The organism is Flavobacterium sp. F52, assembly GCF_000278705.1.
Classification (GTDB): Bacteria; Bacteroidota; Bacteroidia; order Flavobacteriales; family Flavobacteriaceae; genus Flavobacterium; species Flavobacterium anhuiense.
In genome coordinates this window covers 57,672-115,342 of the sequence record NZ_AKZQ01000026.1, presented here as the reverse complement: position 1 = coordinate 115,342, position 57,671 = coordinate 57,672, and the positions used below count along the sequence as shown (strand labels likewise).

The following is a 57,671-nucleotide window of genomic DNA, read 5'->3' as shown; positions in this document are numbered from 1 at the left end:
CCGGATTCGAACATATATTTTAATTAATTTTTTCAAAAAATTAAACATAAAAAAACCTTCAAATTGCTTTGAAGGTTTTGAGGCATCGTCCGGATTCGAACCGGAGTAGGAGCTTTTGCAGAGCCCAGCCTAGCCGCTCGGCCACGACGCCATTACTTGAACGGTTGGCAAAAGTAACTAAAATCTTTAAATTTCAAAAGTTTCATAGTAACTATTTTAAAATTTTAGGATTTTAATTTTAAACATTACTTTCTAATTTCCGTCATTTTTATAGTAACTGACTCAACATCACCACCAATAGGCGGATTAATTTTAGAAACCCAAACTGTTGTTTTTTCTACAGTTTCTATCTCTGCCAATACTCTAAGATTGATTCTTTTGGCTACATGTTCCAATAAATGCGAACGAATTGCCATTTCTTCCGTCACAATTTTGTTCAAATGTACATAGTCAACAGTGTCTAAAAGATGATCTGTTTCTGCTGATTTCTGTAAATTGGTTTTAATTTTTAAATCTACTGTGTAATCAGATCCAATTTTTCCTTCTTCAATTAAACATCCGTGGTAAGAAAAAGTACGGATATTTTTCAGTTTTATAACTCCCATTTTTATGTTGTTTCACGTTTAAAGTTTCAGGTTTTGCGCTAGTTAAATAACTTTAAACCTGAAACCTGAAACCTTTTTTTTATCTTTGCTAAAATTACTATAAAATAATGGCATCAGAAGAGAAATCACTCAATTTTATTGAACAAATCATAGAGGAAGACGTAAAATCAGGTCTTTCAAATACTAAACTTCGCTTTCGTTTTCCACCAGAACCTAATGGTTATTTACACATTGGGCACGCGAGTTCTATTGCGTTAAATTTTGGTTTAGGAATTGATTATCAATCTCCTGTGAATTTACGTTTTGATGATACAAACCCTGAAAAAGAAGAACAGGAATTTGTTGATGCTATTAAAAAAGATGTAGAATGGCTAGGTTACAAATGGGCTGAAGAATGTTATGCATCAGATTATTTCCAACAATTATACGATTGGGCAGTTTTATTAATTAAAAAAGATAAAGCGTATGTTGACAGTCAATCTTCTGAAGAAATGGCGATCCAAAAAGGAACTCCAACAACTCCAGGAACTGACAGTCCATACAGAAATCGTTCTGTTGAAGAAAACTTAGATTTATTCGAAAGAATGAAAAATGGTGAATTTGAAGCTGGTACACATATTCTTCGTGCGAAAATTGACATGAAATCAACAAACATGTTAATGCGTGATCCTATCATGTACAGAATTTTACACAAACATCACCATAGAACTGGAGATGCTTGGAAAATCTATCCAATGTATGATTGGGCGCATGGACAAAGTGATTATTTAGAACAGATTTCTCACTCATTTTGTACACTAGAATTTTTGCCTCACCGTGAATTATACGATTGGTTTTTAGATCAAATTTTTGATGAAAATAAACTGCGTCCAAAACAAAGAGAGTTTGCAAGACGTAACTTATCACACACTGTTGTTAGTAAAAGAAAATTACAGCAACTAGTTAAGGAAAAGCATGTTAACGGTTGGGATGATCCAAGAATGTCAACAATTTCTGGGTTAAGAAGACGTGGTTATACAGCTGCTTCTTTACGTAATTTTGCCAATACAATTGGTATTGCAAAACGTGATAATTTAATCAATGTATCGGTTTTAGAATTCTGTATTCGTGAAGATTTGAACAAAATTGCACCTCGTGTAATGGCTGTTTTAGATCCTGTAAAATTGGTAATTACCAATTATCCAGAAGGAAAAGAGGAGTGGTTGGAAGCTGAAAATAATCAGGAAGATGAAAGTGCTGGTTTCAGAAAAGTGCCTTTTTCTCGTGAATTATACATTGAAAGAGAAGACTTTTTAGAAGAAGCTCCTGCTAAATTTTTTCGTTTGACTTTAGGAAAAGAAGTTCGTCTTAAAAATGCATATATCATTAAAGGTGAATCTGTTATAAAAGATGAAAACGGAAATATAACCGAAATTCATGTTACTTATGATACTGATTCTTTAAGCGGAAGCGGAACAGAAGCAAGCCAAAGAAAAGTATCTGGAACATTACATTGGGTTTCAATCAAACATGCATTGGAAGCAGAAGTTCGTTTATACGATCGTTTGTTTACAGATGAAGCACCGGACAGCTACAAAGAGAAAAATTTCTTAGATTTTGTGAATCCAAATTCGTTAGAAATTGTAACTGGATATGTTGAACCAAGTTTATCAACTGCTCAAAATGAAGATAAATTCCAGTTTCAACGTTTAGGATATTTTACTGTTGATAAAGATTCAACTCCTTCAAAATTAGTATTTAACAAGACTGTTGGATTGAAAGATGCTTGGGAAGAAAAAGGTAAAAAAGAAGAAAACAGCATCAATAACTCTTTAAAAGAAATCAACAAATATTTTAAAGTTGAAACTAAAGCTGAAAGAATTGCAATTGAAAGTGCGATAGGCGATAATATCAGAAACATCTCTAGTTTTTCTCTTTTACAAAATTCTTTGAAGAAAAATATCAACAATAATAAGGCTTCGCTGTTGTTTTCTCAGTTTATTTTGAAATATTCAAACTGGAAATCAACAGATTTTGAAGAAGAAGATATTAAGAAATTATATTCAATGTCTTTAAAAAGTGAATCGACTTATGTAAGATCAAAAGCACTTTTAAATTTAAGAGATATTGAAAGTGAAGATTTGAGAAATCAATTTTCTGACGAAATTTTAAAATTATATTCAAATCCACCAAAAAATGCTTCTGAAAGAGAAATAGAAATTCTTTCTGAAATGGTGAAGAAATAATATCAACTAAATTTATGAAAAGCGCTTTTATAAGCGCTTTTTTTTTATTATATATATTTACTATTGAAATTTAAAATATTATAACTTTTATAAATTAAAAACAACTTTCATAAATTGATTTTAAAAGAAAATAAAAAAATGCTGGATAAGGAATTCATTTTTTAAATTTTTATCTACCTAGAAGCTTTATTTTGATTTTTGTCTTTTTTAGCTCCTAATTTTTCGCATCAAACTTAATAATATAGTTTTAATTGATATTATTTATGTATTTAATTATATGTACTTATTATTTATAAAATCTATTATTTTTATAATTTTAATTTATTTTTTAGATAAAAAATGACTTTAATAAATTGTCTTTAAGCAAGCATAAAAAATAGTTGAATAGAGAAGACCTTTTTTTGTTTTTCATACCTTAAAATTCTTTATTTTAATTTTTTTGTTTTTCAGTTCTAGTTTCTTCTCAAAAAACTGAAATTAAAGTTTTTTCCTATTTTTTAAGTTTATAAATTCAATTTTTGTAATTATAAGTTTTGATTATTATTATAACAAAAAATTTAGATTATAATTATTATTTATAAAACTGACTATAGAAGTTAAAACTATAGTTTTTTGTTATTTTTTTAAGTCTTTGATAATTATAAATTTTTATTATTATTTTTTTTAATTTTTAGTTTTTAATTATTATTTATAAAAGTGATGTTAAATATAGAAATAATAGTTTTTATAAATTGATTTTAACCTTTATAAATTGATTTTAAGACGTTTTTTAAAGTGATTTGATAGATAACTCATTTTTTGAATTATTGTTTATCTAAAGTCTTTATTTTAATTTTTACTGTTATTTTAGTCAGTTTAACGGCTTGTTAACACACAATTGTTTATAAAGTTGCTATTTTTAACTCAATACCAAAAGTCAGAGATGATTTTTGTAAAAAATTAAAATTTGCCGTAAAGAATCTAAGTTGAAAATGTATTGTTTTTAGAAACTCGTAATTTTTATGACAATGGATTTTCAAAACTGATTTCCCAAAAAGACAATTTTATGTTCTCATTTTTATTATGATGCAATTTTGATAATATTTCCCGTAAAAGATATTTTTCAAATTATATTGTAATAACAAAATTCCATAATGTTGAATTTGAGTGAAAGTTTAGTTTTTAAATTTCAATTCTGACAATTTTTAATTTAAATCTAATTTATCATGAAAATTTTATATTTCGCAGTAGCACTATTATTTGCAAACGTAGCAATTTCACAAACACATCAAATTACAAAACACAATGGAGAACAGCTTGATGTAAATTTTATTAAAAACGAAAATGGTTTTGTTTATTATTCTTTAAATGGAAGTTCTGAACAAATCAAAATTAGCAAACATGCTGTTTCATCAATTACAAACAAGCAAACAAAACAAACTCAGAAAATTTCTGATAAAATAGTAGTTGATTCTAAAGACGATTACAAAATGGTAACTGTTCTTCCACAAGAAAAAACAATAGGACTGAAACAGGCAGCTAGTTTTACAGGAGTCTCAACAAGGACAAAAGGTGAACCGCCAATTGCAAATCAGAAACAGACTGCTATGAGAATCAAATCTAAATCGGCTTCAAATGGTTATCCTTTTGTTAGCATTGTCGAAAAAGCAGATGGTAAGTACGAAGCTGTAGCTTATGTGTATTAATAAGACTGTTAATTTTTTGTAAATTGCAATTTATCAAAGTTTTATCATTTTAAAAAAGAGTATCTTTATTAATAATTTTAAATTGTAACTACCATGTCTAAGAATTTAAATACAGCAGCAGCAATTTTAGCTGCAGCAGCTGCAGGAGCGGCGATCGGAATTTTATTTGCACCTGATAAAGGATCTAAAACTCGAGCAAAAATTAAAGAAGGTTTAGATGATGCAAGGCATAATTTGAAAGATTCTTTTGATGCAAGTTCAGAAGTTTTACGTGAAAAGTTTGCTCACGCAAAGAAAAACTTAGACGGAACGTATGAAGATTTACTTTCGAATATGAGTTACAAAACAGAAGAAGTGATCACTTTTTTAGAAAGTAAACTTGCTGAACTAAAAGCACATAACGCTAAACTTCAGAAATAATATTTTTATAAAGCACATTACTAGCTTATTTTTATAAGACAGTTTTGTGCTTTTTTATTAAAAAAAAATAGAATTTATGGCTTTTGAAGAATTAAAAGAAAACACTGAAAAAGTTCAAGATCAGGCTAAAGAATATATTGAAAGTCATTTAGCTTATTATAAACTTTGGGGGTTTAAGGTTGCAATGAAATCAACAACTTTAATCTTTAAGTTTACTTTGATTTTATTGTGTTTCAGTATGGTTATGATTTTTGGATCTTTTGCCGCAGCGTATGCTTTTGGTTCTTTGTTTGAAAGTAATGCTCTCGGATTTTTGACAGTAGGAGGGATCTATTTGGTTATAACTATTTTACTTTTCTTTGTAAAAGATAAAGTAGTAGAAGGGCCAATCTTGGAGAAATTTTCAGAAATCTTTTTTAATGATTAATTATGGAAAGAAAAAAATACTCTTCGTATGCTGAGATTGAAAGAGATCTGGAAATTTTGAAATTGGAAAAAGAAATCAATTATCAGAAATTGGTTTTAAGTTTTCAGAAAACCAAAGAAAGCATTACTCCGCAAAATATTGTAAATGGTTTTATTTCATCTTACACAGGTTATGTCAAAAAATCATTTCCAGAAATTTTGCAATCCGTTTTACCATTTATCATCAGTTGGTTTATAAATAGAAAAAGAGGCGATTAAGCCTCTTTTTGTTTTTCAATTATTGTTGAACATCTGGTTGAACGTCATCTTCGTAACCAGATTGTCTTGGTGTTTGTTTTGGTTTTTCAATTTTCTTATTTCCTTTTTTCATCATTTCGCCAACTTGGTTAGAAGCTGTAAAGGAAGCAACCATATTGTTTAACATGTCACTTCCAGCTTGTGGAGAATTTGGAAGAAGAATTAGGTTTGAATTTGTATCAGATCCAATAGATTGTAATGTATCATAATGCTGAGTAACTACAATTAGGGCAGAAGCTTCTTGAGAATTAATTCCAACTTGGTTTAAAACTTCAACACTTTCTACAAGACCTCTTGCAATTTCACGACGTTGATCTGCAATACCTTGACCTTGTAAACGTTTACTTTCTGCTTCGGCTTTTGCTTTTGCAACGATTCTAATTCTTGAACTTTCAGCTTCAAATTCTGCAGCAGTTTTTTCTCTATCTGCAGCATTGATTCTATTCATTGCATTTTTTACTTGAATGTCTGGATCAATATCAGTAACCAAAGTATTGATGATATCATATCCGTATGCAGACATTGCTTCGTTCAATTCGCGTTTTACTGCAACTGCAATATCATCTTTTCTTTCAAAAACATCATCCAATTTTAGTTTCGGAACTTCAGCACGAACCACATCAAATACATAAGAAGTAATTTGATCGTGTGGATATTCTAGTTTATAAAATGCTTCGTATACTTTTTCTTGTATTACTTTGAACTGAACCGAAACTTTCATTTTAATAAAAACGTTGTCTCTAGTTTTAGTTTCAATGATAACATCCAATTGCTGAATTTTAAGATTTACACGCCCGGCCAATCTATCAACCAACGGAATTTTAAGTTGTAATCCTGAATTTCTAACACTCTGAAATTTTCCAAATCGCTCGATAATAACAGACGATTGCTGTTTTACAGTAAAGAAAGACGACATAAAAATGAAGAATGCCAATACTAAAAAGATAATAAATGCTGTACTCATGGTTATTTAGTTTAATTTATGAATTTTGGTAAATTACGAAAATTCTTCTAAATTAAATTTTTTAAGCATTAAAAAAACGCTAAGAACATTTTGAAGATGTTACTTAGCGTTTGCTTTTTTTAAACCATTAAGGTATTAATATAATTAAGTCAAAACTTTGTCAAGACAATTAAGCTTTATGAACTTAAAAAACTTTCCTTTTTTTTACCATTAAGTTGGGCTTAATTTTTTTAATATCTTAATGGTAAATTTTTTTTTATAAAGTTGAAATCGCTTTCTGAATTCTAGAAATAGTTTCTTCTTTTCCAATAATTTCAACAATGTCAAATAGGTGAGGACCTTTTAAAGCTCCAACCAAACTTAAACGGAAAGGTTGCATTACTTTCCCCATTCCGATTTCGTTTTTGGTTAACCAATCTTTGACAACTGCTTCAATATTTGCAGAAGTAAAATCTTCAATATTTTCTAAAACAGAAATCAATTCCTGCATTAAAGTTGGAGTTTCTTCTTTCCAGTTTTTGCTTGCTTTTTCATCGTATGATGTTGGAGATTGGAAAAAGAAATCAGTTAAATCCCAAAATTCTGATACAAAGTTTGCTCTTTCTTTTACAAGTGAAACAATGCGAGTTGTCACTTCGAGCGGAGTCGAGAAGCCTTTTTCTTCTAAAATAGAAGAGAAGGTTTTCGCTAAATCTGCATCATTTTGTTTTACTAAATATTGGTGGTTGAACCATTTGTTTTTCTCAGGATCAAATTTTGCTCCAGCTTTGTGAACTCTGTTCAAGTCAAAAGATTGAGCTAATTCTTCTAAAGAAAATAATTCTTTATCAGTTCCGTCATTCCATCCTAAAAGAGCAAGGAAGTTTACAACTGCTTCTGGGAAAAATCCCTTTTCTCTATAACCAGATGAAACACCTTCTTCAGTTTTCCATTCTAATGGAAATACTGGAAATCCCATTTTATCTCCGTCTCTTTTTGATAATTTTCCATTTCCAACTGGTTTCAAAATCAAAGGTAAATGTGCAAATTCTGGAGCTTCCCAACCAAATGCTTTGTATAATAAAACGTGAAGTGGCATAGAAGGCAACCATTCTTCACCACGAATTACATGTGAAGTTTCCATCAAATGATCATCGACAATATTCGCTAAATGATACGTTGGCATTCCGTCACTTTTGAACAAAACTTTATCATCCAAAAGATTCGTTTCAAACTTAACATCACCACGAATGATATCTTTCAAATGTAAAGTTTTATCAACAGGAGTTTTAAAACGGATCACGTAATGTTCTCCATTGGCAATTCTTTTCGCAGTTTCTTCAGCAGAAATTACCAAAGAAGTATCTAACTTTTCACGATTGTGATGATTGTAAATAAATGTTTTTCCTTCAGCTTCGTGTTGTTTTCTATGTGCATCCAAAGCTTCAGGAGTATCAAAAGCGTAATATGCCCAACCAGAATTGATCAGTTGATTTGCATATTGCTGGTACAAATCTTTACGTTCGCTTTGTCTGTACGGACCAAATTTTTCATTTTTCCCAACTGTTTCTTCAGGAGCAATTCCTAACCATTCAAGAGCTTCCATAATGTAAGCTTCTGCACCTGGAACAAAACGAGTCTGATCTGTATCTTCAATTCTCAGATAAAAAACACCGTTATGTTTTTTTGCAAATAAATAATTAAATAAGGCAGTACGAACTCCGCCAATATGTAACGGTCCAGTCGGACTTGGTGCAAAACGCACACGAACTTGCTTTGACATTTGTTTAAATTTTGTTGCAAAGATACGTTTTATGATTTTAGATTTCAGAATGTTGATTTTAGATTTTAAAGTCTTAGAACCTTAGTGTCTTAGTAACTTAGAATCTAAAAAGGTATTATTATAATTACTACTTTTATAGGTTATAATTAAAACAGATTTATTTTGAAAACATCATCTGCTATATATCAAAAGTTAGAAGCTTTCATTAAGAAATATTATACCAACGAATTGATAAAAGGGATATTACTTTTTACTGGTTTTGGGTTATTTTATTTTCTATTTACGCTTTTTGTAGAGTATTTTCTTTGGCTAAAACCTATAGGAAGAACGTTTCTATTTTGGATATTTATTGCAGTTGAAGTTTTCCTTTTGGTACGTTTAATTATGTTTCCATTGTTTAAATTATTTAAACTTCAAAAGGGAATTGATTATACTCAAGCTTCAAAAATCATTGGAAATCATTTCACAGAAGTTAGCGATAAGCTGACAAACTTTTTGCAATTGTCTTCAGAAAATAATGCTGAAAGTTCAGAATTGGTTTTGGCTTCGATAGAACAAAAGGCTAATTCTTTACAGCCAATTCCATTTGGAAATGCGATTAATTTTAAAGCTAACAAAAAATATTTGCCATTAGCTTTAGTTCCAATTTTGCTTTTTGCTGTGTTTTATATTTCTGGAAATAGCAATGTAATTTCTCAAAGTTTGAATAGAGTAGTGCATTTCAACTCAGCATTTTTGCCACCAGCTCCATTTAAATTTGTGGTTTTGAATTCTAATTTGCAAGCAGAACAAAACAAAGATTTCGTGATCAAAATGGAATCTGTTGGAAACGTTGTTCCAGAAAATGTGATGATTCATATTGGTGATGAAAGCTATTTTATGGAATCTTCTCAACCTGGAAAGTTTGAATTTAAAATTGAAAAACCTGTTGAAAATGTTCCCTTTTCTTTTGAAGGAAATAATGTAGTTTCAGAAGAATATGAATTGAAAGTAATCACAGTTCCATCCATTGCAAACTTCGAAATGGTTTTAAATTTTCCATCTTATCTGAAGAAAAAATCAGAGACGATTCAAGGAACTGGAAACGCTATTGTACCAGAAGGAACAACTGTAACCTGGAAAATGAATACCAAATCTACCCAAGAAGTAGTATGGAAAAGAGATAATGAAGTATTTAAGTTCAATAAGGCAGAAAATGAGTTTAAATTGGCTAAAAATATAAGTCAAAATACCGAATATCAAATACTTACGTCTAATAATAAGGTTAAAAACTACGAAAAACTAGACTACCAGCTGTCTGTTATCAAAGATCAGTTTCCAACCATCAATGTAGGCGCTGCACCAGACAGTTTGAAGCTAGATAAGAACTATATTTTAGGAAGATTGGGTGATGATTACGGACTTTCGAAATTGCAAATTGTGTATTACGAACGTAACAAACCTCAATCTGCAAAGCGTGGAAATATTCCTGTGAAGGCTGGCGTATTTGATCAGTTTGTTTTTAATTTTCCAAGCAACCTTCCAGTAGAAGAAGGGGTTTCATATGAATACTATTTTGAAGTATTTGACAACGATGCACCACATGGATTTAAGTCTACAAAGTCTTCTATATTTTCAGATCGTGTAGCAACAACAGATGAAATTCAGGATCAGGAATTGCAACAGCAAAATCAAAACATCAATAGTTTATCTAAATCTTTGAAGAACCAAACGAAGCAGATTTCAGAAATGGATAAGCTTCAGAATACAGGAAAAGAAAAAGATAATTTAGAGTTTAAAGATCAGCAGAAGATCAATGATTTTATCAAACGTCAGAAACAACAAGACGAAATGATGAAACAGTTTTCTGAGAAAATGAATCAGAATCTAGATAAGTTTAAAGATGATAAGAAAGATAAAACTGCTGAAGATTTACAAAAGCGTTTGGATAATGCACAGAAAGATTTAGAAAAGAATCAGAAATTATTGGATGAATTAAAGAACTTAAACGATAAATTAAATAGTGAAGAACTGTTTGATAAGATGGAAAAGTTTAAACAAATCAGTAAAAACCAATCTCGTAATTTAGAACAATTGGTCGAGCTAACCAAACGTTTTTATGTTTCAAAGAAAGCAGAGCAGGTTGCTGAGAAACTAAACAAACTGTCAGAACAACAGGAACAGTTATCTAATAAAGAGAAAGAAAATACTAAAGAGAAGCAGGATGAAATCAATAAATCCTTTGAAAAGATTCAAGAAGATTTAAAAGATTTGAAAGAAGAAAATAAGACTTTAAAGAAACCTTTGGACATTCCATCTGATGCTTCCAAAGAGAAAGATGTAGACAATGACTTGAATAAAGCTTCTGAGGAATTGAGTAAAAAGAATACATCTGGAGCTAAACCAAAACAGAAGAGTGCGGCTAAGAAAATGAAGTCTATGGCTCAGGAAATGCAGAGCGAAATGGAACGTGGAGAACAGGAACAATTGGAAGAAGATGTTGTAATGCTTCGTCAGATTCTAGATAATCTTTTAGCGTATTCTTTATCACAAGAGGATGTGATGAAACAGTTTAAAGCAATGAAATTAGGTTCTTCTACATTCACAAAAAACATTAAGATTCAGCAGAATTTGAAACAGCAATTTAGACATGTTGATGATAGTTTGTTTGCACTTTCATTACGTAATCCAAAGGTAGCAGAAGACGTTACCAAGGAAATTGGAAACGTACAATACAACATGGACAAGGCTATAGAAACCTTAACCGATGTTCAAATTCCAAGAGGAGTTTCGCACCAGCAATATGCAGTTTCATCAGCAAATAAGTTAGCCGATTTCTTAAGTGATTTATTGAATAACATGCAGATGTCTATGCCTAAACCGGGAGCAGGAAAACCTAAACCAGGAGACGGACAAGGAATGCAGTTACCAGATATTATTCAGAAACAAAAAGGTCTTGCTGATAAAATGAAAGAAGGAATGAAACCTGGACAGCAACCCGGAGATAAACCTGGAGAGGGTAAAGATGGGAAGTCTGGACAAGGACAAAACGGACAGGGTAAAGATGGTCAGGGCAAGGAAGGGCAAGGAAATAAAAGTGGCGATAAAGGTACTTCTGGTAAAGATGGAAAGAATGGAAAAGGGGAGAAGAATGGTAATGAAGGAGAAGATGGAGAAGGTGACGCAGAAGCTATAATGGAAATTTATAGAGAGCAAGTTAAGCTTCGTGAAGCACTACAAAAAGAATTAGCGAAGAAAGGTTTAGATGCTCAAGGCAGATCTATTATTGATCAAATGAAACAATCTGAAAAGCAGATTTTGAATAAAGGATTTAAGAATGAGAACCTGCAACGTATTCTTAATATCCAGCAAGAATTATGGAAATTGAACAATGCAGTTCAGCAACAAGGACAAGATACACAAAGACAATCTGAAACAAATAAAGCAGAATTTACAAATCGTTCAAATGCTTTACCAAGTTCGCTATTGGAATATTTAAACAGTGTAGAGATATTAAACAGACAATCACTACCTTTGCGCTCGAATTTTAATCAAAAAGTTCAAGAATACTTTAATACAAAATGATAAATTTTAATTACGAAACAGATTTTGCTTTAGGAGACGAGAAGGCTTTTAGTGACTGGTTAAGTGCTGTAATTGTTTCTGAAAACAAGAATGAAGGAGAGATCAATTATATATTTTGTGATGATGAATATCTTCATAAAATCAATGTTGAATATCTAGATCATGACACTCTTACTGATATTATCAGTTTTGATTATACAGTTGGTAACGAGTTAAATGGAGATATTTTTGTTTCTGTAGAGCGAGTTGCTGATAATGCAAAAGACTTCAATGTTTCATTTGCTGAAGAACTCAAAAGGGTACTATCTCATGGTATACTACATTACTGTGGGTATAAAGATAAGACGGATGAAGATGCTCAATTAATGAGAGCTAAGGAAGAGGAGAAGATGAAGATGTTTCACGTGGAACAGTAATTAAACATCTTAAAGAAGATATATGTTCCACGTGAAACGTTTTAAATTTAAATTTTTACAACGTTCCACGTGAAACATATTTAGAAATTATAAGTAAAAATAATAACGTTCCACGTGGAACGTTATATAGAAAATTAAAATGAAAGATTAAAACGTTTCACGTGGAACGTTTTTTAGATTTTGAATTTAAAGAATAAAACGTGATGTTTCACGTGAAACATTATTTAGTTTTGAGTTGCAAGTTGTGTTTTGAAGTTTGTAATTGTTTTATGTGAAACGTTTTGATTTTGAAAGCTCTGTTTAGAAGTTTAGAATGGAAGTTTTTTAAAATGTTTCAAGTGAAATATTTTGAAGATTTTAATTTGAAGATTTTAGTTTGAAGATTTTAGTTTGAAGATTTTAGTTTGAAGATTTCAGTTTGAAGATTTTAGTTTGAAGTTTTCAGTTTGAAGATTCCAGTTTGAAGATTCCAGTTTGAAGATTCCAGTTTGAAGATTCCAGTTTGAAGATTCCAGTTTGAAGATTCCAGTTTGAAGATTCTAGTTTTGGAATTTGGAATTTGGAATTTCAAAAAATGAAGATTAAATGATTTCGTTCCACGTGGAACAAGAAAAATATAAAAGTAATTCTAGAAACCACGTTAGCGGTTTTTGGAGAATAACAAAACAAAATGTTTTTAGAAGAATACGATGTTATTGTGGTTGGTGCAGGCCATGCTGGTTCTGAAGCTGCAGCTGCGGCTGCAAATTTGGGATCGAAAACTTTATTGGTTACAATGAGTTTGCAAAACATAGCACAGATGTCTTGTAATCCTGCAATGGGTGGAATTGCAAAAGGACAGATCGTTCGTGAAATTGATGCGCTTGGTGGATATTCAGGAATTGTTTCTGATAAGACTGCGATTCAGTTTAAGATGTTGAACAAATCAAAAGGACCAGCAATGTGGTCGCCAAGAGTTCAAAGTGATAGAATGCGTTTTGCAGAAGAATGGAGAATGATGTTGGAGGCGACTCCAAATCTTGATTTTTATCAAGAGATGGTAAAAGGGTTGATAATCGAAGATGGAAAGATTAAAGGAATTAGAACTTCGCTTGGTGTGGAGATTCGTTCCAAATCTGTGGTTTTGACAAATGGTACTTTTTTGAATGGTTTAATTCATATTGGTGAAAAACAATTTGGAGGAGGTAGAGCAGGAGAAAGTGCTGCAACTGGAATTACCGAAGATTTGATTAAAGCAGGTTTTGAAGCTGGAAGAATGAAAACAGGAACGCCACCTCGAGTAGATGGACGTTCTTTAGATTATTCTAAAATGAATGAAGAAAAGGGAGATGTAAAGCCAGCTAAGTTTTCTTATTCAGATGTGACTTCTCCGCTAACGCATCAGCGTTCTTGTTACATGACGTACACTTCGTTGAACGTTCATGATATTTTGAGAGAAGGTTTTGATCGTTCTCCAATGTTCAACGGAAGAATTAAAAGTTTAGGACCAAGATACTGTCCATCGATTGAAGATAAAATAAATCGTTTTGCAGATAAAGAGCGTCACCAATTATTTGTTGAGCCAGAAGGATGGAATACTTGCGAAGTTTACGTAAATGGATTTTCAACTTCACTTCCAGAAGATATCCAGTTCAAAGCGCTTCGTTCTGTAGCAGGTTTTGAAAATGTAAAATTCTTTAGACCTGGTTATGCAATCGAATATGATTTCTTTCCGCCGACACAATTGAAACATACTTTGGAAACAAAGTTAGTTGAAGGATTATATTTTGCAGGACAGATTAACGGAACTACGGGTTACGAAGAAGCAGCTTCTCAAGGTTTGATGGCTGGAATAAATGCACACTTGAAAGTACACGAAAAAGATCCTTTGATTTTAAAACGTGATGAAGCGTACATCGGAGTTTTAATTGATGACTTGATTACGAAAGGAACTGAAGAGCCATATCGTATGTTTACATCGAGAGCAGAATATAGAACATTGTTGCGTCAAGATAATGCCGATTTCAGATTGACTCCAATGTCATATGAAATTGGTTTAGCTTCTGAAGATCGTTTACGAAGAATGGAAAAGAAATTGAACGAATCTGAAAAGATGGTTCAATTCTTCAAAGAAACTAGTGTTACGATTGCAGAAACAAATCCGATTTTGGAAGCAAAAGAATCTGCGCCAATTTCTCAGGGAGATAAAATGTTCAAGATTTTCTCTCGTCCGCAAATTGAATTAGAAGATATGCTGAAGTTTGAAAAGGTTGAAGCCTATATCAAAGAAAATGATTTGGATGAAGAAATTGTGGAGCAAGCCGTAATTCAGGTAAAATATTCTGGTTATATCGAAAAAGAAAGAAATAATGCAGATAAATTAAATCGTTTGGAAGAAGTAAAAATTCCAGACAATTTCGATTATAATAAAATTAAATCAATGTCGATTGAGGCAAAACAGAAATTAAGCAAGATTCGTCCTGTAACTATTTCTCAAGCTTCAAGAATAAGCGGAGTATCACCAAGTGATATTTCCGTGCTTTTGATTTATATGGGAAGGTAAAAAGTTTGGAGTCTTAGTTTTCAGCTTCCAGTTTTTACTGAGACTGTAAACTGGGACTATAAACTTTTAAATGTTCCACGTGAAACTATAATGCTTTTAGTTTTTTATTTCAGAATCGAGAATAAATCTAGAATCTAAAGTCTGAAATCTTAAATTGTTTCTGTTCCACGTGAAACCTTTTGCTGAAACAAGAATGATTTTTTTGAAATAGTTTGAATTATTAGCCGTTTCAGATGGAAAGAAAATCAGATTTGAAAGGATATTATTTTGCAAAGAGGCTGAATAAAGTAGATTTGCAATTGTATTGAATTATCAATTTTGAAGAAATCAAAAAGAGTTTAGAAGAATAAAAGAAAAAACAAAAATCCTAAAAGCGATAAAATTTCGTTTTTAGGATTTGCTATAAATTAAACCCAAATATCTATAAATTTAAAAAATGAACGTTTTAAACAAAAAACACTTTCTTACGGTAAAAGACCATTCTGTTTCAAAAGAAATTTTTGATTTGTATTATGATGAAGAATTAGACATGCTAATTACTTCTCCACAACCTGAACTTCAAAATTTGGGTAAATATTACGAAAGCGAAGATTATATTTCGCATACAGATAACAAACGTTCGTTGTTTGAAAAAGCCTATCATTTCGTAAAAAATATTGCGCTTAAGAATAAATTGAATCTTATCAATAGCCAGCAACCAAAAAAAGGAAAACTTTTGGATATTGGTGCTGGAACCGGAGATTTCCTTTTAACAGCAAAAAATGATGGTTGGGAAACCATTGGAGTAGAACCAAGCGATCGTGCTAAAAATATTGCTAAAGAAAAAGGAATTTCATTTGTAGAAGAAACTAGCGCTTTAGAAAGTAATTCTTTGGATGTAATTACCATGTGGCATGTTTTAGAACACGTTCCAAATTTAGAGGTTCAGATTCAAGAATTGAAGCGTTTATTAAAACCAACTGGAACATTAATTGTTGCGGTTCCAAATTACAAATCATTCGATGCAGGTCATTACGAAACTTTTTGGGCTGCTTATGACGTGCCAATTCACTTTTGGCATTTTTCTAAAAAATCTATTCAATTGCTTTTCGAAAGAGTAGATATGAAATTAGAAAAGATACTTCCAATGAAGTTCGATTCGTTTTATGTCAGCCTTTTATCTGAAAAATACAAAACAGGAAAGATGAATTACATCAAAGCTTTTTTCATAGGTCTAAAATCAAACTGGAAGGCAAAAAGCTCAAAGGAATATTCTTCGCATATTTACGTTTTAAAAAACAAATAAAAATTAAAATCATTGAAAGCCATTTTGCCTCCAAAAGACAAGATGGCTTTTTTTAGTTGATATAAAACAAGACAAAAAGTTACTAGAATATTGCGATAACATTGGTTTATGGCTATATTTTTTTCTATAAATAAAAACAATATCATAAATTTTGCGCATTTTTTAAACTTTATGTTGATGCTATTGATTTTTTTATATTTTTGTCTTCAATACTTAAAAAATAGAATTTAAAAAAAATGAAAAAAGCATTAGTTATTATCGCACTTTCAGTTTTCGCAGTTTCTTGTAACAAAACAGCAGAGGTAAAGGAAGTAAAAACAGCTTACGTGGATACTTCGGTTTTGATGAAAGAATACACTGAGGCAAAAGATTTAGAGGCAAAGTATAAAGCTCAAGCGGAAGAAAAAGGTAGACAATTACAAGCTGAGATTTCACGTTTTAAACAAGACGCTGCTAGTTTTCAAAGTCAGGCACAAGCAAACGGTCAAGCTTGGGCACAGCAAAGAGGTGCTGAATTGCAAAAAAGAGAGCAGCAATTAGGTTATGCACAACAAGCATTAGCTCAACAGTTACAACAAGAAAGTGGTGTTGAGATGGATTCTCTTGTTAGTGGAGTTAAAAAATTCATTAAAGATTACGGAAAGAAAAACGGTTACTCTTACATCTACGGAACAGGAGATGCTGCAACAATTTTGTATGCTGAAGAGAAATACGATATCACAAAAGAAATTATCAAAGCTTTAAATGATAAATACAAAGCAGAGCCAAAAGCAGATGCAAAACCAGCAGCTGAAACAAAAGAAGGCGAAGCAAAAAAATAAAAAACTACCAAACTAACTAAATTACTGAAAACCTAAATCCACTAAGATTTAGGTTTTTTTTTTATAAAAATGCGGTAATTTTATTATTTAATACAAGCCCAATGCAGAACGTTTCAGAAGCGGCAGCTTATACTTTGCAATTCATTAATCAGACTCAGAAATCTATTTTCCTTACGGGGAAAGCAGGTACTGGAAAAACTACGCTTTTACGCGAGATTATCGCGACAACGCATAAAAATACTGTGGTCGTTGCACCTACGGGAATTGCAGCTTTGAATGCTGGTGGTGTCACAATCCATTCTATGTTTCAGCTTCCGTTTGCTGCTTTTATTCCGTCGTATGAAGGAAGTGCTCAATTTACCGAAACGGTGAAGTTTGAAAACAAAGAATCATTGCGACGTCATTTCAAGATGAATAATGTCAAGCGAAATGTAATCAAAAACATGGAGCTTCTTGTGATTGATGAAGTCAGTATGCTTCGCGCCGATTTGCTTGATGCAGTCGATCTCATGATGCAGACCGTTCGAAGAAATACACAGCCATTTGGTGGAGTTCAGGTTTTGTTTATTGGAGACTTGCTTCAGTTGCCGCCAGTTATTCGCGATGAAGAATGGCGAACGCTGAAAAACTATTATCGCGGAAAGTTCTTTTTTCATTCACATGTTCTCCAAACATATCCGCCAATTTATATCGAATTGTCAAAAATTTACCGACAGACAGACGATGCTTTTATTTCGGTTTTGAACAATTTAAGAAATAACCAGATCACTCCAGAGGACATAGCTATTCTAAATCAGTATGTTAAGCCAGATTTTGATTTCAAAGAGAACAAAGGTTATATCACGCTCACAACCCATAATGCTAAGGCTGATTCTATCAACTCGCAGTCAATCAATGATTTAGATGGAAAAGAATATATTTATACGCCATTTGTGGTGGGAGATTTTCCTGAAAAGATATTTCCTGTTGAGGAAGAATTGAAATTGAAAGTTGGCGCACAGATCATGTTCGTCAAAAATGATCTGTCTTTTGAGAAGAGATATTTCAACGGAAAGATGGGTGTTATCAAATCGCTTTCAGACGAAGAAATCTTTGTTCACTTTCCAGAAGAGAACATGACATTGGAAGTTGATAAGTACGAATGGAAAAATATCCGCTACAAAGTCAACGAACAAACCAAAGATATTGAAGAGGAGGTTTTAGGAACTTTTGCGCATTACCCGATCAAGCTGGCGTGGGCGATTACGGTACACAAAAGCCAAGGTTTAACTTTTGACAAAGCAGCGCTCGATGTATCGCAAGTTTTTCTGCCCGGGCAAGCCTATGTAGCACTTTCGCGTTTGCGTTCCTTAAATGGGCTTATTTTGCTTTCTCCGATGCAGATGAATGGTATTTCCAACGATCAAGATGTGATGGATTACGCTTTAAACAGAGCAACGGAAGAAACTTTAGAGAAGGCGCTTCACTTCGAAACCAAAAATTTTATTCATAACTATTTGGTTAACAGTTTTAATTGGGGTGAATTGGCGCAAGAATGGCGAAATCATCGTTTCAGTTATAACGAAAATGCGGCAGGTTCCGAAAAAACGAAACATGCGGTTTGGGCACATAAACGGATGGAAACTATGGAGCAGCTTTTAGATCCTTCGCAGAAATTCATTTCTCAACTCAATAAAATTTTCATCAAAGAAACAGTCGATCTGTTTTTTGTGAAAGAAAGGGTAGAAGCGGCCTACGATTATTTTTTCAAACCAATGGACAAATTAGTTGATGATCTAATTTATAAAATGGCTGAAATTCAAAAATTTAAAAAAGTAAAAGAGTTCTACGAAGAGCTTAATTTTTTAGAAGATCTCCAGACAAAAGCCGTTTTGAGATTGATGAAAGCCAAATTACTAATTGAAGTAGTAGTTGCAGGCGAAGCTATCAGTAAAGAAAAGCTTTCGTCGCCAAATATTAAAAATTACAAAACGAACAAAGCGGAAAGAATCCGAGAAGAGCTGAAAACGACAAATACAGACATTTTTAGAACAGAAGAGCCTGTTGTTCGATACAAATCAGCTAAAGCGGAAAAAAATGAGCTTAAAACGGCTAAAAAAACGACAGTCGAAGAAACATATGATTTGTGGATGGAGAAAAATTCGGTTGAAGATATTGCGAGAATGCGTAAATTGAATGTTCAAACAATCGAAGGGCATTTGATTAGACTTATTCAAGCGAAGAAAATTGAAATCACTGATGTTTTGCCTTATGATAAAATTTTGGCTTTGCGTGAGGCGTTTCAGTTTTATCAGGAAGAATCTTTGAGTCCTTTGAAAGAAAAATATGGAGATGAATTTACTTGGGACGAATTGAAAATGTTCAAAGCGAGCATAAATTGATTTTTTGGAGCGTCCTACGTGAAACAGTGTTTTCAGTTTTTCAAAATTTTAATTACTAACGTATTAAATTATTTCTGATATGAAAATATTTAAATTATTGCTAACAATTTTGGTTTTTAGTTCTTCGTTTCTGAATGCGCAAGATTTGAAGCCAGAATACCAAAAATTCATTTCGAAATTTATTCTTGAGGTAAAAAGCAACGATAAAGAAGCAATTGCAAATCGAGTAAAATTTCCGTTCAAACGTGAATATCCAATTCCGCCAGTGAAAGACAAAGCCGATTTTATAAAAAGATATAATCAGATTTTTGATAAAGTTTTGATTGAAAAAATTGTAAAATCAAATCCAGCAAAAGATTGGTCAGAAGTAGGCTGGAGAGGAATTATGCTTAATCAAGGTGATTTGTGGATCGATACGGATGGAAGAATCATCAGTATAAATCATCAGTCTGAGGAAGAATTGAAATTGAAAAATTCAAAGATTTCAGAACAGAAAAAAAATGTAAATCCGTCACTATCAAATTTTAAAGAACCTGTCGCAATTCTCGAAACCTCTAAATTCAGAATTCGAATTGATGATTTGGGAAATGATAACTATCGATATGCATCATGGTCTCTGAACCAGAAGATGACTGACAAACCAGATCTAGTAATTGAAAAAGGAACTTTTCATGCTGATGGAACTGGTGGGAATCATCATTACGAATTTAAAAAAGGTAATTTCAGATATGAATGTCATTTCATTGTTTTGGGTGAAAAAGGTTCAGCTCCTGCGATGCTGATTGTTTATCAGTCAGAAAAAGAAATTTTATCTCAAGATGCGAAAATTGTTTCACGATAAACAGTGGATGATAGAGAGATACAAAAAAATCCCGTTCTTTTGAAACGGGATTTTTTTTGATTTATAGATTTTCGACTAGAATCCAAGCTTGTGGATTTTCGCCTTTTTGTATTTCTTTTTGAGCTTGTTCAGCTTCTTTCATTGTAGCATAACTTCCGTACAAAACAGGAAATAAGCCATGTTTGTTTTCTTTCAGCATTCTAGCTTTGAAACCATCTTTGATGAGTTGATTGTAAGCTTTTCTAGCATTAGCTTCACTTCTGAAAGCACCAGCCATAATATGATAAGGCATTGTTGGTTCTGCAGTTTCAACTTTGGCAGAATCAACAGAAAGAGTTACAGCTGGAAGCGGACTTTTGATAAAAAAAGTGGCTTCTTGAATTTTGTTCTGTACTTTTTTCTGAACTGCTTGTTCTACAACAAGTGTTTGGTTATCGATTTGATTTTGATATAATGGGTAACCAATGCTTCCTGTAATTCCAAGTCCCAGAACTAGAATTGCTGCATAACGCAAGAACGGGTTTGAAGATTTGGTTTCTTCTTCGTTTTCGTATAATAAAACAGCATCTTTTTCTTTTGCCACAATCTTTTCGATTTTTTTCTCAAAAGCCTCTTTTTTCACCATCGGAGAAACGAAAGGACTTAATCCAAAAGAAGTTGCCAGATAATTGGTTTGGTCGTTTGGTTTAAAAACAATATTGCTTTCAGAATTTAAACGCAGTTCTCCAATGTTTTTTAAAAGAATTACGCCTTCTTCTTCCAATGTTTTTTTCCAGTTCAAAACCTCAAATGCAATTGCGCTTACAGCAAAACCATAAGATGTTTTTTCTGCTTGTGCAATATGATTTGCCAACAATCCGTCATTGTTTTTGATGCGACTGTTGAAAGAAATGGTTTTTTTTGGAGGAAAAAACGAATTAGTGCTTTCATTTAGCTGCGCCGAATGTGTTTCGGTTAAAAATGCACCAAATCCTGGAACTGTTACACACTGATAACGATACAATAACTGTGAGATATATACTTCGATTTTCATATTAACAAAGTTAGCCAACGCGTATAGTTATCAAAATTTTATTCACAATTTTTATTAACAATTCAGAATTATTTTTAGATAATTCGTTTTCAATTAATTAGACTAACGATTGCGCGCTTTATAAAATGTTTCGATAATTTATTTTTAAATTTTATTAAGAAATTACATTGTTTTATAGATATTTGCCCTTCAAAAAAAGTAGATTTATTTTTTCTATTTTACATAATGTTAAAAACAATGAGCGATCAGGAATTATTTAGTTTACTTGCCTTATTAAAGGTTGATGGAGTGGGAGATATAATGGGCAAGAAATTGCTTAATTCGTTTGGCGATGCTTCTGCCATTTTTAAAGCTAAGAATTCTGAGTTGGCAGCTGTTGACGGAGTTGGATCAGTTTTGATTAAGAATCTTAAGGATAAAACTATTTTCGAAAAAGCCGACAAGGAACTGTCATTTATAAAAAACAATAATATTCAGGTTTCTTTTTTTCAAGATGAAAACTATCCAGAAAGGCTTAAACATTGTTTTGATGCTCCAATTCTAATTTTTACTGCGGGTAATCTTGATTTCAAGAAAAAAAGATTAATAAGTATTGTCGGAACCAGACAGATTACCTCTTACGGAATTGATTTTTGTAAAAAACTTATAGAAGATTTGGCTCCGTTAGATCCTGTTATCGTTAGTGGTTTTGCTTATGGAGTTGATATTGTGGCACATCAAGCATCAATGGATCATAACTTGCAAACTGTTGCTGTGCTGGCCCATGGACTTAATCAGATTTATCCGCGTACGCATAAAAAGTACATGGCTAAAATGGAAGAGAACGGTGGATTTATAACGGAGTTTTGGAGCGATTCTAATCCTGATAAAGAGAAATTTGTGCGTCGAAATCGAATCGTCGCGGGAATGACAGAAGCAACTATCGTCATAGAATCTGCCGATAAAGGCGGATCATTAATTACGGCAAATATGGCCAACGAATACAATCGAGATGTTTTTGCCGTGCCAGGAAGAGTGACCGATAAATACAGCCAAGGCTGTAATAATTTGATTAAAACGCAGAAGGCAAATCTGTTAACAAGCGCCGCAGATTTAATTTATATGCTGAATTGGGATATAAAAGAAAAGCCGAAAAATATTCAGAAACAGCTTTTTATTGATTTAGAACCTCAAGAACAAAAGGTTTATGATTTTCTTCAAAAAAATGGGAAAGAATTATTAGATATCATTTCAATTGAATGCGAAATCCCAATTTTCAAGCTGTCTGGGATTTTGATTGGTATGGAATTAAAAGGCGTTATTAGACCACTTCCAGGAAAACTTTTTGAATCAATTTAACGCAGAAAATCCTATATATTATTTTCTTGTAAAATGTTTGTACAATCGATATAGAATATAAATCACCACTAAGCCGAATAGTATATTCAAGACTTGAAATAGATATGGCGGAACGTTATAATCTTCAATATACTTATCCATTTTTTGTTTTTAAATGATTAATATACATGAAGTTACAAAAAAATAATTAAAATCAATGTTAAAAGAAAAACGCTGACCAAATTTAAAATGATCAGCGTTTCTTTAAAAGATAGTTTTTGAATTATTTTTCAAATCCTAAAACTTCTCTAACTTTTGCTAAAACACCATCAGCAATTACAGAAGCTTTTGCAGCGCCCTTTTTCAATAAAGCGTCCACTTCTTCAAGGTTGTTGATGTAGTAGTTATATTTCTCTCTTTCAGTTTTGAATTTTTCTGTAATCAATTCAAACAAAGCTTGTTTGGCATGACCGTAACCGTAATTCCCACCTAAATAATTTGCTCTCATTTGGGCAGTCTGCTCTTCGTTTGCTAAAAGAGAATAAATTGCAAATGCATTACAAGTATCTGGATTTTTTGGCGCTTCAAGCGGGGTACTGTCAGTTTCAATGCTCATTACTTGTTTGCGTAAAGCCTTATCATCCAAGAAAATGTTTATGATATTATTAGCAGATTTACTCATTTTCCCGCCATTTGTTCCAGGAATCAGCATAATGTTTTCCTGAATTTTTGCTTCAGGAAGAACAAATGTTTCACCCATTTGGTGGTTAAAACGTGATGCTACATCACGAGTAATTTCTAAATGCTGCAACTGATCTTTTCCAACAGGAACAAATTCAGCATCGTACAATAAAATATCGGCCGCCATCAACATCGGATAGGTGAAAAGTCCCGCGTTAACATCGTCTAAACGATCAGCTTTATCTTTGAAAGAATGAGCTAAAGTCAATCTTTGAAACGGAAAAAAACAGCTTAAATACCAAGTCAATTCAGTAGTCTGAACCACATCAGATTGTCTGTAAAATGTAACTTTTTCAGGATTTAAACCACAAGCAAGCCAAGCCGCAGCTGTGCTATAAGTATTTTCTCTTAAAGTTTTTCCATCTTTAATCTGAGTGATTGAATGCAAATCGGCAATAAACAAATAAGATTCATTTGCTGGATCATTTGATAACTCAATTGCCGGAATAATTGCTCCTAATAAATTTCCTAAATGCGGTGTTCCTGTACTTTGAACACCAGTAAGTATTTTTGCCATTCTCGTTTTTTTCTTAATTGCAAAGTTCGTGAAGTTTTTTATAACCGCAAAGTTCATAAGGATTTTGGTTAAAGTTTTACCAATTTACTGTATGTTTTTTAACGCAAAGTGCGCAAAGGTTTTTCGCAAAGGAAATAAGCTTATTTCTGAAAGAACCGCTTTGCTGTAAGTTCACAAAGCTTCATCTTAAGCAAAATAATCTTTTATGCGTAAGTATTATTGTTAGAATTGAAAAATAGGAAAATATTTATAAATTTGATTTTTGAATATGACAGAAAACGAAATATCAAATATTATAATTGGCCTTGCTATAGATGTCCATAAAAAACTCGGACCAGGTTTATTGGAAAATGTTTATAAGGAATGTTTGTTTTATAAAATTAAACAAAGAGGACTTCTTGTAGAAAAAGAGAAAGCTTTGCCATTAGTTTTTGAAGAAGTTCAACTTGATTGCGGATATCGGATTGATTTGCTTGTAGAGAACAAATTCCTAATTGAAATCAAAAGTGTTGAATCACTAACTGTTAACCATTTAGCACAAACATTAACCTATTTAAGATTAGGAAATTTTTGACTTGGCTTGCTCATAAATTTCAGTGAAAGTTTATTAAAAAATGGTATTAGAAGAGTTGCTAATAATTTATAGATAAAGCTTTGCGAACTTATAGCAAAGCAAATTTTCACATTTATTGCTTTAAAAACTTTGCGAAAATACTTTGTGAGCTTTGCGTTAAAAGAAGCCTTACACTAGAAAAAAAATCTTGTTTAGAATTCATTTCTGTTTTCTTACATTTGAAGCTATGAAAATATTTAAAATTGCTTTTTGGATTCTTTGGAGAGTTTGGTTTTATGTCTTGATGGCGATTCCAATACTCATTATGTTGCCTTTTTTGCTTATTTCTATCCTTTCTGAGAAAGGATATCCGTATTTCTTTAAAATGGCCCGCATTTGGGCTAAATTTATCCTTTTCGGAATGGGTTTCTATTACACCGTAAAACGCGAACAGAAGCTCATTAAAGGGAAAAGTTATATGATTGTGGCTAATCATACCTCAATGACTGATATTATGCTGATGCTGGCACTTATAAAAAATCCGTTCGTTTTTGTTGGAAAGAAAGAATTGGTGAAGATTCCGCTTTTTGGATTTTTTTATAAACGCACTTGTATTTTGGTTGACAGAAGTTCTTCTAAAAGTAAAAATGAAGTATTTAAAAGAGCTCAAAATCGTCTTAACCAAGGTTTGAGTATTTGTATTTTTCCGGAAGGGGGAGTTCCAGATGACGAAAGCATTTTGCTGGATGAGTTTAAAGATGGTGCATTCAGATTGGCAATAGATCATCAGATTCCGATTGTGCCAATTGTTTTTCCGGACAATAAGGAGCGTTTTTCATATACGTTTATGAGCGGAAGTCCTGGTAAAATGCGAGCTCGAATTTTGCCGTTTGTAGAAACAAAAGGTTTGACAAGCGATAACCGAAAAGAGTTACGAGACCAAGTTAGAAATATGATTTACAATGGTTTGATCGATTTTCAGAAATAAGCATAAAAACATTATGTAAAATACAAAATCCGGCAGATTAATTTATCTGCCGGATTTTCTTTGAATTAAAAACCCCTATTTTTATTCAAAAGTTATTATCTGTGAATTATCTTTTCTGAAATAAAACGCAATACTTTCTTAAATTTTAATTTGGTTTTTCTTCGGTTTTTATTGTACAACAATTCTATTTTTTCTTTCATGATTAAAAATATTAATGGTTGATAATAAAGAGTTTGGTTATTAACTCAAGTTAATTTCACATTATTATAGATACAGAAAATTTAAAAAGGTTGCGTTAGAATTTAAATTAAAACAGAATTTTTTGATAAAAACCCGCTAGTTTAAACAACTAACGGATTTTTTTACTCAAATAACCAATCAACGTAAATTCTAAAAAAAACTCCAATTGATATATGGCAGTACCAATTACAAACTGCTTTTTTTTAATAGATGACGGTTTAGTAAAAAGGTTGCGTAGAAATTTAATTTTTTTTCATAATAAAAAAGCCGAGTGATTTTTGTGTAATCACTCGGCTTTTAAAGTGTCTTTTTTTGACTTATTTTTTAGGCATTGGCCAATTCTTTCATGTGTTCTTTAATCTTAACTTCTAGTTCTTCAGCAAGTTCTGGATTATCCTTAATTAAAGTTTTAACAGCATCACGTCCTTGTCCTAGTTTTGTGTCGCCGTAGCTAAACCAAGATCCTGCTTTTTTAACAATGTCAAATTCAACAGCTAGGTCTAAGATTTCACCAGTTTTAGAAACTCCTTCTCCGTACATAATGTCAAACTCGGCAGTTTTAAATGGAGGTGCTACTTTGTTTTTAACAATTTTAACTTTAGTTCTGTTACCAATTACGTTTTCACCATCTTTAATTTGAGCAGAACGACGAATATCTAAACGTACAGAAGCGTAAAATTTAAGTGCGTTACCCCCGGTTGTAGTTTCTGGATTTCCGAACATAACACCGATTTTTTCACGAAGCTGGTTGATGAAGAAAACTGTACAATTTGTTTTGCTGATAGTTCCAGTAAGTTTTCTTAAAGCCTGAGACATCAAACGTGCATGAAGACCCATTTTTGAATCTCCCATTTCGCCTTCAATCTCACTTTTTGGAGTTAAAGCCGCAACAGAGTCAATTACAACGATGTCTATAGCTCCGGAACGAATAAGGTTTTCAGCAATTTCTAAAGCTTGTTCTCCGTTGTCTGGCTGAGAGATAATTAAGTTCTCAATATCAACATTTAATTTCTCTGCGTAATTTCTATCAAAAGCATGTTCGGCATCGATAAAAGCAGCAATACCACCTGCTTTTTGAGCTTCTGCAATGGCGTGAAGCGTCAAAGTTGTTTTTCCAGAAGATTCTGGACCATATATTTCGATAATTCTTCCTTTTGGATATCCGTTTACTCCAAGAGCTAAGTCTACACCTAGTGAGCCAGAAGAAATCGTTTCTACCTCTACAATGGCTCTGTCGCCCATTTTCATTACGGTTCCTTTTCCGTAGGTTTTATCAAGTTTATCAAGCGTTAATTGTAGTGCTTTTAATTTGGCTTCTTTCTCTGAACTCATTTTTTTTAATATCTAAATTATTATTTTGTCTTTTTGGATAAATATAAGAAAAATCTTATATATTTTTATTAATCAGTTTTATAATTTGTAAAATTACTTCTTTTTTTGAAGTTTGATTGTTCCAAATTGTCACAAAATTGTTCTATACAAATAAAGCCTTTAATTCAGTCGCGTCGGTTGGTTTTATTTTTCCGGCCAGCAGTAAACTCAATTGTTTACGACGAAGCGCAGCATCAAATCGCTGAATTTCTAATTCGGTTTCAGGTACAATTGCTGGAACTTCAACTGGTCTTCCGGTGTCGTCTACGGCAACGAAAGTATAAATTGCTTCGTTGGCTTTAGTTCTGTTTCCAGATTCGCGGTCTTCTACCCACACGTCAATAAAAACTTCCATTGAACTTTTGAATGATCTAGAAACCTTTGCTTCTACGGTTACAACGCTTCCAAGCGAAATGGCTCTGTTAAAAGCAACGTGATTTACAGATGCCGTTACTACGATTCGGCGAGAATGCCTGCGGGCCGCAATACTTGCCGCACGATCCATTCTGGCTAATAACTCACCGCCAAAAAGATTGTTTAAAGGATTTGTTTCGCTCGGTAAAACTAAATCAGTTAAAATAGTTAGGGATTCTGAAGGATGTTTTGGATTCATTTTTTATAATAATTTTTTTTAATGCCACTCCCGAAAACCCATCGGGATTACAATTCACAGATTTTCAATCTATAAAATCTGAGGCTTTTTTTTTTAAAACTTTAGTTGAATTAATTCAACCAATAAACAGCCATTACAGCTGGTATAAAATATATAACAATGGTTCTTGCACCATCGTAATCTTTTGCAAGTCTTTGTCCGAAAAGCATCATTAGTAAACAGATACAAGAAAAGATAGCTCCATAAAAACCAAATTCTCTGCCATTATTTGTAAACAATTGAATTGCGCCCACAACACATAAAATTCCAGAAATCAATTCTAAAATCAATAAATGTAAAAGGGCAAGCGGAACTTGATTTTTTAAAGGCGTTTTGGCAAAATGTTCTTTTAGCCAGGTGACATTATCTTTCCAGTAAAAAATCTTTTCGTAACCGGATTGTAGAAAAGTTAAAGCTAGAAAAGCCAAAAGCAAAATTGAGGCAACATTGTTCATTATGAATTATTTTTTATGAATTAAACGAGTCAATTTGATCGATAAATCGGTAAGGATAATTTTTGCATTTCCATTTCTTTCAATATGATACATAGCATCTGAAAGTTCTTTGAATATTTCGTGGATATTATTTCCGTTTACGAAAGGAGCAAAATTCTCTAATTTAAATTTATCCACTTTTGGTTCGATATAAACTAAATCTTGTGCCTGATAATTTAGCATAAGAGCTTGTCGAAACATTTCAATACAATATTGAATAAATTTTTTCTGGCTTTCGCGTCCCAGCGCAGCAATCTGTTCGCTCCAAGAAATTAAATCCTGAATTGCTGCGGCATTTCCTTTTGCCCTAAAAGCAGCACGAACCCAGTTGACAAACCATTGTTCGAACGGAAGATCGTCATCATCTTCTTTTAACAAGTGCAATGCTTTATTAAAGTTCCCTTGAGCTTGATGCGCAATTTTTTTGGCTAATCCCGCATCTATGTTTTCTTCGCTAACTAAAGCGTCGGCAATAACTTTTTCTGGAAGCCCGCTAAAGTGGATCACTTGGCATCTTGAACGGATGGTTTGTATAATATCTTCTTCATTTTCAGAAATCAGAATAAACATCGTTTTGTCTGATGGTTCTTCGAGAAGTTTCAAAAGTTTGTTGGAGGCTGCGATATTCATTTTATCAGCCATCCAGATAATCATAATCTTATAGCCGCCCTCGTAAGATTTTAGCGAAAGCGATTTTAAAACTTCTTGTGCATCTTCTACACGAATTTCCCCTTGTTTGTTTTGAACACCGAGAATTTTGTACCAATCGAACAAACCGCCGTAAGGCATTTCTTGAATAAAGCTTCGCCAATCCTGAATAAAATCTAAACTTTTTGGTTTTGTTTTTACGTCTTCGGTTGTAACGGTTGGGTAAATAAAATGCAGATCGGGATGAGAGATGTTATCAAACTTTAGATTGCAAGAATCATTTCCGTTTGAATTTTCATTACCGGTATTGCCACATAAAATATATTGTGCATAAGCAATGGCAGTTATTAATGTGCCGCTTCCTTCTGGGCCAACGAATAATTGAGCATGAGGAATTCTACCAGAAGCAGCACTTTTTATCAAGTGGCTTTTGATGTAATCTTGACCTAAAATTTGAGAAAATTGCATGACGCAAAGATAGAAGAAAATGTGTAGGCAAAAATTTCAGAAGTAAGATTATTTATTCGTTCCAATTTTCAAATTTAGGTTCGAAGTTTTCGAATGATTTTTTGATTTTTTTTGGATCACTTTCGACAGAATTTTGTTAATAAATATCTTCAAGTGAGTAAATATCAAGATGTTTTTGTTAATATTTTTTTTCCAATTTCGGTAATCGAAGGTGTTTTTTTGATTATTTATAGAGTTAATTTTATATTTTTTATAGTTAATATCTTACGTATTTTTGATTAACATTTTTAACAAAATGCCCGTTAAAACGCACATTTTCTCGACATAACGTTAGTTTTTAAGTTTTTTTTAAGGAAATTTTTTGAAAAAAAAAATCATTACGGTTGTAATTTAAGTTAATTTATATATTTTTGTTTTTATCAACAACCAATTATAAAATAAGAATCTATGAAAGGGAAAATTATTCTATTTAGTGCTTTTTTTATCTTAACTACTGCGGCTGTTTCTGCACAAGCTAAAAACGCACCGAGAAGTATTATCAGTACAACTGCTCTTATCCGAAAATACCATGATCAAAAAGAATTAAGTGGTATGCAAAAGGGTGAACTTTTGGAATTATACATCGAGCGTATTAAAGTATTAGTTAAAACTCTCCCTTACATTGCTTTGGTTACAAAACCTGGAGTTACTATGGCTGATCTTGGTATTCCAGACGATAACGAACACAAAAAAGTATTAGATGCTCAGGCGGTAGGTACATCAACATTTTTGGATACAACTGTAGAATTCCAAAGAAAAATGATGCCTTACTCTGATAAAGGAAATCTAATTGCTGCAATTTTGTTCTACGAAAGTACATTGAAATCATTACACGAGTTCAACGATTTGAACGAAATGTAATAAAGCATTTTTTAAAATCTTTTTTGAAAAGTCTAAGTGAATACCAGCTAGGCATTTTAAGAAACAAAATAAAAGAAACTCACTCTCGAGGGTTCTGAAATCTCAGAAAACTCGAGAGGAGTTTTTACATTTGCGCATACCCAAATTTATTATTAACCGTAATACCCCCTTATCATGAAAAAAATTACTCAATTAATCTGCGTTCTTTTGACGGTTGCGAGTATGAATGCTCAACAAGAGAAAGGAATTATGGGCTACACTAATTGGTTAAATAACTGGACCGAGTTTAAGCCTAATAAAGTTGACTATGGAGAAGCAAACCAAATTTTGGCAGGAAACATTTCTGTTAATACTAAATTGCTGAAAAAAAATATCTACGTTCTGCAAGGAAACGTTTATGTTACAAACAATGCTGTTTTAACTATCGAACCTGGAACTGTAATTATTGGTGATTTCGAAACAAAAGGAACATTGGTAATCACAAAAGGAGCACAATTAGTGGCTGATGGTTTAGAAACAGATCCAATTGTATTTACTTCAAACCGCAGCATGAAAAAAGCGGGAGACTGGGGTGGAATCGTAATCCTTGGAGATGCGCCAATCAATAAATTTGGAAATGTAGGTTCTTATAACTTAGATCTTGATCCTACAATGACTACTTATGGTGGAGACAATGTAGCTTCTAACTCAGGAATTTTAAGATTTGTTAGAATCGAGTTCGCTGGTAAAAAAGTAAAAGGAGCTGATACTTTCAACGCTTTAACTCTTGCTGGTGTTGGAAACAAGACTGTACTTGAAAATGTAATGGTTAGTTACGCTGGAGGAGATTCTTTCGGAATCTTAGGTGGTGACTTAAATGTTACAAAATTTGTTTCTTATAAATCAGTTAATGATGACTTTAAATTCTCTCAAGGAGTTCAATGTCGTTTCTTCAACTCTTTAGCAGTTAGATCTTCTTACTTCTCAAGCACTAAAGACGGATCTCGTTGTATGGAGGTAAGATCTTTTGAGAAGAAAAGTGAAACAGACTTCACTAAAAAACAAACTTTAGTTGTTGCGAGCAATATTACAATGGTTAATGACAGTGAAAACATTAATGCTGACATTCAAGCAGGTTTAGTAAAAGAGGCTGTATATGTAGCTGAAAATGCTTCTCTTGAAATGAAAAGAAGTGTAATCTCTGGATTCAACCCTGCAGTATTATTAGATAGCAAAACTGAAATCAATGATGCCAACCTTAAAAAAATCAAATTTGAGGAAATGTATTTTAACTTATGTAAAGGAAACATCTTTACTGAATACAATTCTAATAACGAAGATTTAGAAAGCTGGTATGGAAACAGTGTATTCTTTAACGTTTACTCTCAAAGTGACAATAAAGAAACATTCATTGATATCTTCAATCCTAAAAAACCAGATTTCAGACTACAATTAGGAAAAATCACAGCTTCTAGCGGTAATAGATAAATAGTTTCGATTTTTATTTCCCACGCGTAAATTTTATTAATTAAGTCCCCAGACACAATTTATGTATCGTCTTAAGGGCTCAAATAAAGATCAAGACATAATGGTATCTACGAAAAAATATTTTTTATATATAATATTTTTGGTTTCGCCTATATCGTTAACTCTATATGCACAGAATACAGCAGAAAACCCTACTAAGGCTGCTGTTTCTGAGTGTGGTTTAACTTTGGCTAATAATAACCAAAACAACACTAATAATGCTGTTGTAGAAAACGGCAAATCAAGTAATTTAAATCAGTCTATAGTAGGGATGTCCACCCCCAAGGATGGCCTTACTATAGCGGCTGAGTCAAATACTGTATCTAATAATTGTGAGGAGAACTCAACACTTGCAGCAACTTCAATTATTGCAAAAGAGGTAATTGAAAATTACAAGTATGATTTCTCTGAAACAGTTATAGATATCTTGTTTTTTGAGCGTATAGATCTAGCAAGAACACGCACTATATGATTCAAAAAATTACTTTATCTTTTTTTAAAGTTTTAATATTATTTAGCATTCTACTATTTGCTAGATCGAATTCCTATGCCCAAACCATAGTTCCTCAAACATTTGATGGATTAGAGAAGCTTTGTGCTGGTAATTCGTTTAACGAATTTTATGCTACTTTTAGTTATATAGATTTTCCCGCAGGTACTACCTTCGTAGTTGAGCTTTCAGACGCTGCGGGAAATTTTACTTCTCCAGTTGCAACCACTCTCCTTCAAACTATTGATGTTTCTGCAACCCAAAAAACAATTAAGTATGCAGTTCCGACAAATTTAATTGGTTCTGACACTTATAGCCTACGAGTAAAAAGCTCAACAGGCGTTACTAGTACAAGATTTAAAAACTCTTTAGGGAATACTTCTTTTCCTGCATACTTCAAAACATACGAGTCATCTTTCTTTATCAATAATAAGAGTGATACAGCAATGTTGTGTTCTGGAGGAAGTTTAACGCTTTCTGTTAGTGCAGACGCCCCATCTCCAATTGACATTCCTAATATCAAATATAAATGGTATAAAGATGATGTCCTTATTACAGGACAATCGTCTAAGGAGATAGTTGTTAATAGTACAGGAAAATATTATGCAGAGATCGATTATGGCCAATGTTCTGACGTTAACTTTAGCTCAAATCGTGTTAATGTAACGTCATCTAGTAGTGGATCTGGAGTAACGATCAATTCAAGTCTAGGAAATCCTTTTTGTGCTAATGGTACAGGAACAGTTTTAACCGCTACTTCAGGAAACAGCTATCAATGGATAAAGAATGGTGATAAGATAATAGGAGCCACAAATCGTACTTATTCTACAAATGAATCTGGTGTTTATACTGTAGAAGTCGATTTTGGCGGATGTAAAGCCACAGGATCTATCAATCTTCAAAGCAATGGTTTTCAAGCAAGCATTGATGCCCAGGATGGATACAAATTAAGCGAAGGCGAAACTATAACGGTTAACGTTACAACAGACGCTTCTGCTCCTACTTTTGAATGGTACTTAAACGACAATTTAATTTCGGGAGAGACAGGAAGTTCTTTTGTTATTTCAGTTAAAGGGAATTATAAAGTAAAGATTTCTCAAGTGTCTGGCTGTGTAGCGAGCAGAGAGTTTTCATTTAGAATAAATGGCGAATCTGGTCCAGCAAGTGTTATTCCTAATATTATAAAATTAAGCGGAATGAATCCGTATTGGAATATTCCAGATGAATATAAAAATGCAAACACAAAGGTAATGATCATTAGTTCAAACGGAGAAATGGTTTTGGATGTAGTGAATTACCAAGGCGATTGGCCTCAAAACAATATAGATTTTAAAAATGTTAATCCCGTTTATTACTATGTCATTCAAGGCGATGCAGGTGAAAAAAAAGGATCAATAACTGTTATAAAATAATATGAAGAAACTTTTACTATTCATCACGTTATTTTACGGTTTATCAAATGTACTCTATTCTCAAGACGCTTCTGAGGATGGAGTTGTTTCGTTTTCATTACCCATTAGAAATTCGTTAAAGTTTAATAGATACTTAATTAACCCAACATTCAGTTTTGTTAGAGAATCAAACCCATACGCAAGCTTTTATAATAAGAGACAATGGGTGCAGTTTGAAAATGCTCCACAGACGTATTTAGCCAATTATTCTGGGCGATTTAGAGAAAACGAAGCATTTGCTGTTGGTCTATTTCAACAGAATTACGGATTAATGACTGTTTTTGGTGGAGTTGCCAACTTCGCTCATAACATTGTTCTAGAAGAAGCAAGCAATTTGACTTTTGGTTTAAATGTTGGAATTTATCAAAGTGGTATCAATACTGGAAAAATCATATCAGATGATTCTACAATTTTAACAGGAGATTTTCCAAAAAGCACATTGCTCACAGTAAATCCTGGGATTAATTATGGTACAGAATTTTTAGATTTCGGATTAGCAGTTAACAATTTAGTGCTTTATAATTTCGGATCTGGAATGGTAAAAGAAGATCCAGAAAGAGCTATTCAGCTACACGCCATGTATACTGGCTATATTGACAGTTATGGTTTTTTTGATAGAAGTAAATTCTCTGGAATTGTTAGAACAGAAATCAAAAAAGATAAAACAGTCATTTCTGGACTTGCTATGCTGGCACTTCAGCAAGGAGTTTGGGCACAGGCTGGATATAATACATTATATGGAGTTTCTGCAGGTCTGGGAGTTAACATTACTCCGAGTATTGCTATCGAATATAATTACGAAAGAGGAATGGGCAATTTCTCTAATCTAGGCGGTTCTCATGAATTTGCAATTGCCTATAAATTCAAAAACAGAAATTACTATTATGGAGATGACGATGAAGGATCTCTTGTGGATCCGTCAAAATCAAAACCAGTTCCAGCTAAACCACAATCGGAGGCAACTCAGGTAAATAGAGCAGAAATTGCTGAAAAGAACAGATTAGCGGCCGAAGCAAAAGCAAAAGCTGATGCAGAAGCAAAACAAGCAAGACTTGCTGCTGCAGAAAAAGTTAAGGCAGATGCGGAGGCAAAAGCGAAAGCCAAATTAGAAGCCGACAATAAAGCAAAAGCAGATGCTGAAGCCGCTGCAAAAGCAAAACTAGAAGCCGACAATAAAGCTAAGGCTGATGCTGAGGCAGTTAAAATAAGATTAGCAGCAGAGGCAAAAGCCAAAGCAGATGCTGCAGCTGCAGCAAGAGCACAAACTGCAGCCGCAAACAAAGCTTTAGCAGAAACACAAAAAACACAGGCACAATTAGCTGCTGATAAAGCTAGAGCAGATGCAGAAGAACGTAGAATAAAACTAGCGGCTGATAATAAAGCAAGAGTAGATGCCGCAGCAGCCGCAAGAGCACAAGCCGCAGCAAATAAATCTGGAGCAATTGCACAAAAAACTCCAGAACAGCTAGCTGCAGATAAAGCACAAGCTGATGCAGAAGCATTAAAAATAAAATTAGCTGCTGATGCTAAAGCTAAGGCGGATGCAGAGGCTTTACAAGCAAAAGTTGCAGCAGCAGATAAAGCAAAAGCCGACGCAGAAGCTGCAAAAGCAAAAGCTGCAGCGGCGAATGCAGCAGCGCCGACACAACAAAAAACAGCTGCACAGCTTGCTATAGAAAGAGCAAGAGCAAATTCAGAAGCTGCAGCAAAAATGAGATTAGCAGCTGCTGAAAAGGCAAAAGCCGACGCTGAAGCGGCTAGACAAGCGAGATTAGCCGCTGCAGAAAAAGCAAAAGCCGATGCAGAAGCTGCGAGATTAAAATTAATTGCAGACAATAAAGCAAAAGCTGACGCTGCCGAAGCAAAACGTAAAGCAGATGCAAAAGCAAAAGCAGAGGCTGCCGATATGCAGTCAATATTAGCGGCTGATGCAAAAGCAAAAGCTGATTCAGATGCATTGCAAGCAAGGTTAGCAGCCGAAGCAAAAGCTAAAACTGCAGCCGAAGCTAAAACAAAAGCATCAATTGATGCAGCTAATAAAGCTAAATTGGCGGCAGACGCAAAAGCAAAAGCAGCAGAAGAGGCAGCGCTTAAAGAAAAGTTAGCGGCAGAAGCAAAAGTAAAAGCTGACGAAGAAGCGAGACAAGCAATTATAGCGGCAGAATTAAAAGCAAAAGCTGATGCAGAAGCATTAAAAATAAAACAAGCAGAAGAAGCTAGACAAGCACAATTAGCTGCTGAAGCAAAAGCAAAAGCCGATGCAGAAGCACTTCAAGCTAAACTAGTAGCAGATGCGAAAGCCAAAGCTGACGCAGAAGCAGCGGCAAAAGCAAAATTAGAAGCCGAAGCAAAAGCGAAAGCTGATGCAGAAGCAGAAAAAGTAAGATTAGCAGCAGAAGCAAAAGCGAAAGCGGATGCAGAAGCAGAACAAGCAAGACTAGCAGCTGATGCAAAAGCAAAAGCCGATATGGAAGCTTTACAAGCTAAATTAATTGCAGATGCCAGAGTAAAAGCCGATGCAGAAGCTACAGCAAAAGCAAAAGCCGAAGCAGAAGCGAAAAAATTACAAGAGGAAGAAAATGCACGTCAGGCTAAATTAGTAGCAGAGGCAAAAGCCAAAGCAGATGCAGAAGCACTGAAAGCGAAACAAGCGGCTGAAGCAAAAGCCAAAGCTGACGCAGAAGCAGAAAAAGCAAGATTAGCAGCTGAGGCTAAAGCGAAAGCGGATGCAGAGGCATTACAAGCCAAACAAGCTGCAGAGGAAAAAGCCAGAATAGAAGAAGAAGCTCGTCAGGCGAAATTAGCGGCTGAAGCGAAAGCCAAAGCTGACGCAGAGGCAGAAAAAGCAAGATTAGCAGCTGAAGCTAAAGCTAAAGCGGATGCAGAAGCATTACAGGCTAAACAGGCTGCAGAAGAAAAAGCAAGAGTAGAAGAAGAAGCACGTCAGGCGAAATTAGCGGCTGAAGCTAAGGCCAAAGCCAATGCCGAAGCTCTTCAAGCGAAACTTGTAGCTGATGCCAAAGCGAAAGCTGATATGGAAGCTTTACAGGCAAAATTATTAGCTGATGCAAAAGTAAAAGCTGATGCAGAAGCTACTGCAAAAGCGAAAGCAGAAGCCGAAGCGAAAAAGTTACAAGAAGAAGAGGCACGTCAAGCTAAGTTAGCAGCAGATGCCAAAGCGAAAGCCGATGCAGAGGCATTGAAAGCCAAACAAGCTGCTGAAGAGAAAGCAAGATTGGAAGAAGAAGCTCGTCAGGCTAAATTAGCAGCAGAAGCCAAAGCCAAAGCTGATGCGGAAGCACTTCAAGCAAAACTTGCAGCAGATGCTAAAGCGAAAGCGGATGCAGAGGCATTAAAAGCCAAACAAGCTGCTGAAGAAAAAGCAAGATTGGAAGAGGAAGCTCGTCAGGCAAAATTAGCAGCAGATGCCAAAGCAAAAGCTGATGCAGAAGCACTTCAAGCGAAATTGGCAGCTGATGCCAAAGCGAAAGCCGATATGGAAGCTGAACAAGCAAGACTTCTGGCAGAAGCAAAAGCCAAAGCTGACGCTGAAGCTACAGAGAAGTTGAAAGCTGAAGAAGAAACAAGACGCTTGAAAGAGGAAGAAGAGCGTCAAGCAAGATTAGCAGCTGAGAAAGCAAAAGCTGATGCAGAGGCAGCAGCGTTAGCAGCCAAAGCGAAAGATGATACTGGAAAAGCTATTGAAAATTTGACTCAATCGGTTGAAGGTACAAGTAAAGTTCAAACAGATTTATTAGATCAATTTAAAGCTACAGTTGCGAATAAGCAAAAAGATTTGAATGATTTAAAAGAGGAAAACGATTTAAGTGAAAAAGGTATTTATAAAGAGCCAAAACCATTTAAGAGTGTAGCGGCAGAAAACAGTCAGATAGAGTCATTAAAAGTTCAAATTGCTGATGCAAATAACAGTATGAAGAATGAGATTGCAAAACTGACAAATCTTTACAACGAAAGGCTTAAAAAGTTCCCTAAAGATGATCCTTTGAATAAAGCATATCTTGAAAAGATTAATGAGTTGAAAGCGGCTCAGTTGAAAATGGAAAGAGAAGGAGCAGCTTTAATTGCCGATTTAGAGCGTATTAAAACAGAGACTGAAATTGAGCGTAAACGTAGAATTAAGCGTGCAGCTTATGAGAATGATGAAGGAAGATATGCACAGGACGTTGCGGCTCTTAAGAGAATAAAAGAAACAACCAAGCTGAGCAGCACACCTTTAAAAGCAAGTGATTTTGACTTTGGTGAAGAGCAGTCAAACATGCAGATTATTAAGAATATTAAAAATTCTGATAGTGGATATTATATGATTATTGCAGTTCATAGTAGTGTAGAGAAACGCGATGAGTTCTTAACTAAAGCTGTTGCTGCAGGACGTTCAGATATTAATTTCTTTTACAACCTAGCTACGAGTAAATATTATATTTATTATGAAAAATTCGACGGTTTGCAAGAAGCTACCAAAGCATTGGAAGCTAAAGGAAATAAACCATACAATGGCAAAATGGCTATTGTAAAAGTGGAAAATTAGAAAAATATTAGATTGATGTGGCTTCTTTGAAAAAAGAAAATCAACATAAAGTAAATTTTAAATAAAGAGTATATGCTGTTTTTAAATGCCCCTTTAAAAATAGTCGTTAAACTGAAACCATAGAAACATGAAGAAACCTACTACTTTAAAATTAGTTTTAGCTGTATTGCTTTGTATTCAAAGTTTTGTTATTCACGCTCAAAAGAACTTTACCCCTCGTTTCGATACGAGTTTAAAAGGTGATATGCTTTTGATCGGTAATAATATTTTGAATAGAGATAACAATAGGGATGGCGAAAGAGCAAATGACGCGTACAATGTCTATAATCGGAATAATAATGACCTTCAGATGTATTATGTTGATGTTGATAATGACAACAGTACATTTAGTTCTAGTTCTGCTACGTTAAGTATTCCTAGCGGAAGCAGGGAATGTTATAAAATTGTCTACGCAGGACTTTATTGGGCAGGTATTTACAGCCAAGGATCTATAGATAATAAAACGGTTAATAGAAGTAATTTAGGTTCTATTAAAATTAAGCTTCCTAATCAGGCAGCTTATACTGATATCAGTGGGCAGTTAATTTATGATTATTATCCTTCTAATTCAAATGGTTCTCAAATACCTTATGCTTACTATTATGATTTAACTTCATTAGTACAAGGTTTGGCAAATCCTGAGGGAGAGTATACTGTAGCAAATATTATTTCAGCACAAGGGAACATTAATGGAGGTTTTTCTGCAGGATGGAATTTATTTGTGGTATATGAGGATCCAAAATCTTCAGCTAAATATATTACTACTTTTGATGGTTTCAGATGGATTCAGGCAAATAGCAATGCTGTTACCTATACTATTTCTGGGTTTAAAACGATTCCGACAGGAACTGTAAAAGCAAAATTAGCATTCGCAGCTTTAGAAGGAGACGTTAACTTACCGGGTGATAGGTATTCTATAAATAATACCGATATTTCTACAGCAGAACGTCCGGTAGATAACTTTTTTAACAGTACTATTAACGATACTAATGGACCGTTTACAAATAGAAATCCGGCCAGTGGAAATACTTTAGGTTTTGAGGCAGGTATTTTGAATGTTCCGAACCCAGCGAATAGACAAAATCCAGGAGGAAGTGTCATTAAAAATAATGATACTTCTGCGACATTAAAACTTACCACAAGTGGGGATGGTTACGGATTGTTTTTTAATGCTTTTAACGTTGAGATTATCGAACCAAAGATTGTCTTAACCAAAATTGTAAAGAATGCGCAAGGAGTTAATATTGGTGGGCAAAATGTAACATTAGGCCAGCAATTGAATTATGAAATTGGTTTTAAGAATACAGGAAATGATAATGCTACTTCGTTTACCATAAGAGACCAATTGCCTATAAATATTATTTTTAATTATCCATCGGATATTGTTTCATTGCCAACGGGAGTAACTGTTCAAAGTTATGATGCCACTACAAGGAATATTGTTTTTAAGGTTGATAACAGTGTGGTTAAAGTTGGCGACCCTGAAAAAGTAATTAGTTTCAAAGTTCAGGTTGTTCCAGATTGTCATATGTTGAGTGAGGCTTGTTCTAATAGTATTGACAACTCTGCATATGCAACTTACAAAGGGACACAAAATACAGCTTTTACAATTTCTGATGATCCGAGTGTTAATACGAATACAGGATGTATTTTAATTCCAAAAGCAACTAACTTTTTAGTAGGAGTTGATGGATGTAAATATACCGACAATGTAACACTTTGCGGTGAAAGCATTAACTTGACTGCAGCAAACGGTTATACTGATTATACATGGTACAGTGATGAAGCCCGCACACAACTGATAGGAAAAGGACAAACACTAAATGTAAAAAATCCTGGTACTTATTACGTGTACAATTTGGCAGCAGCTCCTTGTAGATCAATTTATCAATCATTTGTTGTTACTAGATTTGGTACTACGGTAGAAAATCCTGTAATACCTTTTGCAGATCAGGTAGTAATATGTTCTAATGATGGAAAAAAACTTCCTAATATCTTTTTATGTGGAGGAAATGCTTCTAGGGCAATTACATTAAATATTTCAGATGCAAATAGTATTGTTTGGGAAAAATTAAATGAATCAAGCTGTACGGCAGTTACAAATCAAAATTGTGCTAATGAAAGCACTTCTTGTACTTGGACTCGTCTTAAAACAGGATCAAGTTATACTGCAAACCAAGCGGGACAATTTCGCGTAACGTTAAATTATGCGGGAGGATGTTTCAACCGTTTCTACTTTAATGTATATAGCAACTCTTTAACTCCAACAGAAACTCATAAAGATATTATCTGTGGAGCTCCAGGAAGCATTACAATCGGAGGTGTTCCTGCAGGATACGAATATGCTATTAGCACAGATCCAAATGGAACTCCAGGTGCGTATCAGACTAGTAATGTATTTCCGATTACAAGTCCAAATTCTTATACCGTTCACATTAGACAAATTGGTGTGACAACTAATCCTTGTATTTTTACTGTTCCAGGTATTTTAATTAGAAGTAGAGATCTTAGTATTTCAACGACTGTAACGCAACCAACATGTAAAAATGATAAAGGAAGCATCAAAGTTGGGGCACAAAATATCGATCCTCAATATTACTATTATATTTATACTAGCGGTGGAACTTTAGTTAATAGTTTCGGTCCAACTTCAAATTCAGATTATACATTTGCAAATTTATCATCTGGAGATTATAGAGTCAGAGTTACTAATGGAGCAGTTGGATCTACTCCAGCTCCATCTTGTGATAAAACTGTTGATGTAACAATAAATCCAGTTCCAGCAGGTTTAAATCCAACAGCGGCCTTAACGGTTCCTTTAACGGCATGTTCAAATGGTAAAATTGTTGTGACTACAACAGGCGGAACCGCGCCATATTACCATTTTATAAATGGTTCATCTACATTCCAATTATCAAATGAAATTGCCGTAACTGGTCCAGGTACATATGATATTAGAGTAGTTGATGCAAACAACTGTAGCGGAACAACATCTATTACAGTAAATGCAAATCCAAAACCTACTTATACTGTTACAGCAACTGAAATTAACTGTAGCGGTGGCACTTCGCAAATAAATGTAAATGTTACTAATGCTAATGGATATACTTTACAATATAGTATAGATAATGGTGCAACATTTAGTAATAATCCAGTATTTCCAAATGTTACTGCAGGTACTTACAATGTTGTTGTACGTTATACAATGTCAGGCGTAACTTGTACTGACCCAGCAACTCCAATTACAATTACTCAACCAGCAAATGCTTTATCTGCATCAGCGGGTGTTTCTGAATTAGCAGGATGTGACCCTTCTGGAAACGGATTTGGTAAAGTAAGAATTACTAACCCACAAGGAGGAACACCTCCATATACTTATAGCTTTGACGGTGGTGCAAATTATGGATCTTCAAATGAAGCCTATGTTGCTCCAGGAACCTATACTCTTTATATTAAAGATGCAAAAGGTTGTATCTTCAGCATGCCTGGCGTGGTTTTAGATCCAAGACCTACTGACCCAACAATTTCTGTTGCCCCACCAGTTTTCAACTGTAACGGAACAGCAACTAGTACAGTTACTGTAACAAGTGGTGGAGGTAATAACTATGCTTATGAATACTATTTAGATAATGTAAAGAATACAAATACACCATCTAATGTATTTGTTAACGTTCCATCTGGCCCTCATACAATTTCAGTAAGATATAATTTAACTTCAGTACCAACTTATAGTAATTTATTATTAGAAGATTTTGGTTCTGGTGGTACAACTACTACTCCTGGTATTGCTTCAGCATACTGTTTCAATGACCAGAGAGTTAATCCTCCCTATACTTGTTCATTAAATGGAACACCAACAAGATCTGTAGAAGATAACCAATATTCTGTGACAAGTTTCTTCTGGAGAAACGATAATGCTTGGTACCACTTTAAAGATCATACTACTAATGGTGCAGATGCAAATGGAAGATATTTATTAGTAAATATTGGTGGTGCTGCAGGAAATTACGGTGTTCTTTATAGTAAACCAATTATTGATGTTATTCCAAACCAACCTGTAATGGTTTCTCTTTATGTAGGAAACTTATTGAATACAGGCGTAAATGGTGCTGCTCCAATTGTTAGATTTGAGTTAGTTAATGCAGCAGGACAGGTTGTGGCTACTGAAGACACAGGTAAAATCGCTGAGGCAGCAAACGATCCTAATAGAACAAAATGGGTACCGATTAATATTTCATTAAATCCAGGTCCTCATACTAATCTAACATTCAGAATTCGTTCTGGAAGTATTGAATACGGTGGAAATGACATTGTAATTGATGATATTTGGGTTCGCCAAATTCCAAAGTCATGTATTACTCAAAAAGATTTCCCAATTGTAATTGATAGTAATAAAGCTTTTACAGTATCTGAGCCTGTTATTGATAATTTATCATGTAGTAATAGTTCAGATGGACGTATCTCTATTGACGTTGCAAATTTCAATACAACTACAGGATACAAGTACTCTTTAAATAATGGTACAACTTGGAACACAGCTACAGTTTCTCCTCTTGTAATTACAGGATTAACTGCTGGCACCTATAGAATTATTGTGAAAAGTGATGATGCTGGAACATGTTCAAGCTCTTTCACTAAAACAATTACAGCTCCAGTTGCTCTTACAACTACTGCAAACGTAACAGTTCAGCCAACTTGTACTATGGGGGCTTCGATTACTGCTACAGCAAGTGGTGGAACTCCAAATTATAAATATGAGCTTCGTCGTACTGATGGAACTGTTGTAGTTGGTTTCCAAAATAATAATGTATTTACAAATGTTGCTACAGGTAATTACGTGGTTGTTGTACAAGATGCAAGTTCTTGTTCTTCTCCAGCTTCAAGTGTTGTGTCAGTTGTAGCTCCACAAATTCCTACGGCAACATTAGCAAGCAACTCAGATTTGTGTTATGATACAACTAATCGCGCAACTCTTGTAGTAACGGCTTCTGGTGGTAAAACACCTTATTCATATAGTTTAGATGGAGCGCCAGGTCAGCTTTCGAATACGTTCACAAATGTTGGCCCTGGAACACACTCAATTGTTGTAACAGATGCTAATGGTTGTACAGCTCCTGCAATTTCTAATATTGTTATTGCTAACCAATTAAAAGCAGAAGGAAATATTACTAAACCATTAGATTGTATTACAAATAATGCAGAAATAACAATTACAGTTACTGGCGGTACAAGTCCATACACTTATGCTGTAGCAGTAAACGGAAGTACTACTTATACAACTATTCCATCTAATGTTTATACAGCATCTTCTGCAGGAAGATATGTATTTAGAGTAACAGACTCAAAAGGATGTATTGTATTTACTGATGCAGTTGTAGTAGATCCTATTGCAAATCCTACAGTTACCGTTTACTCAACCCAAATTACATGTAATGGTTTGACAAATGGTAGTGTGCAATTAGTAGGTGCAGGCGGTTCAGGTGGATATCAATACAACTTTAATAATGCAGGTTGGTCATCAACATCTTTATATACTAATTTAAGCCCAAATATTGATTATACCTATTTGGTTAGAGATAGTAAAGGTTGTACTTCTGCTATTGGTACAATACGATTAACTCAGCCAACTGCTTTATCAGGAACAATAAGCGCTACAGAACTTCAGTGTAATGGTACAGGCACTACACCTGCAGTTGTTACTGTTAATGGTGCTGGAGGAACAGGTGCTTATACTTATAGTTTCAATGGTACAACCAATTTTACCAGTACAAATACATTTTCTATTTCTACAGGAGGTGTGGTTACAGCATATATTAGAGATGCCAATAATTGTCAATTCGGACCATTATCAGTAACAATTAATAACTTAGACAGAATTACAGGCATTACCATAACAGATAGTGGATACGATTGTTCTACAACTCCTCCTGGAGGTCACGTAAACATTGCCGCAGTAAAAACAGATATTTCTGCTCCAATTCGTTTTCAGATAATTTCTGGACCTGCTGGATATAATAGTGCTTCAAATTCTGATGGTGAATTTAAATCGTTAGCACCTGGTAATTATGTTTTTCAAGCAACAGATATTAAATCTGGCTGTTCTTTCACAGTACCTTACACTGTAAAAGGGGCTCCAGATATTGTAGCTACTGGTTCAGTTTTGACTAATATTCAATGTTACGGCGGAACAGGAACGCTTCAGTTTATAGTAAACGGCGTTAAAAATAGAGGTTATGATTATGTTATAACAAATGGCGGAGGAACAATTATTCAGGAACAAAAGAATGTTTCTGAAACAACGACAGTAATAAACGTTACTGCTCCTCAGCCAGCAGGTACATATACAATTACAGCAATAGATAGATTAACAAAATGCCAGTCTACATTCTCGGTTACACTAGCTCAGCCAAGTTCGTTGGTTAGTTTTACTGCAACCGCATCTAATATAAACTGTAACAATGATAATTCGCAAATAACAGTTACTGCGACAGGCGGTACTCCAAACTATACTTACGCTTTCGCGAAAAGCCCATCAACGGTACCATCATCAGCTTATGGGAATAGTGCTATTTTAACAGTAGATACAAATTCTGGAGCTGATTTAGTATGGGATGTTTATGTTAAAGATAATAATGGTTGTACTGCAAAAAGAACAATTACAATTTTACCAGAAAATGTTCCAACAATTGATACGCCTGCATCACAATGTTATACAGGTTCACCAATTAATATTACAATAACAGGTACTTATATAGGAACTCCAACTTTCAGTAAAGATGGAATTTTCTACCAGCAGTCACCTAACTTTAGCTTAACTCCTGGAACTTACACTTTACATTTAAGAGATGGTTTTGGTTGTGATGCTCAGACTACTTATGTTGTAGCACCTCAATTAACTATTACTCCGACAATTGTACCAGATGCAACTTGTACGCCAAATACCACAATTAGTTTATCATCTTCTGGCGGTACAGGAACTCGTAGCTATCAGGTTTCATTTAATGGAGGAGCATACACTGCAACTACAAGTCCTTACGTGGCAACAGCTGCAGGAACTTATAAATTTAGAGTAAGTGATTCTGCAAATCCAGTTTGTTATGCAGAAACTGCTGACATTACAGTTACATTAAAACCAACTACATTAACAATTACAACTGCTAAAGTTGACGTTTTATGTAATGGAAATAATACAGGATCAATTACGATTACACCAACATCAGGAAAAGCTCCTTTTACTTATAGTGTAACAAGAGGTGGGACTTCAGTTTCGACTACAGCTACAACTACTGGTTTAACAGCAGGAACTTATGATATCTTAGTTACAGATGCATTGGGCTGTACTTCTGCTGCAACTTCGGTTACAATTTCTCAACCGACAGTATTAGATACAAATGCTACAGCAACAAGTTTCAAGTGTGATACTAATAATGCAAAACAATCTGCATTAGTGACTATTAATATTCCTACCGCTCCAACAGCTGGAACGGCTCCATATACATATAGTTTTAACAATGGATCATTTACATCGTCTAATACCTTGACAGTTGTAGATAATGGTAATGATCAAACTATTTACTATGCTGTTAAAGATGCGAACGGATGTATAATGCCAACAAAATCTATTGTTGTAAACAAACTTAACCCTCCAGTAATTGCTTCTGTTAATGCGAGTCTAATTTATTGTGCTCCTGTTGCTAATACTACAAGTACAGCAACAATTACACTTAAAGCATTAACGGGTATTGCACCATTCGTATACGAAATTGTTTCTGGTCCAACTTCGGCGCCATCAAATACAACAGCTTCATTTAGTAATTTAACGCCTGGAAATTATGTATTCAAAGTAACAGATGCTAGCGGATGTTACGATACTTTCCCATTAAATATTGCTCCAGCAAAACTTATGATTGCTTCAGCAACTAAATTAAATGATGTGTACTGTAACGGTGATTCAACAGGATCAATCCGTTATAATGTAAGCGGATTTACAGGTACTTATAGCTATTCATTAAATAGTGGAACGCCAGTTACGGGTCAAACAGCTCCTGTATTTACAATTTCTAATTTAGCTCCAGGAACATATACAGTTGTATTTACAGATGAGACTACACGTTGTGATGTTACAACAGCTACTATTACAATTTCTCAGCCAGCTGCGCCACTTTCTGGAACAGTAGCTTATGTTAATGCAAATTGTAATATTCCAACAGCTAAAGTAACTATTACAGCTGCTGGAGGAACACCTGCATACCAATACTCATTCAGTAATAGCAGTACAGTTCCAGGAACTTACGATACAGCAAATTCAGCTAATCTAAATCCAGCGCTTACTTGGTACGCTTGGATTAAAGATTCAAATGAGTGTACGGTAACTTTACCATTAACTTTAGTAACAGACACTACTCCAATTGTGAGTGCTTCTGTTGCAAATCAATGTACAGCTTCAGGAAATAACTTCCAAATTGTAGCTGTAGGTTCAAACGGAGTTGCTCCATATACTTATTCGATTAATACAGGTGTAGCACCAAGTCCAGCAAATACTTTTACAGTATCAGCAGGTACTTATACTATTACTGTAAAAGACGCAAATAACTGTACTAATACAACAACTGTTACAGTTAATGCTGCCATGATAGCTGAGGCTATTTTGACAAAAGACTTAACTTGTTCTTCTCCAACAGATGCTACAATTGCTGTTTCTGTAACTGGTGGCGCTGCGCCATTTGGTTATAGAGTTAAAGTTGGTGCAGGTGCTTATACTGGTGCGCCGATTGCTTTTGCTGGAACTTCATTTATTTACACTACATCAACTGCTGGTGTATACCAATTTGAAATTACCGATGCTAATGGCTGTCCAGTACAAACAAAAACAGCAACAGTAAGCGATTATGTGCCAGTCGGTGTTACTATCGTAAAAGTTGACCCAACATGTAACGGTTCTACTGATGGTACAATACGTTTTACAAATCCAGCGGGACAATCGCCATTTCAATATAGTATAGATAATGGAGTTACTTTTGGTAATTTAGCTATTTATGGTGGTTTAGCTTCAGGAACTTATAACTATGTTGTAAGAGATGCTAAAGGATGTGAGTACCGTAATAGTATTATATTAAATAACCCTCCTCCAATAGTAGCAAATATTGTTGAACACGGAATTACTTGTGGTGCAACTACACCTGGTAGTTTAGATATAAACGTAGTTTCTGGAGGTACAGCACCGTATACTTATTATTTGTATGATAACGCAATGACACAAATTGCTACATATACAGAAAGTGGTGCGGCAGGAACTCCTGTACATAATTTCGGAGGATTAATGTTTGGTAATTATTATATCACAGTAATCGATGCGAATGGTTGTAAATTTGAAAGTAATAGATTAAGAATTGAGCCACCACCTTATTTAGCTTTGACTAGTAGAATAGCTGGAGCAACTTGTGCAGATGGTGTTTCTGTAACAGTTAATGTAACGGGTGGTACACCAAACTTTGTTTATACTATTTATGGTGTAGGAACAACATCTGGATCAACTAGCGCTACTTCTTATACATTTGATCATTTAGATCAGAATACAACTTACGTTTTCGAAGTTGTTGATGCTGGTGGCTGTCCTTCTTATTTAGAAGTATTGACTCCAACGATCTCACCAATAGTTATTAATTCTGTAGCAACTACGAATGTTACATGTAATGGTGCTGCTAATGGAACTATTAATTTCACAGTATCAAATTATAACGCTACAAGACTAGATTTTGAAGTTAGAGATAATGTTACAAACGTTGCAATTGTTCCACCAGTAAGTGGTTCTGCAACTGGTCTAACAGGTGCTCCGTATTCTGGAACACTTACAGGATTAAGACCTGGAAATTACACTCTTTATGTTAAAGAGTTTGACGGATCATTGTGTTCTAATGTCTCAGTTTTCAGAATTACACAGCCAGCTCAACCGCTTGACGCGAGTATAACAAGTAATGTTAATGCAAACTGTGATGATCCAGCTCAAGTAACTATTAGAGTTACTGGAGGTACAGGACCTTACACATTTGCTTCAGCAGTTGCTCCAGCTACTCCATCAGTTTTTGCTTCTGGAAACGTATTAAGTTTAGATCCAGGACCAACAGGTGCTGATGTAAACTGGAATATTATTGTTAAAGATGCTCAAGATTGTGAATTCCCATTAAGCGTAACAATTGCTAAAGATCCAAGCCCAGAAATTAGCTTAAGTGTAGCTAATAACTGTGCGGCTGAAGGTGCCTTTGGAGTTGTTGTTACTGAAACTGCTGCAGGAGTAGGACCATATTCAATTAAAGTGGATACTGGAGTATTTGTAAGCATTCCAGGGTTGCCATATACAGTTACTAATTTAAGTTCAGGATCTCATACAATTACCATTAAAGATGGAAATGATTGTACAGATACTGAGACCATCAATATTAATGCGCCATTAAAATTAACTCCAGCAATTACAGCATTGCCAAGTTGTGTGGTTAACAATGGTGTGGTTACGTTAACTCCATCTGGAGGAACGAACTCTTATAGCTATAGTATTACGCCAATGCATCCAAGTATTGTAATTTCAGGAAATACAATTTCTGGACTTAGAGCAGATACTTATACTATTACAATGACCGATAACGGAAATCTTTGTACTACAACAGCAGAAGTAACTTTACCAGCAGGTACGCCTGTAACATTTGATGCTGTTGTAACTGATGTTTCTTGTTTTAACGGAACTAATGGAAAAATTGAAGTTAATTTATTGCCTTCAAATGATAATCCAACTTATACATATGCAATTTCGCCAATGCCAGTTGGATATGTACAAACAGGTAATGTATTCTCTAATTTGCCACAAGGAGTGTATGATATTACAGTTACATCTGGTAGAGGTTGTTCTTTAACAAAACAATATACTGTTGGTCAGCCAGCAATTTTAGATGCTACGCCTGCAATTACAGCTTACGCATGTAATCCTAGCAATATTGCTCAGCCTGCTGTTGTAACAATTACTGCGACTGGAGGAACAGGACCATACAGATTTAATTTTGATGGAGGTGCGACATACTATACTGATAATACTACTCAGGTACAAGTTAGTACATCTGCTCAAACAGTTAATTATTATGTTATTGATGCTAATGGATGCCAATTTAATGGTAACGTTGTCGTTCCGCCATACCAACCATTAACTGATATTCTATTTACATTAACAACAGCTCCAATCTGTCCGACAAATGTGGCTGATGTTACGTTAACTGTTACTGGAGGCTATACTCCTTATGCTAAATATGAAATTATTTCGCCAATTACTTTAGATAACGGAAATAATGCTACTTTCACAGGATTAGCACCAAACACTTACTTATTTAAAGTAACAGATAACAATGGTTGTTCTATAGAAAGACCATATAAAGTAGAGCCTGTTATTCCAATTGATATTGTTCTTACATCTTCAAACAATGTAAGTTGTAATACAGCAAACGGAACTGATAACAACGGTTCGGCTACTTTCACAGTTTCTGATTTTAGCGCAAGCGGAAATTATAATATTTCAGTAACAACTAACCCAGCTGCATTGTCATACAATGTACCAACTGTTGCAGGAGATGTTATTACATTAACTGGCCTTGAAGCAGGTACTTATACAGTAACAGTTAGAGATATTACAACGACTTGTTCAAAATCTGCAAATGTCACTATTACAATGCCGGCTCCAATCGCATTTACTGCGACAGCAAGCAAAGTATTCTGTTCTGATGACGAGTCTGAAATAACAGTTACAAATGTTACGGGTGGAACATCAGCTTATACTTATGCTGTGGTTAAAACAGGAGATCCTACGCCAACAGTATTTGGAACAAGTTCAGTTTTAACTGTGGATACTAACTTAACAGACCTTACTTGGGATGTTTATGTTAAAGATGCGAATGGTTGTATTTCAGTTGCTGTACCAGTAACAGTAATTTCTAATGCAGCTCCAAATCTTAATTTACCAGCTCAACAATGTTTTGTTGGTGCAAACTTAACAGTAGATTTAAATGCTTTATCTACAACTTACAATGGTGTAAAATCATTTACAGTTGATGGTTTAGCAATTACAGGAACTACAGCTACGTTTACAGCTGCGGGAACTTATAAAATTATTTTAACTGACGATAACGGATGTACAGATGAGGTAGACTATATTATTCAACCACAATTAATCGCAAGTGCTTCGGTAACTAAAGATCTATATTGCGCTGCTCCAATTGATGCAACTATTGATGTTGAAATCAGTGGAGGTGTAGGACCTTATACATATCAAATGTATCATAATGGAGCTGCTACGGGACCAGTAACAGGTGTTGCCGGAAACTTTACAGCTTCTGTGTCAACAGACGGTGATTACTATTTTGTAATTACAGATAGTAACGCGCCAGCATGTTCTGTAACAACTACTACTGTAACAGTTAACCCAACAGTAATTCCGACACTTGCTCAATCACAAATCAATGTAAGCTGTTATACATTTAATGACGGAAGTTTAACTGTTGTTCCAACAGGTGGTCGTCTTCCTTATACATTTGTATTGACAGGACCAATCGTTAATACGACTGGAGATGCAACAGGAACTTACACAGGATTGATTGCAGGAACATACACTGTAGTAGCAACTGATTCTAAAAACTGTGCTTCGGCGCCAGCAACATTTGTAATTAGTGAGCCAACTGAATTAACAGCTATCCATGCAATTACTCCAAATACAACATGTAGTACAACTACTTCCATAGTTGTAACTGCAACAGGCGGTACTACTGACTATAGATATAATTTCAATGGTCAAGGTTATGACACAGCTAATACTTTCTCAGTAGTTAATGATGGATCAATTCCTTCTATAACTTACACCGTGAGAGATGCTAATGGTTGTGAAACTGCTCCAGTAACAGTACCAATTGTACCACTAAACAAACCGACAGATTTAACATTCAGTGCATCTGTTGTGACTTGCCGTGCTACAACTAGTACAGTTGATGTAACTGCGACAAATGGTGTAGGGGCTTTAACATTCGAGATTATTTCATTTAACGGAGCTCCAGCAGCTTATGCTCCAGTGAATACTGCAGATAATACAGTAGCAGCTACCTTTACAGGTTTAGTTCCTGGAGATTATATGTTCAGAGTAACAGATTCTAACGGATGTACTTACGAAGAATTATTACCAATTGCACCAGTTACAAATATTGTTGTAAATGGTCAGACTATTGCTGATATGACTTGTAATACAACAAATGACGGTCAAGTAACTTTCACAGTTTCAGATTTTGCTGGAAGTTATACTTATACAATAGATAAAGATGGTACTAATTTTGTTCCATCAACATCAACAACAGCGACAACCATTCCTTTAACAGGTCTTGCTTTTGGTCAGTACACGATTAACATTACAGACAATGCAACAGGTTGTACAGCAACTTCAATGGTAGAAGTGAAACAACCAACGGTAGTTACAGTTAATTTAGTAGATAATGTAAATGCAAACTGTAAGACAGGAGCAATAGTAACAGTTCAAGCTAGTGGAGGAACTCCAGGTTATGTCTATTCATTCGTTCATGCTGGTGACCCTGCTGGAGCATTTGACGCATTAGCTACAAGAGAGTTAGATGCAACTGTACCTGCATGGGATGTTTATGCACAAGATGCTAATGGATGTATTTCTGCTCCATTTAGAGTGAATATCGTAACTGACCCACTTCCAACAGGATTTACAGCAGCAGCTGTATCTCAATGTCCAAGTGCTACAGGAACTTACGATATTGTAATTACACCAGGAACAGGTATGGGGCCATTTGAATATAGTATTGGTTCAGGATTCCAATCAGGACTTACATTTACGGTAAGTGTTCCTAAAACATATGATCTAACGGTAAGAGATAAATTCGGTTGTGAATTCGTATTCAACGCAGCGGTAACTATTATAGAGCCATTAGACATTCAAAATACGGTTGTAGATTTAACAACTTGTGCTAACGGTGACGGAAGCGTAAGTGCGACAGCTACAGGTGGTACAGGTAACTACAGTTATACAATTGATGGAACTACAACTGTAACAACTACTCCGGCTATATTCGCTGGTTTATCAGTGGGTTCACATACAATTGTGGTGACTGATTTGACAACAACTTGTACGAAAGACATAGAGTTTAAATTAGAGCCTGCAACTCTAGTAACAGGATTTGATGCAACATCTACACCTGTAACTTGTAACGGAGGAAACAACGGTACTATTACAGCTACTTTAGATGCTCCAAGTGCAGGGGTTAATGATAATCCAATTTACACTTATACATTAACAGGAACGACTGTTTTAGGAGTTGCTGTAAATAGACCAGCACAACCAGAGAACGTATTCGAAAATCTTGAAGCAGGAAGCTATACTGTTACAGTTACTTCTGGAAGAGGATGTTCTGATTTTAAACTTGTTCAGGTTATCGAACCGGCATTAATTGTAGTTCCTAACCCAGCAATTGCTCAGTACGGATGTACTTCTGATAATACTAGCAATTTTGCAACAATTACAATTAGTGGTGTTACAGGCGGTTCAGGAACTTATATCTACGAATTCATTAGAAATGGTGCAGTAGTTTATAAAGGTGATAGAAATGTTTACACAGAAACCGATTATTTAGGTGGATCATATACAGTTAATGTTTATGATAATAACGGATGTATTGGTTCTAATGCTGGAACGTATGTAATTAATCCATTTATTAGTTTAGATGATATTACAATTAGTATTACAAATGCAATAACTTGTACAAATAATGAAGATATTGCTGTTACAGTTGCCACAACTGGAGGAACACCAGCAAATCTGCAATATGCTATTACAGATGCATCTGGAAATGCAGTAGCAGGTAATCCAAATAATGCAACGGGTATCTTTACTAATTTATCAATTGGAAATTATATCATAAGTGTAACAAATCTTGATACAAATTGTACAATTAAAGAGGTTCACTACGTTAATGATCCAAATACTTTTGAAATTAAAGCTGTACCAGCAAGTGCACAAATTTGCTATGGAGCAGCTGACGGTCAGGTAACATTAACTTTTGTTGACAGACAGCCAATTCCATCAGACGAGGCAGGTGCTTTTAGTTATGTAATCACAGGGCCAGTTTCTAGTACAGGAACTACAACAGGAGCTGTAACTACAATTTCTAATTTAACTGCTGGTCAGTATACAGTTAGTGCGACCTTAATAGGAAATCCTTACTGTACAGTAACAACATTATTTACAATTGAGCAACCTTCAGCGCAATTAGCGGTGACAACAACTCAGGCAGATATTACTTGTAACCCAGGTAATAATGACGGTGAAATATATGCTTCTGCAAATGGCGGATGGGATAATAATTACCAATATCAGTTAGTTCTAAATGGTGCAATTGTGGTAGATTATTCTACTCAATATACTTTCACAGGATTATCTGCAGGTACATATACGATAAATGTAAAAGATGGTAAAGGTTGTATTGCTACAACAACTGCAACATTGGTAGTTCCATCTCCAATAACGTTTACTGCTACTCCGAGCGCAACATTATTATCATGTTTTGGTGATAAAACTGCGACAATAACAGTTTCAGTTCCAACAGGAGGACAGGGAAGCAATTACATGTACACATTAAACACTGTGATTGGAACACAAACTATATCTTCAGGTCCGCAATCATCGAATATTTTTGATGGACTAGGTGCTGGTACTTATTCAATAAAAGTAACAGACGGATTTAATTGTGAGGCAACATCTGCAAGTATTGTTATTACAGAACCAACAGAAGTTATTCCTAACTTAATTTTGGCTTCTTCACAAACTTGTAACGTACAATCGACGCTTACATTAAGCGCAACAGGAGGTGTAGGTCCATATAGCTATAGTACAGATCCTAGTTTTGCAACAAATTTGGGTACATTTAATTCATCTGTTACATTCTCTGTACCAGTAGGAACTTACCAATACTATGTGAGAGATACTAATAACTGTGTAAGTTTTGTTTCTAATGAAATCAAAATAGATCCTTTGGTTCCTTTGACAGTAGATTTAGATATTACAAATGCAATTGTAAAATGTACTGGTGAAGCTACAGGAGTAATCGTTGCAGAAGCAAAAGGAGGTTTAGGAAACTATAGTTATACTTTACAGGATGCAGCTGGAAACCCAATTCAAGGGCCTCAAAGCTACGGAAGATTTGAAAATCTTTTAATAGGAACTTATAAAGTAAAAGTAGACAGCGGAGATTGTAGTAGTACTTCTGTTAATGCTGTAATAACTGAACCTGCAACTGCATTGATAGCAACATTTACACCGACGAATGTTTCATGTTTTGGTGAAAATAATGGTAAAATCGTAATTACAGCGAGCGGAGGAACAGGAGTTATTAAATATGCAATCTCACCAGATTTAAATCAGTTTGATTTCATTACAACATTTGATAGACTTGCTCCAGGAACTTACACAGTAATTGCCCAAGATGAAAACGGTTGTTATGTGAGACAAGATGTTGAAATTACACAACCTAATCCGGTTATTGTAACAGAAGTTCCAAACTCTATGATTCCTGAAGTGTGTGATGGAGATAAAGATGGTGCATTCAGTATTGAAGTTAAAGGTGGTACATTACCTTATAGCGTAAGTTTAGATAATGAAAAAGGACCATTTACTCAGGGTACAGCTACTCAAACAATATTTGATTTCACTAATCTAGCTGGAGGAACACATACAGTATATGTGAAAGATGCAGAAGGTTGTGTAATTGAGTTTGTAGAAAACATGCCAAACGCAGTAATTCTTAATCCAACTGCTGAGGTAACATATGATTGCGTTAACAATACACAAGCCAACATGGTAGTTGTAACAATTGATGCTTCAATTACGAACCCAGCAGATGTTGATTATTCATTAGATAACAATGGAGTATTCCAGCCAAGCAACATCTTTACAAATGTTCCTGCTGGTGATCACTTCATCGTTGCAAGACATACTAATGGTTGTGAGGTACCAACTCCAATCTTTACTGTTAATGCAGTTGCGGAACTTGGTTTAATCGACATCACAAACCAAAGCAAAGACATCAACACAATTGTTGTACAAGCTTCTGGAGGTGTTGCTCCTTATGAGTACAGCTTCAATGGTGAACCATTCTCATCATCTAATAGCTATAGAATCTACAAAACGGGAGATTATGTAGTTATCGTAAGAGATAAAAATGGTTGTGAGAAAACAATAACAGTTCATGGTACATTCTATGACTTCTGTATGCCAAACTACTTTACACCAAATGGTGACGGACAAAATGATACCATTGGTCCAGATTGTGGTGCGTTAGCATACAAAGAGTTAACATTCGATATTTATGACAGATATGGTAGAGTAGTAGCGAAATACCGTGTTAATGGAAAATGGGACGGAAGATATCATGGAGACGAATTACCAACAGGAGATTACTGGTATGTTCTTAAACTGAATGATCCAAAAGATCCGAGAGAATTTGTTGGACATTTCACATTATACAGATAACAAAATTATAGCCCCAATGATGTTATCTAAAAAAATTATTACAATGAAAAAGTTTATTTTATCCTTAGTACTCATGGCTGTAACAACAAGTTACAGCCAAGAGTTAAACCTACCAGTGTTTACCCAGTATTTAGCTGATAACCCTTTTATTCTTTCTCCTGCGTATGCAGGTATTGGAGATAATCTCCGTATTAGAGCCAATGGTTTAACACAGTGGGTCGGAATTAAAGATGCACCAGACAACCAATCATTGTACGCCGATTTTCGTGTTCTAGATCGTTCTGGAGTAGGTATTTCATTGTATAATGATAGCAATGGTAATACAAGACAAACCGGGGCCAAAGTTTCTTTTGCGCACCACTTGATTTTAGATTATCGTTCAGAGCAATATCTATCTTTTGGTATATCGTACAACTTTAATAGTTTTAGAATCGAAACGGGTAATTTTACTGGAGACGTAAATGGTGTTCCAGTAGCATTAGACCCTTCAATTACAGACAATCGTTATAACTCAAACAACAACTTTGATATTAGTGCATTGTACCGTAACAAAGGATTTTACTTTAGTTTTAACGCCAACAACGTTTTAAAGAAAAACACTGATAAGTATAGAGGAGTAGAACCAGATCTACTCTCTAACTTTCAGGTTTACTCAGGATTCACTTTTAGAGACGGAGAAAATAGACGTATCGAATACGAACCATCGGTATTCTTGCAATACTTTGCAAGTGACCAACGTTCTACAACCGATTTAAACTTCAAATACAGACGTTACAATCGCTACGAAGATTACTATTGGATCGGAGTTTCTTACCGTTTCTTAAATGACCAGTTCCCAAAACCTTTGGCAATGGGACCAATGGCTGGTTTTATGAAATCTAAATTCTATTTTGCATACTCTTACCAGTTGATGTTTAATGGTCTTGGAGCGTATAACACAGGAACACATTCCATCACAATCGGATTTGACTTCTTGCAATCAATCAGTAACTGTCCTTGTACACAAAGTCCGGTTCACGATTAGACAAATAATTTTTATCATCTTTAAGAATTATTTTGTTTGTTTTCATAATTTACAACGTTTTCGTTTTTATTGTTCGATTATTTTTGCTTTTTTGAAATTTAGACTACTGTAAAAGTTCTATATTTGTTATTCTTTCAAAAAATTAAAAAAATTAGCAGATGAAAACTTTAAACGATTTCGATTTTAAAAATAAAAAAGCAGTTATCCGTGTTGACTTCAATGTGCCATTGGATGAAAATTTTAATGTAACCGATACAACACGTATTGAAGCTGCAAAGCCAACAATCGATACAATTTTAAAACAAGGCGGAAGTGTGATTTTAATGTCGCACTTAGGAAGACCAAAAGGAGCAGAAGAGAAATATTCTCTAAAACATATCTTAAAAACAGCTTCTGAGATTTTAGGAGTTCAAGTTAAGTTTGCTGAAAACTGCGTTGGAGAACCAGCTCAAACTGCAGCAAAAGATTTAAAGCCAGGCGAAGTTCTTTTATTAGAAAATTTACGTTTCCACGCTGAAGAAGAAGCTGGAGATGTAGCTTTCGCTAAAGAATTGGCTTCTCTTGGAGATATTTATGTAAACGATGCATTTGGTACAGCTCACAGAGCACATGCATCTACTACAATTATCGCACAATTTTTTCCAAACGATAAATGTTTCGGAACATTATTGGCAAAAGAAATTGACAGTTTAAATAAAGTTCTTAAAAACAGTGAAAAACCTGTAACTGCTGTTCTTGGAGGTTCTAAAGTTTCTTCTAAAATTACCGTTATCGAAAATATCTTAGATAAAGTAGATCACATGATTATTGGAGGAGGAATGACTTTTACTTTCGTTAAAGCTCAAGGAGGAAAAATCGGTGAGTCTATCTGCGAAGATGATAAATTAGATTTA

General features: G+C 34.3%; 33 protein-coding genes and 1 tRNA gene (1 of these 34 only partly in view). 23 read left to right on the top strand and 11 right to left on the bottom strand.

Annotated features, from left to right (window positions below):
* Nucleotides 1-80 precede the first annotated feature (80 nt).
* Both FF52_RS23645 and folB read right to left on the bottom strand, forming a co-directional pair.
* Nucleotides 81-151 (bottom strand) — tRNA-Cys (locus FF52_RS23645).
* A gap of 94 nt (nt 152-245) precedes the next feature.
* Nucleotides 246-605, bottom strand: a complete 360-nt coding sequence (gene folB / locus FF52_RS11915) for a dihydroneopterin aldolase (protein WP_008465779.1) — start codon at nt 603-605, stop codon at nt 246-248.
* A gap of 107 nt (nt 606-712) precedes the next feature.
* On the opposite strand from folB, the gene FF52_RS11910 reads away from it, so the two are divergent.
* The 5 genes from FF52_RS11910 (at nt 713) to FF52_RS11890 (ending at nt 5,619) form a co-directional block, all read left to right on the top strand.
* A complete protein-coding gene (locus tag FF52_RS11910; protein ID WP_008465778.1) occupies nt 713-2,830 on the top strand; it encodes a glutamine--tRNA ligase/YqeY domain fusion protein in 2,118 nt (705 codons plus the stop codon).
* Between the two features lie 1,205 nt (nt 2,831-4,035).
* On the top strand, nt 4,036-4,515 hold the full coding sequence (locus FF52_RS11905; protein WP_008465775.1) for a hypothetical protein: 480 nt from the start codon (nt 4,036-4,038) through the stop codon (nt 4,513-4,515).
* Nucleotides 4,516-4,608: 93 nt separating this feature from the next.
* Nucleotides 4,609-4,935, top strand: a complete 327-nt coding sequence (locus FF52_RS11900; RefSeq protein ID WP_008465774.1) for a YtxH domain-containing protein — start codon at nt 4,609-4,611, stop codon at nt 4,933-4,935.
* Between the two features lie 76 nt (nt 4,936-5,011).
* Nucleotides 5,012-5,362: a hypothetical protein gene (locus FF52_RS11895; protein WP_008465772.1), complete on the top strand. Its 351-nt coding sequence runs from the start codon at nt 5,012-5,014 to the stop codon at nt 5,360-5,362.
* A 2-nt stretch (nt 5,363-5,364) separates the two neighbouring features.
* Entirely contained in the window at nt 5,365-5,619 is a 255-nt protein-coding gene (locus FF52_RS11890) for a DUF6327 family protein (protein ID WP_008465770.1), read from the top strand.
* 19 nt (nt 5,620-5,638) lie between these two features.
* Here FF52_RS11890 and FF52_RS11885 read toward each other — a convergent pair whose 3' ends face one another.
* Together FF52_RS11885 and gltX are read right to left on the bottom strand one after the other, a co-directional pair.
* Nucleotides 5,639-6,622, bottom strand: coding sequence for an SPFH domain-containing protein (locus FF52_RS11885; protein WP_008465767.1), 984 nt, complete (start codon nt 6,620-6,622; stop codon nt 5,639-5,641).
* A gap of 256 nt (nt 6,623-6,878) precedes the next feature.
* Nucleotides 6,879-8,384 (bottom strand): glutamate--tRNA ligase, encoded by a 1,506-nt coding sequence (gene gltX, locus FF52_RS11880; protein ID WP_008465765.1) that lies wholly within the window; start codon nt 8,382-8,384, stop codon nt 6,879-6,881.
* A gap of 162 nt (nt 8,385-8,546) precedes the next feature.
* Between gltX and FF52_RS11875 the strand changes: the two genes are divergently transcribed.
* A complete protein-coding gene (locus tag FF52_RS11875; RefSeq protein WP_008465761.1) occupies nt 8,547-11,948 on the top strand; it encodes a DUF4175 family protein in 3,402 nt (1,133 codons plus the stop codon).
* On the top strand, nt 11,945-12,364 hold the full coding sequence (ybeY, locus tag FF52_RS11870; RefSeq protein ID WP_008465759.1) for an rRNA maturation RNase YbeY: 420 nt from the start codon (nt 11,945-11,947) through the stop codon (nt 12,362-12,364). Before FF52_RS11875 ends, ybeY begins: the two co-directional genes overlap by 4 nt.
* 427 nt (nt 12,365-12,791) lie before the next feature.
* On the opposite strand, the gene FF52_RS23535 is transcribed toward ybeY, so the two are convergent.
* Nucleotides 12,792-12,935 carry an N-acetylmuramoyl-L-alanine amidase gene (locus FF52_RS23535; RefSeq protein ID WP_085949275.1) on the bottom strand — a complete coding sequence of 48 codons (144 nt, stop codon included), beginning with the start codon at nt 12,933-12,935 and terminating at the stop codon, nt 12,792-12,794.
* Nucleotides 12,936-13,034: 99 nt separating this feature from the next.
* Between FF52_RS23535 and mnmG the strand changes: the two genes are divergently transcribed.
* From mnmG to FF52_RS11845, 5 genes are all read left to right on the top strand, one after another.
* On the top strand, nt 13,035-14,906 hold the full coding sequence (gene mnmG / locus FF52_RS11865) for a tRNA uridine-5-carboxymethylaminomethyl(34) synthesis enzyme MnmG (protein ID WP_008465757.1): 1,872 nt from the start codon (nt 13,035-13,037) through the stop codon (nt 14,904-14,906).
* A gap of 436 nt (nt 14,907-15,342) precedes the next feature.
* Nucleotides 15,343-16,191 carry a class I SAM-dependent methyltransferase gene (locus FF52_RS11860; protein ID WP_008465754.1) on the top strand — a complete coding sequence of 283 codons (849 nt, stop codon included), beginning with the start codon at nt 15,343-15,345 and terminating at the stop codon, nt 16,189-16,191.
* Between the two features lie 236 nt (nt 16,192-16,427).
* Nucleotides 16,428-17,012 (top strand): OmpH family outer membrane protein, encoded by a 585-nt coding sequence (locus FF52_RS11855; protein WP_008465752.1) that lies wholly within the window; start codon nt 16,428-16,430, stop codon nt 17,010-17,012.
* Between the two features lie 101 nt (nt 17,013-17,113).
* Entirely contained in the window at nt 17,114-19,393 is a 2,280-nt protein-coding gene (locus FF52_RS11850; protein WP_008465750.1) for a helix-turn-helix domain-containing protein, read from the top strand.
* Nucleotides 19,394-19,472: 79 nt separating this feature from the next.
* The gene (locus tag FF52_RS11845; RefSeq protein WP_008465748.1) at nt 19,473-20,234 is read left to right on the top strand and encodes a hypothetical protein; all 762 of its coding nucleotides are present in this window, start codon (nt 19,473-19,475) and stop codon (nt 20,232-20,234) included.
* 61 nt (nt 20,235-20,295) lie between these two features.
* On the opposite strand, the gene FF52_RS11840 is transcribed toward FF52_RS11845, so the two are convergent.
* Entirely contained in the window at nt 20,296-21,267 is a 972-nt protein-coding gene (locus FF52_RS11840) for an SPOR domain-containing protein (RefSeq protein WP_008465745.1), read from the bottom strand.
* Between the two features lie 237 nt (nt 21,268-21,504).
* On the opposite strand from FF52_RS11840, the gene dprA reads away from it, so the two are divergent.
* Nucleotides 21,505-22,605 (top strand): DNA-processing protein DprA, encoded by a 1,101-nt coding sequence (gene dprA, locus FF52_RS11835; RefSeq protein WP_008465743.1) that lies wholly within the window; start codon nt 21,505-21,507, stop codon nt 22,603-22,605.
* A gap of 262 nt (nt 22,606-22,867) precedes the next feature.
* On the opposite strand, the gene trpS is transcribed toward dprA, so the two are convergent.
* Nucleotides 22,868-23,842, bottom strand: a complete 975-nt coding sequence (gene trpS / locus FF52_RS11830; RefSeq protein WP_035691448.1) for a tryptophan--tRNA ligase — start codon at nt 23,840-23,842, stop codon at nt 22,868-22,870.
* Nucleotides 23,843-24,110: 268 nt separating this feature from the next.
* Between trpS and FF52_RS11825 the strand changes: the two genes are divergently transcribed.
* Together FF52_RS11825 and FF52_RS11820 are read left to right on the top strand one after the other, a co-directional pair.
* Nucleotides 24,111-24,416 (top strand): GxxExxY protein, encoded by a 306-nt coding sequence (locus FF52_RS11825; RefSeq protein ID WP_008465740.1) that lies wholly within the window; start codon nt 24,111-24,113, stop codon nt 24,414-24,416.
* A 226-nt stretch (nt 24,417-24,642) separates the two neighbouring features.
* The gene (locus tag FF52_RS11820; RefSeq protein WP_035691445.1) at nt 24,643-25,383 is read left to right on the top strand and encodes a lysophospholipid acyltransferase family protein; all 741 of its coding nucleotides are present in this window, start codon (nt 24,643-24,645) and stop codon (nt 25,381-25,383) included.
* Nucleotides 25,384-25,947: 564 nt separating this feature from the next.
* On the opposite strand, the gene recA is transcribed toward FF52_RS11820, so the two are convergent.
* The 4 genes from recA to FF52_RS11800 form a co-directional block, all read right to left on the bottom strand.
* Nucleotides 25,948-26,955 (bottom strand): recombinase RecA, encoded by a 1,008-nt coding sequence (gene recA, locus FF52_RS11815; RefSeq protein WP_008465737.1) that lies wholly within the window; start codon nt 26,953-26,955, stop codon nt 25,948-25,950.
* 142 nt (nt 26,956-27,097) lie between these two features.
* Nucleotides 27,098-27,607 carry an acyl-CoA thioesterase gene (locus FF52_RS11810; protein ID WP_008465736.1) on the bottom strand — a complete coding sequence of 170 codons (510 nt, stop codon included), beginning with the start codon at nt 27,605-27,607 and terminating at the stop codon, nt 27,098-27,100.
* A 110-nt stretch (nt 27,608-27,717) separates the two neighbouring features.
* Nucleotides 27,718-28,101: a hypothetical protein gene (locus FF52_RS11805; RefSeq protein WP_008465735.1), complete on the bottom strand. Its 384-nt coding sequence runs from the start codon at nt 28,099-28,101 to the stop codon at nt 27,718-27,720.
* Nucleotides 28,102-28,107: 6 nt separating this feature from the next.
* Nucleotides 28,108-29,256: an ATP-binding protein gene (locus tag FF52_RS11800; protein ID WP_008465734.1), complete on the bottom strand. Its 1,149-nt coding sequence runs from the start codon at nt 29,254-29,256 to the stop codon at nt 28,108-28,110.
* Nucleotides 29,257-29,703: 447 nt separating this feature from the next.
* On the opposite strand from FF52_RS11800, the gene FF52_RS11795 reads away from it, so the two are divergent.
* The 8 genes from FF52_RS11795 to FF52_RS11760 all read left to right on the top strand — a co-directional run.
* Nucleotides 29,704-30,156 carry a hypothetical protein gene (locus FF52_RS11795; protein ID WP_008465732.1) on the top strand — a complete coding sequence of 151 codons (453 nt, stop codon included), beginning with the start codon at nt 29,704-29,706 and terminating at the stop codon, nt 30,154-30,156.
* Nucleotides 30,157-30,330: 174 nt separating this feature from the next.
* Nucleotides 30,331-31,623, top strand: coding sequence for a hypothetical protein (locus tag FF52_RS11790; protein WP_008465730.1), 1,293 nt, complete (start codon nt 30,331-30,333; stop codon nt 31,621-31,623).
* 100 nt (nt 31,624-31,723) lie between these two features.
* Nucleotides 31,724-32,134: a hypothetical protein gene (locus FF52_RS11785; RefSeq protein ID WP_237718547.1), complete on the top strand. Its 411-nt coding sequence runs from the start codon at nt 31,724-31,726 to the stop codon at nt 32,132-32,134.
* Entirely contained in the window at nt 32,131-33,564 is a 1,434-nt protein-coding gene (gene sprC / locus FF52_RS11780; RefSeq protein WP_008465726.1) for a gliding motility protein SprC, read from the top strand. Before FF52_RS11785 ends, sprC begins: the two co-directional genes overlap by 4 nt.
* A gap of 1 nt (nt 33,565) precedes the next feature.
* Nucleotides 33,566-38,149 carry a PorP/SprF family type IX secretion system membrane protein gene (locus FF52_RS23965; RefSeq protein ID WP_008465724.1) on the top strand — a complete coding sequence of 1,528 codons (4,584 nt, stop codon included), beginning with the start codon at nt 33,566-33,568 and terminating at the stop codon, nt 38,147-38,149.
* 127 nt (nt 38,150-38,276) lie between these two features.
* A complete protein-coding gene (locus tag FF52_RS11770; protein WP_008465723.1) occupies nt 38,277-55,754 on the top strand; it encodes a T9SS type B sorting domain-containing protein in 17,478 nt (5,825 codons plus the stop codon).
* Nucleotides 55,755-55,797: 43 nt separating this feature from the next.
* The gene (locus tag FF52_RS11765; protein ID WP_035691536.1) at nt 55,798-56,778 is read left to right on the top strand and encodes a type IX secretion system membrane protein PorP/SprF; all 981 of its coding nucleotides are present in this window, start codon (nt 55,798-55,800) and stop codon (nt 56,776-56,778) included.
* A gap of 158 nt (nt 56,779-56,936) precedes the next feature.
* Nucleotides 56,937-57,671, top strand: the 5' portion of a protein-coding gene (locus FF52_RS11760; protein ID WP_008465719.1) for a phosphoglycerate kinase. The gene runs 450 nt beyond the window's last position; the window shows 735 of its 1,185 coding nt (coding positions 1-735); the start codon lies at nt 56,937-56,939; its stop codon lies beyond the right edge, outside the window.

What these genes read in the sequence shown, in the direction of transcription:
- FF52_RS11825 (WP_008465740.1), top strand. Translation starts at nt 24,111, where the DNA reads ATGACAGAAAACGAAATATCAAATATTATAATTGGCCTTGCTATAGAT.
- FF52_RS11850 (WP_008465750.1), top strand. Translation starts at nt 17,114, where the DNA reads ATGCAGAACGTTTCAGAAGCGGCAGCTTATACTTTGCAATTCATTAAT.
- mnmG (WP_008465757.1), top strand. Translation starts at nt 13,035, where the DNA reads ATGTTTTTAGAAGAATACGATGTTATTGTGGTTGGTGCAGGCCATGCT.
- FF52_RS11890 (WP_008465770.1), top strand. Translation starts at nt 5,365, where the DNA reads ATGGAAAGAAAAAAATACTCTTCGTATGCTGAGATTGAAAGAGATCTG.
- FF52_RS11790 (WP_008465730.1), top strand. Translation starts at nt 30,331, where the DNA reads ATGAAAAAAATTACTCAATTAATCTGCGTTCTTTTGACGGTTGCGAGT.
- FF52_RS23965 (WP_008465724.1), top strand. Translation starts at nt 33,566, where the DNA reads ATGAAGAAACTTTTACTATTCATCACGTTATTTTACGGTTTATCAAAT.
- FF52_RS11765 (WP_035691536.1), top strand. Translation starts at nt 55,798, where the DNA reads ATGAAAAAGTTTATTTTATCCTTAGTACTCATGGCTGTAACAACAAGT.
- dprA (WP_008465743.1), top strand. Translation starts at nt 21,505, where the DNA reads ATGAGCGATCAGGAATTATTTAGTTTACTTGCCTTATTAAAGGTTGAT.
- FF52_RS11860 (WP_008465754.1), top strand. Translation starts at nt 15,343, where the DNA reads ATGAACGTTTTAAACAAAAAACACTTTCTTACGGTAAAAGACCATTCT.
- FF52_RS11805 (WP_008465735.1), bottom strand. Translation starts at nt 28,101, where the DNA reads ATGAACAATGTTGCCTCAATTTTGCTTTTGGCTTTTCTAGCTTTAACT.
- FF52_RS11795 (WP_008465732.1), top strand. Translation starts at nt 29,704, where the DNA reads ATGAAAGGGAAAATTATTCTATTTAGTGCTTTTTTTATCTTAACTACT.
- folB (WP_008465779.1), bottom strand. Translation starts at nt 605, where the DNA reads ATGGGAGTTATAAAACTGAAAAATATCCGTACTTTTTCTTACCACGGA.
- FF52_RS11900 (WP_008465774.1), top strand. Translation starts at nt 4,609, where the DNA reads ATGTCTAAGAATTTAAATACAGCAGCAGCAATTTTAGCTGCAGCAGCT.
- FF52_RS11785 (WP_237718547.1), top strand. Translation starts at nt 31,724, where the DNA reads ATGGTATCTACGAAAAAATATTTTTTATATATAATATTTTTGGTTTCG.
- sprC (WP_008465726.1), top strand. Translation starts at nt 32,131, where the DNA reads ATGATTCAAAAAATTACTTTATCTTTTTTTAAAGTTTTAATATTATTT.
- FF52_RS11885 (WP_008465767.1), bottom strand. Translation starts at nt 6,622, where the DNA reads ATGAGTACAGCATTTATTATCTTTTTAGTATTGGCATTCTTCATTTTT.
- FF52_RS11905 (WP_008465775.1), top strand. Translation starts at nt 4,036, where the DNA reads ATGAAAATTTTATATTTCGCAGTAGCACTATTATTTGCAAACGTAGCA.
- FF52_RS11810 (WP_008465736.1), bottom strand. Translation starts at nt 27,607, where the DNA reads ATGAATCCAAAACATCCTTCAGAATCCCTAACTATTTTAACTGATTTA.
- FF52_RS11845 (WP_008465748.1), top strand. Translation starts at nt 19,473, where the DNA reads ATGAAAATATTTAAATTATTGCTAACAATTTTGGTTTTTAGTTCTTCG.
- gltX (WP_008465765.1), bottom strand. Translation starts at nt 8,384, where the DNA reads ATGTCAAAGCAAGTTCGTGTGCGTTTTGCACCAAGTCCGACTGGACCG.
- ybeY (WP_008465759.1), top strand. Translation starts at nt 11,945, where the DNA reads ATGATAAATTTTAATTACGAAACAGATTTTGCTTTAGGAGACGAGAAG.
- FF52_RS11800 (WP_008465734.1), bottom strand. Translation starts at nt 29,256, where the DNA reads ATGCAATTTTCTCAAATTTTAGGTCAAGATTACATCAAAAGCCACTTG.
- FF52_RS11855 (WP_008465752.1), top strand. Translation starts at nt 16,428, where the DNA reads ATGAAAAAAGCATTAGTTATTATCGCACTTTCAGTTTTCGCAGTTTCT.
- recA (WP_008465737.1), bottom strand. Translation starts at nt 26,955, where the DNA reads ATGAGTTCAGAGAAAGAAGCCAAATTAAAAGCACTACAATTAACGCTT.
- trpS (WP_035691448.1), bottom strand. Translation starts at nt 23,842, where the DNA reads ATGGCAAAAATACTTACTGGTGTTCAAAGTACAGGAACACCGCATTTA.
- FF52_RS11770 (WP_008465723.1), top strand. Translation starts at nt 38,277, where the DNA reads ATGAAGAAACCTACTACTTTAAAATTAGTTTTAGCTGTATTGCTTTGT.
- FF52_RS11820 (WP_035691445.1), top strand. Translation starts at nt 24,643, where the DNA reads ATGAAAATATTTAAAATTGCTTTTTGGATTCTTTGGAGAGTTTGGTTT.
- FF52_RS11840 (WP_008465745.1), bottom strand. Translation starts at nt 21,267, where the DNA reads ATGAAAATCGAAGTATATATCTCACAGTTATTGTATCGTTATCAGTGT.
- FF52_RS11910 (WP_008465778.1), top strand. Translation starts at nt 713, where the DNA reads ATGGCATCAGAAGAGAAATCACTCAATTTTATTGAACAAATCATAGAG.
- FF52_RS11895 (WP_008465772.1), top strand. Translation starts at nt 5,012, where the DNA reads ATGGCTTTTGAAGAATTAAAAGAAAACACTGAAAAAGTTCAAGATCAG.